Origin of the sequence: Frigoribacterium sp. UYMn621, assembly GCF_040549525.1 — a bacterium.
Taxonomy (GTDB): domain Bacteria; phylum Actinomycetota; class Actinomycetes; order Actinomycetales; family Microbacteriaceae; genus Lacisediminihabitans.
In genome coordinates this window covers 337,780-394,056 of record NZ_JBEPTM010000002.1, presented here as the reverse complement: position 1 = coordinate 394,056, position 56,277 = coordinate 337,780, and the positions used below count along the sequence as shown (strand labels likewise).

Annotated in this window: 51 protein-coding genes and 3 tRNA genes (1 of these 54 only partly in view); 27 read left to right on the top strand and 27 right to left on the bottom strand. The window is 67.4% G+C overall.

Annotation, left to right across the window (positions count from 1 at the left end; genetic code table 11):
- Positions 1-89 precede the first annotated feature (89 nt).
- Positions 90-1,340: a phosphoribosylamine--glycine ligase gene (gene purD / locus ABIB54_RS05955; protein ID WP_354574586.1), complete on the bottom strand. Its 1,251-nt coding sequence runs from the start codon at positions 1,338-1,340 to the stop codon at positions 90-92.
- A gap of 70 nt (positions 1,341-1,410) precedes the next feature.
- On the opposite strand from purD, the gene ABIB54_RS05950 reads away from it, so the two are divergent.
- The 6 genes from ABIB54_RS05950 to ABIB54_RS05925 all read left to right on the top strand — a co-directional run bounded on the left by ABIB54_RS05950 (position 1,411) and on the right by ABIB54_RS05925 (position 5,364).
- Complete coding sequence (locus ABIB54_RS05950; protein ID WP_354574585.1) at positions 1,411-1,803, top strand: DUF3253 domain-containing protein; 393 nt, start codon at positions 1,411-1,413, stop codon at positions 1,801-1,803.
- 33 nt (positions 1,804-1,836) lie between these two features.
- The gene (locus ABIB54_RS05945) at positions 1,837-2,718 is read left to right on the top strand and encodes an EamA family transporter (protein WP_354574584.1); all 882 of its coding nucleotides are present in this window, start codon (positions 1,837-1,839) and stop codon (positions 2,716-2,718) included.
- A gap of 214 nt (positions 2,719-2,932) precedes the next feature.
- A complete protein-coding gene (locus ABIB54_RS05940) occupies positions 2,933-3,331 on the top strand; it encodes a sterol carrier family protein (RefSeq protein ID WP_354574583.1) in 399 nt (132 codons plus the stop codon).
- Positions 3,328-3,759 (top strand): hypothetical protein, encoded by a 432-nt coding sequence (locus ABIB54_RS05935; RefSeq protein WP_354574582.1) that lies wholly within the window; start codon positions 3,328-3,330, stop codon positions 3,757-3,759. The genes ABIB54_RS05940 and ABIB54_RS05935 overlap by 4 nt, the downstream gene beginning before the upstream one ends.
- Positions 3,760-3,788: 29 nt before the next feature.
- The gene (locus tag ABIB54_RS05930; RefSeq protein WP_354574581.1) at positions 3,789-4,397 is read left to right on the top strand and encodes a MerR family transcriptional regulator; all 609 of its coding nucleotides are present in this window, start codon (positions 3,789-3,791) and stop codon (positions 4,395-4,397) included.
- 16 nt (positions 4,398-4,413) lie between these two features.
- Entirely contained in the window at positions 4,414-5,364 is a 951-nt protein-coding gene (locus ABIB54_RS05925; protein ID WP_354574580.1) for a hypothetical protein, read from the top strand.
- Here the strand turns inward: ABIB54_RS05925 and purF are convergent.
- Positions 5,357-6,814, bottom strand: coding sequence for an amidophosphoribosyltransferase (gene purF, locus ABIB54_RS05920; protein WP_354574579.1), 1,458 nt, complete (start codon positions 6,812-6,814; stop codon positions 5,357-5,359). The genes ABIB54_RS05925 and purF overlap by 8 nt on opposite strands.
- Before the next feature lie 74 nt (positions 6,815-6,888).
- Between purF and purM the strand changes: the two genes are divergently transcribed.
- Positions 6,889-7,983, top strand: a complete 1,095-nt coding sequence (gene purM / locus ABIB54_RS05915) for a phosphoribosylformylglycinamidine cyclo-ligase (RefSeq protein WP_354574578.1) — start codon at positions 6,889-6,891, stop codon at positions 7,981-7,983.
- A 405-nt stretch (positions 7,984-8,388) separates the two neighbouring features.
- Here the strand turns inward: purM and ABIB54_RS05910 are convergent, their stop codons facing one another.
- The gene (locus tag ABIB54_RS05910) at positions 8,389-8,634 is read right to left on the bottom strand and encodes a DUF3073 domain-containing protein (protein WP_185201869.1); all 246 of its coding nucleotides are present in this window, start codon (positions 8,632-8,634) and stop codon (positions 8,389-8,391) included.
- Positions 8,635-8,802: 168 nt separating this feature from the next.
- Here ABIB54_RS05910 and ABIB54_RS05905 point away from each other — a divergent pair, with 168 nt between their 5' ends.
- Positions 8,803-9,897 carry an NAD(P)-binding domain-containing protein gene (locus ABIB54_RS05905; RefSeq protein WP_354574577.1) on the top strand — a complete coding sequence of 365 codons (1,095 nt, stop codon included), beginning with the start codon at positions 8,803-8,805 and terminating at the stop codon, positions 9,895-9,897.
- 63 nt (positions 9,898-9,960) lie between these two features.
- Positions 9,961-10,530, top strand: coding sequence for an HdeD family acid-resistance protein (locus ABIB54_RS05900; RefSeq protein ID WP_354574576.1), 570 nt, complete (start codon positions 9,961-9,963; stop codon positions 10,528-10,530).
- A gap of 34 nt (positions 10,531-10,564) precedes the next feature.
- Here the strand turns inward: ABIB54_RS05900 and ABIB54_RS05895 are convergent, their stop codons facing one another.
- The 4 genes from ABIB54_RS05895 to ABIB54_RS05880 form a co-directional block, all read right to left on the bottom strand.
- Entirely contained in the window at positions 10,565-12,607 is a 2,043-nt protein-coding gene (locus ABIB54_RS05895; RefSeq protein WP_354574672.1) for a glycogen debranching N-terminal domain-containing protein, read from the bottom strand.
- Between the two features lie 62 nt (positions 12,608-12,669).
- A complete protein-coding gene (locus tag ABIB54_RS05890; RefSeq protein WP_354574671.1) occupies positions 12,670-13,536 on the bottom strand; it encodes a carbohydrate ABC transporter permease in 867 nt (288 codons plus the stop codon).
- 5 nt (positions 13,537-13,541) lie between these two features.
- On the bottom strand, positions 13,542-14,756 hold the full coding sequence (locus tag ABIB54_RS05885; RefSeq protein WP_354574575.1) for a carbohydrate ABC transporter permease: 1,215 nt from the start codon (positions 14,754-14,756) through the stop codon (positions 13,542-13,544).
- A 5-nt stretch (positions 14,757-14,761) separates the two neighbouring features.
- Positions 14,762-16,015 (bottom strand): sugar ABC transporter substrate-binding protein, encoded by a 1,254-nt coding sequence (locus ABIB54_RS05880; protein ID WP_354574574.1) that lies wholly within the window; start codon positions 16,013-16,015, stop codon positions 14,762-14,764.
- Between the two features lie 382 nt (positions 16,016-16,397).
- On the opposite strand from ABIB54_RS05880, the gene ABIB54_RS05875 reads away from it, so the two are divergent.
- Positions 16,398-17,444 carry a LacI family DNA-binding transcriptional regulator gene (locus tag ABIB54_RS05875; RefSeq protein ID WP_354574573.1) on the top strand — a complete coding sequence of 349 codons (1,047 nt, stop codon included), beginning with the start codon at positions 16,398-16,400 and terminating at the stop codon, positions 17,442-17,444.
- Positions 17,445-17,574: 130 nt separating this feature from the next.
- Here the strand turns inward: ABIB54_RS05875 and ABIB54_RS05870 are convergent, their stop codons facing one another.
- Genes ABIB54_RS05870 through ABIB54_RS05860 form a run of 3 tightly spaced genes read right to left on the bottom strand, consistent with a single transcriptional unit; the run spans position 17,575 to position 20,548 of the window.
- Positions 17,575-17,970, bottom strand: a complete 396-nt coding sequence (locus tag ABIB54_RS05870) for a fluoride efflux transporter FluC (RefSeq protein ID WP_354574572.1) — start codon at positions 17,968-17,970, stop codon at positions 17,575-17,577.
- Positions 17,967-18,383, bottom strand: a complete 417-nt coding sequence (locus ABIB54_RS05865) for a fluoride efflux transporter FluC (protein WP_354574571.1) — start codon at positions 18,381-18,383, stop codon at positions 17,967-17,969. Before ABIB54_RS05865 ends, ABIB54_RS05870 begins: the two co-directional genes overlap by 4 nt.
- Positions 18,384-18,388: 5 nt before the next feature.
- Positions 18,389-20,548 carry an APC family permease gene (locus tag ABIB54_RS05860; protein WP_354574570.1) on the bottom strand — a complete coding sequence of 720 codons (2,160 nt, stop codon included), beginning with the start codon at positions 20,546-20,548 and terminating at the stop codon, positions 18,389-18,391.
- 192 nt (positions 20,549-20,740) lie between these two features.
- On the opposite strand from ABIB54_RS05860, the gene ABIB54_RS05855 reads away from it, so the two are divergent.
- Positions 20,741-21,502, top strand: a complete 762-nt coding sequence (locus ABIB54_RS05855; protein WP_354574569.1) for a MerR family transcriptional regulator — start codon at positions 20,741-20,743, stop codon at positions 21,500-21,502.
- A 133-nt stretch (positions 21,503-21,635) separates the two neighbouring features.
- On the opposite strand, the gene yczE is transcribed toward ABIB54_RS05855, so the two are convergent.
- On the bottom strand, positions 21,636-22,457 hold the full coding sequence (gene yczE, locus ABIB54_RS05850; protein ID WP_354574568.1) for a membrane protein YczE: 822 nt from the start codon (positions 22,455-22,457) through the stop codon (positions 21,636-21,638).
- Between the two features lie 61 nt (positions 22,458-22,518).
- Between yczE and yczR the strand changes: the two genes are divergently transcribed.
- The 3 genes from yczR (at position 22,519) to ABIB54_RS05835 (ending at position 27,629) form a co-directional block, all read left to right on the top strand.
- On the top strand, positions 22,519-23,937 hold the full coding sequence (yczR, locus tag ABIB54_RS05845) for a MocR-like transcription factor YczR (RefSeq protein WP_354574567.1): 1,419 nt from the start codon (positions 22,519-22,521) through the stop codon (positions 23,935-23,937).
- Between the two features lie 116 nt (positions 23,938-24,053).
- Positions 24,054-27,152 (top strand): efflux RND transporter permease subunit, encoded by a 3,099-nt coding sequence (locus ABIB54_RS05840; RefSeq protein WP_354574566.1) that lies wholly within the window; start codon positions 24,054-24,056, stop codon positions 27,150-27,152.
- 9 nt (positions 27,153-27,161) lie between these two features.
- Entirely contained in the window at positions 27,162-27,629 is a 468-nt protein-coding gene (locus ABIB54_RS05835) for an NUDIX hydrolase (RefSeq protein ID WP_354574565.1), read from the top strand.
- 2 nt (positions 27,630-27,631) lie between these two features.
- Here ABIB54_RS05835 and ABIB54_RS05830 read toward each other — a convergent pair whose 3' ends face one another.
- Positions 27,632-28,591: an alpha/beta hydrolase fold domain-containing protein gene (locus ABIB54_RS05830; RefSeq protein ID WP_354574564.1), complete on the bottom strand. Its 960-nt coding sequence runs from the start codon at positions 28,589-28,591 to the stop codon at positions 27,632-27,634.
- Between the two features lie 274 nt (positions 28,592-28,865).
- Here ABIB54_RS05830 and ABIB54_RS05825 point away from each other — a divergent pair, with 274 nt between their 5' ends.
- The 3 genes from ABIB54_RS05825 to ABIB54_RS05815 all read left to right on the top strand — a co-directional run bounded on the left by ABIB54_RS05825 (position 28,866) and on the right by ABIB54_RS05815 (position 33,219).
- Positions 28,866-30,968: a DEAD/DEAH box helicase gene (locus ABIB54_RS05825; protein ID WP_354574563.1), complete on the top strand. Its 2,103-nt coding sequence runs from the start codon at positions 28,866-28,868 to the stop codon at positions 30,966-30,968.
- 152 nt (positions 30,969-31,120) lie between these two features.
- On the top strand, positions 31,121-31,978 hold the full coding sequence (locus ABIB54_RS05820) for a LasA N-terminal domain-containing protein (RefSeq protein ID WP_354574562.1): 858 nt from the start codon (positions 31,121-31,123) through the stop codon (positions 31,976-31,978).
- Between the two features lie 377 nt (positions 31,979-32,355).
- Positions 32,356-33,219, top strand: a complete 864-nt coding sequence (locus ABIB54_RS05815; RefSeq protein ID WP_354574561.1) for a hypothetical protein — start codon at positions 32,356-32,358, stop codon at positions 33,217-33,219.
- A 71-nt stretch (positions 33,220-33,290) separates the two neighbouring features.
- Here ABIB54_RS05815 and ABIB54_RS05810 read toward each other — a convergent pair whose 3' ends face one another.
- Complete coding sequence (locus ABIB54_RS05810) at positions 33,291-34,145, bottom strand: EamA family transporter (RefSeq protein WP_354574560.1); 855 nt, start codon at positions 34,143-34,145, stop codon at positions 33,291-33,293.
- Between the two features lie 9 nt (positions 34,146-34,154).
- A complete protein-coding gene (locus ABIB54_RS05805; protein ID WP_354574559.1) occupies positions 34,155-35,021 on the bottom strand; it encodes an EamA family transporter in 867 nt (288 codons plus the stop codon).
- Positions 35,022-35,192: 171 nt separating this feature from the next.
- Here ABIB54_RS05805 and ABIB54_RS05800 point away from each other — a divergent pair, with 171 nt between their 5' ends.
- Positions 35,193-37,691 (top strand): 5'-nucleotidase C-terminal domain-containing protein, encoded by a 2,499-nt coding sequence (locus tag ABIB54_RS05800; protein ID WP_354574558.1) that lies wholly within the window; start codon positions 35,193-35,195, stop codon positions 37,689-37,691.
- Between the two features lie 19 nt (positions 37,692-37,710).
- Here the strand turns inward: ABIB54_RS05800 and ABIB54_RS05795 are convergent, their stop codons facing one another.
- A complete protein-coding gene (locus ABIB54_RS05795) occupies positions 37,711-37,911 on the bottom strand; it encodes a hypothetical protein (RefSeq protein WP_354574557.1) in 201 nt (66 codons plus the stop codon).
- Between the two features lie 158 nt (positions 37,912-38,069).
- On the opposite strand from ABIB54_RS05795, the gene ABIB54_RS05790 reads away from it, so the two are divergent.
- Positions 38,070-39,038: a CPBP family intramembrane glutamic endopeptidase gene (locus tag ABIB54_RS05790; RefSeq protein WP_354574556.1), complete on the top strand. Its 969-nt coding sequence runs from the start codon at positions 38,070-38,072 to the stop codon at positions 39,036-39,038.
- 43 nt (positions 39,039-39,081) lie between these two features.
- Positions 39,082-41,019 carry a DNA helicase RecQ gene (gene recQ / locus ABIB54_RS05785; protein WP_354574555.1) on the top strand — a complete coding sequence of 646 codons (1,938 nt, stop codon included), beginning with the start codon at positions 39,082-39,084 and terminating at the stop codon, positions 41,017-41,019.
- Positions 41,020-41,539: 520 nt separating this feature from the next.
- Here the strand turns inward: recQ and ABIB54_RS05780 are convergent.
- Entirely contained in the window at positions 41,540-41,887 is a 348-nt protein-coding gene (locus ABIB54_RS05780) for a LysR family transcriptional regulator (RefSeq protein WP_354574554.1), read from the bottom strand.
- Positions 41,888-41,971: 84 nt separating this feature from the next.
- Between ABIB54_RS05780 and pip the strand changes: the two genes are divergently transcribed.
- Positions 41,972-42,943, top strand: a complete 972-nt coding sequence (gene pip, locus ABIB54_RS05775; protein ID WP_354574553.1) for a prolyl aminopeptidase — start codon at positions 41,972-41,974, stop codon at positions 42,941-42,943.
- A gap of 46 nt (positions 42,944-42,989) precedes the next feature.
- Here pip and ABIB54_RS05770 read toward each other — a convergent pair whose 3' ends face one another.
- Positions 42,990-44,612: an MFS transporter gene (locus ABIB54_RS05770; protein WP_354574552.1), complete on the bottom strand. Its 1,623-nt coding sequence runs from the start codon at positions 44,610-44,612 to the stop codon at positions 42,990-42,992.
- Entirely contained in the window at positions 44,609-45,418 is an 810-nt protein-coding gene (locus ABIB54_RS05765) for a TspO/MBR family protein (RefSeq protein WP_354574551.1), read from the bottom strand. The genes ABIB54_RS05770 and ABIB54_RS05765 overlap by 4 nt, the downstream gene beginning before the upstream one ends.
- 74 nt (positions 45,419-45,492) lie before the next feature.
- On the opposite strand from ABIB54_RS05765, the gene ABIB54_RS05760 reads away from it, so the two are divergent.
- Positions 45,493-45,927 carry a MarR family winged helix-turn-helix transcriptional regulator gene (locus tag ABIB54_RS05760; protein WP_354574550.1) on the top strand — a complete coding sequence of 145 codons (435 nt, stop codon included), beginning with the start codon at positions 45,493-45,495 and terminating at the stop codon, positions 45,925-45,927.
- 26 nt (positions 45,928-45,953) lie between these two features.
- Here ABIB54_RS05760 and trxA read toward each other — a convergent pair whose 3' ends face one another.
- Complete coding sequence (trxA, locus tag ABIB54_RS05755; RefSeq protein ID WP_354574549.1) at positions 45,954-46,331, bottom strand: thioredoxin; 378 nt, start codon at positions 46,329-46,331, stop codon at positions 45,954-45,956.
- A gap of 189 nt (positions 46,332-46,520) precedes the next feature.
- On the opposite strand from trxA, the gene ABIB54_RS05750 reads away from it, so the two are divergent.
- Together ABIB54_RS05750 and ypfJ are read left to right on the top strand one after the other, a co-directional pair.
- Positions 46,521-48,593 carry an acyl-CoA dehydrogenase family protein gene (locus tag ABIB54_RS05750; protein WP_354574548.1) on the top strand — a complete coding sequence of 691 codons (2,073 nt, stop codon included), beginning with the start codon at positions 46,521-46,523 and terminating at the stop codon, positions 48,591-48,593.
- A gap of 32 nt (positions 48,594-48,625) precedes the next feature.
- Positions 48,626-49,507 (top strand): KPN_02809 family neutral zinc metallopeptidase, encoded by an 882-nt coding sequence (gene ypfJ, locus ABIB54_RS05745; RefSeq protein WP_354574547.1) that lies wholly within the window; start codon positions 48,626-48,628, stop codon positions 49,505-49,507.
- A 45-nt stretch (positions 49,508-49,552) separates the two neighbouring features.
- On the opposite strand, the gene ABIB54_RS05740 is transcribed toward ypfJ, so the two are convergent.
- Both ABIB54_RS05740 and ABIB54_RS05735 read right to left on the bottom strand, forming a co-directional pair.
- Positions 49,553-50,251, bottom strand: a complete 699-nt coding sequence (locus tag ABIB54_RS05740; RefSeq protein WP_354574546.1) for an SOS response-associated peptidase — start codon at positions 50,249-50,251, stop codon at positions 49,553-49,555.
- A 46-nt stretch (positions 50,252-50,297) separates the two neighbouring features.
- Entirely contained in the window at positions 50,298-50,915 is a 618-nt protein-coding gene (locus tag ABIB54_RS05735) for a LysE/ArgO family amino acid transporter (RefSeq protein WP_354574670.1), read from the bottom strand.
- 86 nt (positions 50,916-51,001) lie between these two features.
- Here ABIB54_RS05735 and ABIB54_RS05730 point away from each other — a divergent pair, with 86 nt between their 5' ends.
- On the top strand, positions 51,002-51,895 hold the full coding sequence (locus tag ABIB54_RS05730; protein ID WP_354574545.1) for a LysR family transcriptional regulator ArgP: 894 nt from the start codon (positions 51,002-51,004) through the stop codon (positions 51,893-51,895).
- Between the two features lie 31 nt (positions 51,896-51,926).
- Here ABIB54_RS05730 and ABIB54_RS05725 read toward each other — a convergent pair whose 3' ends face one another.
- The 3 genes from ABIB54_RS05725 to ABIB54_RS05715 all read right to left on the bottom strand — a co-directional run bounded on the left by ABIB54_RS05725 (position 51,927) and on the right by ABIB54_RS05715 (position 53,375).
- Positions 51,927-52,076, bottom strand: a complete 150-nt coding sequence (locus tag ABIB54_RS05725) for a hypothetical protein (RefSeq protein ID WP_354574544.1) — start codon at positions 52,074-52,076, stop codon at positions 51,927-51,929.
- Positions 52,077-52,094: 18 nt separating this feature from the next.
- Complete coding sequence (locus ABIB54_RS05720) at positions 52,095-52,280, bottom strand: class I SAM-dependent methyltransferase (RefSeq protein ID WP_354574543.1); 186 nt, start codon at positions 52,278-52,280, stop codon at positions 52,095-52,097.
- Between the two features lie 114 nt (positions 52,281-52,394).
- On the bottom strand, positions 52,395-53,375 hold the full coding sequence (locus ABIB54_RS05715) for a diacylglycerol/lipid kinase family protein (protein ID WP_354574542.1): 981 nt from the start codon (positions 53,373-53,375) through the stop codon (positions 52,395-52,397).
- 432 nt (positions 53,376-53,807) lie between these two features.
- Between ABIB54_RS05715 and ppk2 the strand changes: the two genes are divergently transcribed.
- Positions 53,808-54,629 (top strand): polyphosphate kinase 2, encoded by an 822-nt coding sequence (gene ppk2 / locus ABIB54_RS05710; RefSeq protein ID WP_354574541.1) that lies wholly within the window; start codon positions 53,808-53,810, stop codon positions 54,627-54,629.
- A 93-nt stretch (positions 54,630-54,722) separates the two neighbouring features.
- On the opposite strand, the gene ABIB54_RS05705 is transcribed toward ppk2, so the two are convergent.
- From ABIB54_RS05705 to ABIB54_RS05695, 3 genes are all read right to left on the bottom strand, one after another.
- Positions 54,723-54,795, bottom strand: a tRNA-Phe gene (locus ABIB54_RS05705).
- 61 nt (positions 54,796-54,856) lie between these two features.
- Positions 54,857-54,930 (bottom strand) — tRNA-Asp (locus ABIB54_RS05700).
- Between the two features lie 32 nt (positions 54,931-54,962).
- Positions 54,963-55,035: transfer RNA gene (locus ABIB54_RS05695), tRNA-Glu, on the bottom strand.
- 203 nt (positions 55,036-55,238) lie between these two features.
- Here ABIB54_RS05695 and ABIB54_RS05690 point away from each other — a divergent pair.
- Positions 55,239-56,277, top strand: the 5' portion of a protein-coding gene (locus ABIB54_RS05690) for a M23 family metallopeptidase (protein WP_354574540.1). It continues 209 nt past the right edge of the window; only the first 1,039 of its 1,248 coding nucleotides appear in the window; its start codon is at positions 55,239-55,241; its stop codon lies beyond the right edge, outside the window.

Genomic DNA, 56,277 nt, shown 5'->3' with positions numbered 1-56,277 from the left:
CTCCAGCACCAGACCTTCCTGAATGATGAAAGGCGACAAGGGGCAGGGGGCAAGGGCACAGGGGGCACCGGGGGCCGGGGCGGGGCGGGCTATTCCGCGACGCGCTGCGCGATGTCGGTGCGGTACTGGCCGCCCTCGAGGTCGATCGCCTCGAGCGCGAGATAGGCGCGGGATCGGGCCTCCCCGAAGTCGCTGCCGGTCGCGACGACGCTGAGCACCCTCCCGCCGGTCGCGACAAGGTCGCCGCCGGAGAGGGCAGTCGCGGCATGTGCCACCGTCACTCCGTGGATCGCCAGTGCGGTGTCGATGCCCGTGATGATGCGGCCGGTGAGCGGGGTCTCGGGGTAGCCCTCGCTCGCGAGCACGACAGTCACGGCGACGTCATCGGAGAACTGCGGGCGCGGCATCCCCCCGAGTTCTCCGCTCGCCGCGGCGAACAGGAGGCCGCTGAGCGGAGTGATGAGGCGCGGGAGCACGACCTGGGTCTCCGGGTCGCCAAAGCGCGCGTTGAACTCGATGACGCGGGTTCCGGCCTCGGTGAGGATGAGTCCGCAGTAGAGCAGTCCGATGAATGGCGTCTGCTCCGCAGCGAGGGTGCGCACCGTCGGGAGCGCGATGGTGTCGATGACCTCATCGACGAATCCGGCGGGCAGCCAGGGCAGCGGGGAGTATGCACCCATGCCGCCGGTGTTGGGGCCCTCGTCGTTATCGGAGAGCCGCTTGTAGTCCTGTGCCGGCTCGAGCGGAAGCACGTTGTGGCCGTCGCTGAGGAGGAAGAGCGAGACCTCCTGGCCATCGAGGAACTCCTCGACGAGCACGCTGCCCTGCCCGATCCAGTACCCCGCGTGGGCGACCGCGGCATCCCTGTCGGTCGTGACCAGCACGCCCTTGCCCGCCGCGAGGCCGTCCGCTTTCACCACATAGGGAGATCCGAACGAGTCGATGGCGGCGATGGCCTCGTCGAGGGTGCCCGCCCGGGTCGCGCGGCCGGTCGGCACTCCCGCGACATCCATGATCCGTTTCGCGAAGGTCTTGCTTCCCTCGAGCTGGGCCGCGGCCCTGCTCGGCCCGAACACCGCGATACCGCGCTCGCGCAGTCGATCCGCGACACCGGCGACCAGGGGCGCCTCCGGCCCGATGACCACGAGCTCGATGTCGTTCTCGAGGGCGAACTCGGTGACGACGGCAGGATTCGCGGGGTCGAGCGCGATCACGTGCACGTCCGCCGCGATACCGGCATTGCCGGGCGCCGCGATGATCTCATGGTCGACGTCCTCACGAAGAAGGGCGGTGATGATGGCATGCTCGCGAGCACCGGAACCGAGGACGAGGATTCTCACTGGGCAAGCGTACCCACCCGGCACCGTGTCCACTGATCCCGCTCGGAGCATCGCCCGGCAGACTGGGTCGATGGCCCACCGTCAGAGACCCGTAGAGGCCGTGCCGGCAGACAAGACCTGTGCGGCCTGCGGCCGCCGCATCCAGTGGCGCGCCAAGTGGGCCCGTGACTGGGAAGCGGTGAAGTACTGTTCCGATGCCTGCCGACGCCGCGGGGTGACAGGGGGCGACCGGATGCTCGAGGCCGCGATCCTCGCACTGCTGGCCGAGCGCCCGACCGGCGCCACCATCCTCGACTCCGACGCCGCCCGCGCGGTAGGCGGGGAGGGCTGGCAGCAGCTCGCGGAGCCGGCCCGCCGGGCGGCGCGACGGCTGGGTGCGGCGGGGGAGATCGACATCCTGCAGTCCGGATCGGTGGTCGACGCATCGACGGCGAAGGGACCGCTGCAGCTTCGGCGCCGGTGAAGGGAGGTCCTCCGTTGCTGCCAAGCTGGTCGGATGACTCCCCGCCACACTCTCCTCGCACTGCTGGTCGTGGTGATCTGGGGGGTCAACTTCGTCGCGATCGACCTCGGCCTCACCGATGTGCCCCCGCTGCTCTTCCTGGCGATGCGGTTCGTGCTCGTGGCGATCCCGGCCGTCTTCTTCATCCGGCCGCCGGCGATCGGATGGCGCAACATCCTGTTGATCGGCGCGTTCCTGAGCCTCGGCCAGTTCACCCTCCTCTACCTCGCCCTCTCGCTCGGGATGCCACCGGGCCTCGCCTCCCTGCTGTTGCAGACGCAGATCGTGTTCTCGGTGGTCGTCTCCTCCCTGCTGCTGCGGGAGCATCCCACCCGACGCCAGCTCGTCGGCATCCTGATCGGCATGGTGGGTCTCGCTGTCGTGGTCATCGGCCATACCTATGCGGCACCCTGGCTGCCGCTCGTCATCACCCTGCTCGCGGCGCTCTCCTGGGCCATCGGCAATGTGCTGTCCCGGCGGGCGCGGGCGTCATCAGGCCTCTCGCTGGTGGTGTGGTCCGGTCTGGTGGTGCCGATCCCCTCCCTCGCGCTCTCCCTGCTGGTCGACGGCCCGCACGCTGTCGGATTCGCGCTCACCCACCTCTCACCGATGGCCATCCTCAGCACCCTGTACACCGCGGTGGCCGCGTCACTTGTGGCCTACACGATCTGGAACTCCTTGCTCGCGCGCTATCCGACCAGTGCCGTTGTGCCGTTCACGCTGCTGGTGCCGGTGATCGGCATCCTCGCCGCCTGGGCGGTCTTCGGTGAGAGGCCGGCCGGCACAGAGCTCATCGGCGGGGCGATCATGCTCGGCGGACTCGCGGCCGCGGTGCTCACCTGGCGCCCGCGAGTGCCCGCTTTCCCGGTGGACTGAGATGGCGCCGCATTCGGCAGACGGATGCTTCGCCGACCGAGCTCGACCACCTAACTCGCGCGGTGCCGGCTCGTGTCGTGCAGCTCGCTCACGATGCCCGGGCCCGCGGCGCCGGCTCCATCGAGGTGCTGGGTCCGGTGGCAGCGAGGGTTGCGTCGAGGTGCAGGACGGCTTGTGGGCCCGACCGACCACACGTCGCCACTACCGTAGAACCATGGCGAAAGCACGCATTACCGATGACGCCGGCCGCGAGGCCGTGGAGCGCGCGCTCGCGACGGTAGCCGACCGGGAGACCGAGGCCACCGCCGTGCGTTACCTTCTACAGGTGCTGGCCGATGGAGCTCCGGGCAACTCGGTGGAGGTGCGGGTTCCGCCCTTCGGCGCGGTGCAGTGCATCGAGGGTCCGGGCCACACCCGGGGCACCCCGCCGAACGTGGTCGAGACCGACGCGCTGACCTGGCTCGCCATCGCGACCGGCGGAACCGCGTGGAATCACGCCCTCGAACACGGACGCATCGCCGCCTCCGGTTCCCGTGCGGACCTCTCCGCCTACCTGCCACTCCTCTGGCATGGGGCGGATACCCCGGAAGCGTCAGGGACAATAGAGACATGACCCCCTCCGAGCCGCAGCCAGAGCCGGATGCAGTGCCGCGAGCCGCCGAGCCCTCGCAGTCCACCGAGCCCTCGCAGTCGACCGAGGAGACCGAGGTCACGGTGCGCCGGATTCCGCGATACTCGCGGTTCCTCATCATCGGAGCGGGGCTCGGGGCGGTCACCACGTTCATTCTGACGGCGTCCTTCCCCTCGGATCCGCAGGTCGGTTTCGGCGCTCTCTTCGGCTATTTCCTGCTGTTCGGGGTGCCCATCGGGGTCGTGCTCGGGGCTGTGGTCGCGATCCTGCTCGATGTCGGGCTCACCCGTCGTGCCCGCACCGTGCTGGCCGAGCGCACGATGGTCGACCCGCGGCCCTACGACGAGGAGCCGGTGAGTGCAGAGGTGCCGGAAGCCCCACCCGCACCAGAGGAAACTGCTACTAGATAGTTTCACTATCGGATAGTTACACTATCCGTATGCGAATGGCCGAACTCAGCACCACCAGCGGCATCCCGGTGGCGACGATCAAGTACTACCTGCGCGAGAAGCTGCTTCCGGCGGGTGAGAGCGAGACGGCCAACCAGGCTCGCTACGGAGATGTCCACCTGGATCGGCTTCGCCTGATCCGAGCCCTCATCGAGGTCGGGGGGCTCAGCGTGGCATCCGCCCGCAGCGTGCTCGACGCCATCGACTCGGAGGCTTCGCTCCCCGAGGTCTTCGAGGTGGCGCAGTGCACCGTCTCGGCGGCCGTCGCACCGGACGACGTCGACCCGGCGTCACTCGCCGATATCGATGAGCTGCTCACCGGCTGGCACGTGTCTGCCGCCAACCCCGGGCGCCTCTCCGCTGCGCGAGTGCTCTCCGTCTTCCGCGGGCTCGGGCAGACGGATGACCGGGGCTGGTTCGCCCGCTACGCCGAGGCCGCCCTGCTCATCGCCGCCGCAGACCTCGACGAGATCGAGTCGCGCGAGGGCCGCGCCGCCAAGGCAGAAACCGTCGTCGTCGGCACCGTGCTCGGCGACGCCCTGATCTCCGGACTGCGTCGTGCAGCTCAGGAGCACGTGACATCCGAGCGCTATTCCTGAAGGAGAACCGACCACCATGACCCGCACGATCGATGCACCCCCCGCCTCCGTCATCGCCCGCTTCGGCTCGCACCGTCCACTGCTGTGGCTCTCCGTCGGCATGATCGCGCTCGCCGCGGTCGCCCTCGTCGGGTTGGTCGTCGACCAGCGCTCGATCACCGGGATGCCCCTGTGGGCCAAGCCGCTGAAGTTCTCGCTCTCCGTGCTCATCTACAGCGTCACGCTCTCCTGGCTGCTCGGCCAGCTGCCCCGCGCCCGCCGCATCACCTGGTGGTCGGGCACCATCGCCGCGGTCTTCCTCGCCGTGGAGATGATCGTGATCTACGGGGCGGCCTTCGCCGACACGACAAGTCACTTCAACGTCTCGACCCCGTTCTCGACCGCCCTTTGGGGCACGATGGCGGTGTCGATCGTGATCGTCTGGTCCGCCACCATCCTCGTGGCCGTGCTGCTGTTCCGCGCCGATCTCGGCGACCCCGCGCGCAGCTTCGCCATCCGTTCCGGTCTCATTATCGCGGTGATCGGCATGGGCCTCGCCTTCCTGATGACGAGCCCGACCGCCGCACAGCTGTCCAGCTTCCAGGGGATCGCCGGAGCCCACACCGTTGGGCTCGCCGATGGGGGACCCGGCCTCCCGCTTCTCGGTTGGAGCACGGTCGCCGGCGACCTGCGCATCCCGCACTTCGTGGGGATGCACGCGATGCAGGTGCTGCCCATCCTTGCGCTGCTGCTCGAACTGGGCTCTCGCCGCCTGACTGCCTTGGGCGACTCGCGCACCCGGCTCGGCATCCTCGTCGTGACCGCCGCCCTCTACCTCGGCGTGATCGCGGTGCTCACCGCGCAGGCGCTCTCGGGCCGGTCGATCGTGAGTCCGGATGCCGCGATCGGCACGGTCTCGACGGCGCTGTTCGCCGCGGCCGCGGTCGCCATCGGGGCGATAGTGGTGCGGGGCAGGCGCCTCAGCTGAGCTGCGTGCGCTCCACCCAGGCGAGGTATTCGGGAGTGACGGTGCCGGTGACGTAGTCGCCAGTGAAACAGCTCATCTCGAGGGCGGTCACGTTCGAACCCTCGAGAATCGCCGACTGCATGTCTGCGACCTCCTGATAGATGAGGTAGTCGCTCCCCATCTCCCTGTTGATGTCCGGGATCTTGCGATCGTGGGCGATCAGCTCCTGGCGGCTTGGCATGTTGATGCCGTAGACGTGGGGAAAGCGCACGGGAGGTGCCGCCGAGGTGAAGGTGACCTTGTTCGCGCCGGCTTCGCGGGCCATCTGCACGATCTCCTTCGAGGTGGTGCCGCGCACGATCGAGTCGTCGACGATCAGGATGTTCTTGCCGCGGAACTCGGATCCCATCGCATTGAGCTTCTGCCTCACCGACTTCTTGCGCTCGGCCTGGCCGGGCATGATGAAGGTGCGGCCGACGTAACGGTTCTTGTAGAAACCCTCGCGGTACTCGATCCCGAGCTTCTGGGCCACCTGCATGGCGGCCGGTCGCGAGGAGTCGGGAATCGGCATGACCACATCGATGTCGCCGCGCGGCGTGTACTGAGCGATCGTGTCCGCGAGCCGGTTGCCGAGGCGCAGGCGCGCGTCGTAGACGGAGATGCCGTTCATGATGGAGTCGGGCCTGGCGAGGTAGACATACTCGAACGAGCACGGCACGAGCGAGGGGTTCTTCGCGCACTGGCGTGAGGTCATCTCGCCGTCGAGGGCGATGAACACGGCCTCGCCGGGCGCGACGTCTCGCACGATCTCGTAGCCACCGCTCTCGAGCACGAGGGACTCGGATGCCACGATCCAGTCGTCCCCGACGAATCCGCGTGCCCGCTTTCCGAGCACGAGCGGACGGATGCCGAAGGGATCTCGGAACGCGAGCAGGCCGTATCCGGGGATCATCGCGATCGTCGCGTAGGAGCCTTCGACGCGCTCGTGCACGCGTTCGACGGCGGCGAAGATCTGGTCGGGATCGAGGTCGAGCCCGGTGACCTGCTCCTGCAGTTCGTGGGCGAGCACGTTCACCAGCAGCTCGGTGTCGGAGCTGGTGTTGAGGTGCCGCCGGTCGATGTGGAAGAGCTCGTCGGTGAGCTCCCTGGTGTTGGTGAGGTTGCCGTTGTGCACGAGCACGATGCCGTAGGGGGCGTTCACATAGAAGGGCTGCGCCTCCTGCTCGTTTCCGGCATTGCCCTTGGTGGCGTAGCGCACGTGACCGAGCCCCATGTTGCCGGGGAGGGCGCGCATGTCACGGGTGCGGAAGGCCTCTCGAACCTGGCCCCGCGCCTTCACCATGTGGAAGGTGCGGCCTTCGGCGGTGGCGATGCCGGTGGAGTCCTGGCCTCGGTGCTGCAGAAGAAGGAGGCTGTCGTAGACCTGTTGGTTGGCGGGTTCCGAAGAAACGATGCCGACAATGCCGCACATTCGCGGTGAGTCTCCAGACCGTAGAGTTGGGGGTGATTTACTCCAGTCTTTCACGCTTTGAGAACGGAAAACGAATGGCCGACAAGTACGCCGAGGCGGGCGTCGATACGGCGGCCGGAGACCTCGCTGTCGAACTCATGAAGTCGGCGGTTTCCGCCACCCACGGGCCACGCGTCGTCGGCGGTGTCGGGGGCTTCGCCGGACTCTTCGACGTGTCGTTCCTCACCTCCTTCGAGCGGCCGCTTCTCGCGACATCCACCGACGGGGTCGGCACGAAGGTCGCGATCGCCCAGGCCATCGACAAGCACGACACGATCGGCATCGACCTGGTCGGAATGGTCGTCGACGACATCGTGGTCGTCGGAGCTACTCCGCTCTTCATGACCGACTACATCGCCTGCGGCAAGGTCGTGCCCAGCCGCATCGCCGACATCGTCGCGGGCATCGCACGGGGCTGCAGCGAGACCGGCACCGCCCTCGTGGGGGGCGAGACCGCCGAGCATCCCGGGCTGCTCGCACCGGATGACTACGACGTCGCCGGTGCTGCGACGGGCGCGGTCGAGGCGGATGCCCAGCTCGGTGCCCATCTGGTGGCGGATGGCGACGTGGTCATCGCGCTCGAATCATCCGGCCTGCACTCCAACGGCTACTCGCTCGTGCGCAGCATCATCCGCCAGAGGGACATCTCGTTCCTCGATCGCTCCGATGAGCTCGGCGGTCTGGTCGGCGAGGTGCTGCTCGAGCCCACCAGGCTCTACACCTCTCCCCTGCTGAGCCTGCTGGCGGACGCCCCTGGCGCAGTTCACGCACTCAGCCACGTGACCGGCGGCGGTATCGCGGCCAATCTCGCCCGGGTGCTGCCCGTCGGCAGCTGGGTGGAGCTGGAACGCAGCACCTGGTCGCCGGCCCCGGTCTTCCGCGTGCTCGCCGAATGGGGATCGATGAACCTCGAAGAGGCCGAGGGCACCTGGAATCTCGGCATCGGCATGATCGCCGTGGTGGAGGCGTCCCGGGTCGACGCGGTCATCGCGCACCTCGCCGCCGATGGCATCCCGGCCTGGACCCTCGGCGCGGTCTCGACAGTGCCGCGCGACATCACCGGCTTCGACCAGGGCGTCAAGGGCGTCGACGGCGGTGCCGTGCGCCTGGTCGGTCGCTACCGCGACTAGCCCGTCCGTCGCCGCGGTTCGAGCCTGCCGCTGGTCGAGCCTGCCGCAGGTCGAGCCTGCCGATTCTGATTCCATCATTCAGGAAGGTCTGGGGCGCAAGTGGACGAAGTGACGGATGAGGTCCCGCAGGCGCTCGTCTGCCGCATCCGCCCCACAGGTTCCTGAATGATGAAGAGGGCGAGCGCGCCGCATCCGCCCCACAGGTTCCTGAATGATGAAGAGGGCGAGCGCGCCGGATTCGCCGGATTCGGCGGTCTCGACCGAAGGCGGTCGAGACGCGGATCGCCGGACCGTGCCGACATCCGGTCCGAGCGTGGCGGAGGGCTTACCCGCCCGCTCCTCGGAAGGGGGCAGATGACTCGCGCCGACTCAGCGCAGCCGAGCGGATGCGCGCTGCAGAACTGCCTAGGCCGTCTTGTTCTGGTCGGACTCGTACTCGTCTTCCGAGAATCCGGAGACATCCGGCGAGTAGGCCGTTGCGCTGAATTCCGGCCACTTCTCGAGATCTTCTTCGAGCTTGGGATCGATCGGGGCACCGGTGACGGGATGCGTGAGTTCGCGTTCGAGCGCGTTGTAGTTGGTGTCCGGGCTGAAGTACTTCAGCTCACGAGCCACCTTGGTGTGCTTTGCTTTTTGACGGCCGCGCCCCATGGCTTGACCCCCTCACGATTCCTGCCCGGACGAACGGAGCCTCGACTGGCGAACAGCTGCCCGGGATTGACCAAATAGGGAACTAAAAACTAAAGGCCAACTTTAGCATGCACGCGCACCCCGGCCGCGTCCGCCATCCGCCCTCCCGGTGGCGGCTAACGTAGACGCGTGACGTCCTCGCCTGGCTCCCCCTCTGTCGTGGTGATCGGCGCGGGACAAGCCGGATTGTCCGTCTCCTTCTACCTGAGACGACTCGGCCTCGAGCCGGGTTCCGACTTCGTCGTCCTCGACCGCGGCCCGGGCACCGGTGGCGCCTGGCAGCACCGCTGGGAGGCTCTGCGCATCGGCTCGGCCCACCACATCAATGACCTGCCGGGCATGGATGAACTCGGCATAAGTTTCGACACCGCCGACCGCACCCAGCCGGCGAAGGATGTCGTGGCCGACTACTACGCGCGCTACGAAGAGCACTACGAGCTCCGCGTGCGGCGCCCGGTCGATGTGAAGCGCGTCTTCAACCGCGGCACCGAACTGGTTGTCGGTTTCGAGGCGGGTGGCGGCATCGGCGCGTTGGAGACGGATGTCGTCGTCAACGCCACGGGCACGTGGGGGTCGCCATTCATCCCCTGGTACCCGGGATTCAACGACTTCGCCGGACGACATGTCCACACCACGAATTACGAGTCGGCGGCCGCCTTCGCGGGCCAGAACGTGGTCGTGGTGGGCGGAGGAACCTCGGCGATCGGCTTCCTCCTCGAACTCGAGGGCAGTGCGGAGAGCCTCACGTGGGTATCCCGGCGACCCATCGAATTCCTCGACGAGGGCGAACTCAACATGGAGGCGGGGGCCGCGGCGGTCGCAGCCCAAGACGAGGCCGCGCGCAGCGGCCGCGCCCTGCCGAGCATCGTCAGCGGCACGGGAGTGCCCCGGACCCGCCGCATCCAGGCCGGGATCGAGCGGGGAACCCTCGTCGCCAAGCCGATGTTCACCTCGATCGAACCGCGGGGCGTGCGCTGGTCCGATGGCACATTCCAGCCGGCGGATGCGATCGTCTGGTCGACCGGTTTCCGGCCGGAACTCCGCCATCTCGCCCCCCTCAAGCTGCGGGAGAAAGAGGGCGGTATCAGTGTCGGCGGGGGATCGTCCTGGAAGGACGGGCGTATATTCTTCGCCGGGTATGGACCGCAGGCCAGCACGATCGGGGCGAATCGCGCCGGACGGGCGATCGCCCGCCAGGTGGTCGCCCTGCTCTCCAACCTGTAGCGGAGCGCTCACAGCGGGAGTGGATGCTCGACAACCTCGCCACCATCCGCGAAGATCGAGACCATGACCCGCCACGACGCGCTTGAGAGCCAGATCCGGTCTGTCTTCCGCCGGGGGGCATGGATTGCCGCGATCAGCGCACTCCTGGTCGGAGCCTTCGGCCTGATCTTCCCCCAGGCCGCGCTGCGCTCGGTCGCGCTGCTCTTCGGCGTCTATCTCATCGTCGCCGGCACCAGCAGGGTCTTCACCGCGGTCTCCGGCACGGATATGCAGGCCGGCTGGCGCTGGTTCGTCGGGCTGATGGGTCTCGTGGTGATCGCCGCCGGCGTGCTCTGCCTCAATAATCCATTCGGCACCCTCATCGCCATCGGGCTGTTCATCGGAATCGGCTGGCAGATCGATGGCCTCCTCTGCATCATCACCGCGTTTGCCCTGTTCCGCCGCGGCACGCGGGCGAGCCTCGTGCTCACGGGGCTCGCGTCGTTCGTGTTCGGCATCGTGGTGATCCTGCTGCCGGGGGCGGCGATCCTCGGCTTCCTGTTCGTGACGGCGATCTTCCTCGCCGTCATCGGTGCGGTCGGCATCGTGAGCCTGGCGATCAGCGGATCGCGGCGCCGGGCCGAAATCGCATAGTCCGGCACACGCAACCGGGTCGAGGCGGCAGCGCCTATTCCACCTGCACTGACGCGCCGGAGGACGCGGTGACCTCGCCGTCGGCATTCACCGTGATCGAGACATCCTCCCCGCCGAATCTCAGACCGTTCACCGTGAGCGCACCGACCATCGTCATCGGGGAGACTCCGAGGGTCGCGGATGGCGCGTCGGGACGCAGTCCGAGCGTCGAGGCCAGCACCGAGACCGAGGCGGCCGCCGACCAGGCCTGCGGTCGACACGCGGCAGGGTAGGGAACAGGGGCGGCGAACTCGCTCGCGGCATCGCCGGAGTGCAGCTCGGGCATCCGATAGTCGAAACCCGATGCCGCGGCCAGGAGCCCGGCCGCGAGGGACGAGGCCTCCGCGGTGAAGCCGTCGCGGGCGAGTCCGGCGATCGCGATGGCAGTGTCATGGGTCCAGACGCTGCCGCCGTGGTAGCTGAGCGGCCAGTAGCCCTCCGAATCGGTGGACATGGTGCGAAGGCCGTACCCAGAATTCAGGTGCGGGGAGACCAGCCGGCGGGCGACGAGGGCGGCCTGGTGCGAGTCGAGCAGGCCGGTGCCGAGCAGGTGGCCGATGTTGCTGGTGACGGTATCGACCGGTCGCTTGGACGAGTCCAGTGCGATCGCCGGATAGGCGCCGGCCGGGTCTTCGATCCAGAACGACTCGTGGAATCGGGTGCGCAGTCGGGCCGCCCACTCTCGCCATTCCGCGGCACCGGAGACACCGAAGTGGTCGAGCAGCTCCGCTCCATGCATCGCCGCCTCGTAGGCGTAGGCCTGCACCTCGCAGAGCGCGATCGGGCCCTCGGCGAGGCTTCCGTCGCGCCACTGCACCGAATCGCCGGAATCCTTCCAGCCCTGGTTCGCGAGTCCCGTCCCGGTGGCGTCGACGTATTCGAGCAGGCCGTCGCCGTCGGCATCCCCGTAGTCCCGCATCCATTCGAGAGCGGCGACGAGGTGTGGGAGGAGCACCACTACTTCTGGCTCGGGCAGTCCCCACTTCCAGGCGTCGTGCAGAAGGCACACCCAGAGCGGAGTGGCGTCGACGGTGCCGAAATAGAGAGGGGGAAGCACGACCGCCTCACCGGGGATCGACAGCGTCGCCCGGCGCAGCTCGTGCATGATCTTGCCGGGCTGCTCTGCGCTTCCGGCGACGGACTCGGTGCCCTGCAGCGACGCGAGCACCCGCAGGGTGTCGGCGGCGAGGGTCGTGCCGAGCGGCAGCATGAAGCGGGCCGCCCAGAGCGAGTCCCGGCCGAACAGGGTGAAGAACCAGGGCGCGCCGGCGGCGAGGAATTCGGATGCCGGATCCGATACCGTCGTGAGCCTCAGGGCATCGAGGTCGGAGAGCGCTTGGGCCACCCAGCGCTCGAGGCGATCGTCGCCGGCGCTCACCATCGGAACGGACCAGCGCGCGGCATCGGTGGTGCCGCGCACGACCGCATCGGCATCCTCCGCATCGATCGTCCAGCTCACCGTCACCGACCCGTTCGCGGGGATGTCGAGAGCCCAGGCCAGCCGGATGCCGCCGTCCGGGTGGTCGGTGACCTCCGCATCAGGGGCGTTCAGCGTCGCCCGCACGGCGCCGCGGCCCCAGGTCGCCGTGTGGGGGGACACGTCGAAGGGCACACCGGCGCCCCCGATGCCCGCCTTCACGGACTCCATCTCGGCGAGGTCGCTGTCGATCTGCACCGTCGCCGTCGTTGAGACGCGCGTGTCGAGCGCCGACTGGATGGTGATCGACTCGGCCACCCCGGTGGTCGAGACCGTGCGGCGGTGCAGCAGTCGCACCCGCGGGTCGGCGGTGCGATCGTCGAGGCCGCGTAGCAGTCCGACGAACACAGTGCTCGCCGCACCAGAGGGAACCGTCGCGATCGGTTCGGCCGACTGCCCGCCCACCGTCACCACACTGCGGGACACGACCCGGATGTCCGAGTGATAGATGCCCGTGATGCCGTGCCCGTCGATCGTCCCGTCACCGGCCGACCAGGCCTGCGACGGCGCTCGGAGCAGGACGGTCGTGTCGTGGAGCAGCGGTTGCAGCGTGGGGAGCATGAGATTCAAGAACTTTCAGTGGTGGTGCGGAAGGCGTGAAGGGATGTGCCGGCTCGACTCGTCTACTCCTTCACCGCCCCATCACTCGCGTTCATGATCTGCCTCTGGAAGATGAAGAACATGACCGCCACCGGAACCGTCATGATGGCTGCGGCGGCCAGCTTGATCGGATACTGCGTGCCCTGACTGAGCTGTCCGGAGGCGAGGGAGGCGACTCCCTTGGTGAGGGTCACGAGATCGGGGGACTGGGTCGACACGATGAAGTGACTCAGCTCGTTCCACGATCCCTGGAAGGAGAGGATGACGATCGTGATGAGCGCGGGGCGTGCCATCGGCAGCACCACGGACCAGAACACCCGGAAGGTGCCGGCGCCGTCTATGCGGGCCTGCTCCTCGACACTCGCCGGGATGGACTCGAAGAAGTTCTTCATGATGAAGATGCCCGCGGCATCGGTGAGCAGCGGGATGATCATGCCCGCATAGGTGTCGTAGATGCCGATCTGATTGATCACGAGGAACTTCGGGATCAGCAGCACCACTCCGGGCACGGACATCACCGCGATCAGGCCGGCGAACATCACGTTGCGCCCCCGGAAGTTCAGCCGCGCGAGCGCGTAGCCGGCGAGCGAGTTGAAGAACACCCGTCCTGCGGTGACGAAGACCGTGACGATCGCCGAGTTCTTGAACCAGATCGGAAAGTCCGAGTGCAGGAACAGCCGCTCGTAGGCCGCCGTCGAGAAGGTCGCGGGGATCAGCGAGAGCGGATCGCTCGCGGCATCCGCCTCGGTCTTGAACGAGGTCGCCACCTGGATGAGGAACGGGAAGATGTAGACGATCGCGAGCACGACGAGCAGCGCGTAGAGGATCGACCGGCCGGCGAGCAGTCCGCCGCTCGGGCGGGACTTGCGTCCGACTAGGCGGGGGGTCATGGCGCTCATAGCGAGCCTCCCTGGTTCTTCGTGACGATCTGGCTCGCCGCGATGCCGGTCGCGACATTCAGAGGTCCGTTACCGTCGTTCCAATCGTTCGGACCATCGGGACCGTCGTCTTTCGGGCCCCCGGGATTGCCGTCCTTCGGCGGAATCTCGTACCCGCGCATCCGTCGCTTGGACACCCTGCGCTCGGCGAGGATCCAGCGCTGGAGGAGCGTGAACAGCACGATGATGACGAAGAGCAGGAACGCAATCGCCGCGCCCTGGCCCCACTGCTGATTGTTGAACGCCGACTGGTAGGAGAGGAACGCCGGGGTGAGCGTCGTCTTGCCCGGAGCGCCCTTCGTGCCCGTGTAGATCTGGTCGAAGACCTGCCAGCAGCCGATCAGCCCGAGCGTGAGCACGGTGAAGAGGGTGGGGCGGAGCTGCGGAAGAGTGACCCGCCAGAAGCGCTGCCAGCCGTTCGCACCATCCATCATCGCGGCTTCGGTCACGTCACCGCCGAGGTTCTGCAGCCCGGCGATGAAGAGGAGCATGAAGGTGCCGCTGGTCGTGAAGACAGCGAGCAGCACGAAGGCGAACATGGCGACGGATGGCCCGCCGAGCCAGTCCCACCACGAGACGCCCAGCGCCGTGGAGTTCGTGAGCGCGCTCGGCCCCGCCGTCACGCCGAACAGCTTCAGAAAATTGTGGATGATTCCGTCGGGATCGTTGAACCAGTTGGGTCCCTTCACCCCGAGGTACGACAGGAGCTTGTTGACCGCGCCGGTGGAGTTGAAGAGGAACAGCCAGAGCACGGTGATGGCAACCGAACTCGTGACGGAGGGGAAGTAGAAGGCGGTGCGGAAGAAGCCGCGCCCCTTGAGGATCTGCCGGTTGACCAGCACCGCAAGGAAAAGGGCGAGCGCGGTCTGCAGGGGAACGACGAGCACGACGTACCAGGCGTTGTTCTTGAGCGCGGTGCCGAAGTCCTGCTCGGCGAGGCCGCCACCGCCGAGGAGCGCTGAGTAGTTCTCCAAGCCCACGAAGTGCACGTTGCCCGAGAGCGGGCTCCCGCGGCCGGTCCAGTCGCTGAAGCTCACCCAGAGCGCCATGAGCACCGGCACGACCAGGAACAGCCCGAGCAGGATGACCATCGGCGCCGTGAAGAGGTAGCCCGAGAGGGCCTCCCCGCCCCGGAGTCCGGAGCGGGGAGACCGTCTCGTGGTAGTCGCCATGGTGACTACTTGACCAGTGCTTCGAGGTTCTTCTGGGTGGCGTCGAGGATCGTCTTGGGGTCTCCCGTTGCGAGGCTCTCGAGCTTGGAGTTCAGGTCGGTCACGACATCCGCCGCGCCCTTCGCTGTAGGAACGCCCTTCGCGTAAGCGGCCGCGTCGAGGAACGGCACCAGCTTGGGGTTGTCCTTCTTCCAGGTGCCGGCTGCCGACTTGATCGAGGGCATCGGACCGAACGCGGTCGAGAACGCGAGCTGGTCGCTCGAACTGGTCAGCTTCTCGACCAGCTTGACGGCCGCGGCCTGGTTGGGGCTGTCGGCGGCGATTCCCCAGCAGTTGGTGAACTGCAGCGTTCCCTTACCGGCCGGGCCTGCGGGCAGCGGCGCGATCGTGTAGTTCACGGTCGGGTAGTCGCTCGTCATCGCACCGGTGATCCAGTTGCCCTCGATGGTCATCGCCGCGAGGCCCTTACCGAAGGCCTCACCGCCCCATCCGGCTCCGAGGTCCTTGGCGTACTTGAGGCTGCCGTCGGCCATGAGCTTCTTGGCGTAGTCGAGCCCCGCGATGTTCTCGGCGCTGTTCGCGGTCGCCTTGGTGCTGTCCGCGTTCATGAGGTTGCCGCCGGCCTGCGTCATGAAGGCGCCGAGGCGGGCGTATTCGCCACCGATTCCCAGGCCGACGTGGCCGTCCGTCGTGAGCTTCTTCGCCACGGTCTCGAGCTGGTCCCAGGTGGTCGGGATGTCCGCATCGGTGAGTCCGGCGGCCTTCCACATGTCGGTGTTGATCTCGAGCGCCAGGGTCGAGAAGTCTTTCGGAGCGCAGTAGAACTTGTTGTCGTAGGTGAACGACTTGACCAGGCTCGGGTAGAAGTCGCCCTTGTTCTTCAGGCTGTCGCCGTAGGCGAGCAGCGAGCCGTTCGAGGCGTAGCCGGCGAGAGCGTCGGTGCTGAGGTAGAAGACGTCAGCGGGCTTTCCGGCGGAGAATCCCTGGGCGAGCTGCTGGTTGAGGTCGCTGGCCACCGAGACCTTTGCGTCGGTTCCGGATGACTTGGACCAGTCCGCGACGGCACTGTTGACTGCCTTCGTCTCCGCGTCTCCGCTCGAGCCGATCAGCACGGTGAGCGCCTTCTTCGACGAGGTGAGTTTTCCGCCGGAGCTGTCGGAGCTTCCCGCGCCGAAACCGGAGCTGCAGGCGCTGAGCGCGAGGACTCCGACGGTGGCGAGGATGCCGGCAGCCAGCCAGCGGTTGGTGCGTCTTTGCATTGTTTCTCCTTTAATGGGGGTGCCCGGTGATGGGCGCTGTGTTTCGTCAGCGGAGTCGGAGGCATCGCGGGCGAACCGGGGGCGGCGGCCGAGGGAAGTGTGCGCGGACTCGATGTTAGCCACGGTGCCCTCCTTTGGGTCGCAGGTCGGTTCGCTGGTGCGGTGGGGATGTGCCGGCGGTGTGCGGGAATTCGCAGGTCGGCCGGGTGTACTTTTGGATCGTTCAAATTGGACGGGGTGCCGGTCAATTGGATCGATCAAATTGTAGACCGACTGTAACGCCCATCCGGGGGGAGTGTCAACCGTGCATTCGGCATCCACCCTCCCGGGGCTGCGGTAACGTGACGGTACCGCACGAACGGACTGACCCTTGGAGGCCGCGATGTCACAGTTGCCGACCGTGCTCGACGTCGGTCGGGTCGCGGGTGTCTCGCGCCAGACCGTCTCCAATGTGCTCAATTCGCCCCAGATCGTCAAGCCGGAGACGCGAGAGAAGGTCGAGGCGGCGATCGCCCAGCTCGGCTATCGGCCGCACGCCTCGGCTCGGCGGCTGCGCACGCGAAAGAGTTCGACCCTCGGCATCCGCCTCGATCCCATGACCAATGGCATCTCGGGGTCTCTCCTCGACCGATTCCTGCACGCGCTCACCGAGCAGGCTGACCGCCGGGGGCTCCGGGTCATGCTGTTCACCGCGACCGGCCCAGAGGACGAGATCCGCCAGTTCGCCCGGTTGCGCGACGGAGCGGATGTCGACGGTTTCGTGCTCACCGCCACCTTCGTCAACGACCCGCGCACGGAATGGCTGATCGAGAACAACGTGCCGTTCGTCACCTTCGGGCGGCCCTGGGGTATCGACGACATGAACGACCCGCGGCACCTCTGGGTCGATGTCGACGGGCGTAGCGGTGTGCGAGACGCCACCGATCACCTGCTCGACGGAGGTGCATCGCACGTCGCGTTCCTCGGTTGGCCGACGAAGTTCAGCACCGGTGACGATCGTCGTCGGGGCTGGCGGGATGCCATGGAGGCGCGGTCCGGACTGGATCCCACCCAGCTCGACGCGCTCCAGGCGGATTCCGAGGACGACGTCGCCGCCGCGAGCCAGGCCATCCGTGCGCTCATCGACTCGGGAGTGCGGGTGGATGCGGTCGCCTGCGCCAGCGACTCCCTCGCGCTCGGCGCGCTGCTCGTCGTCGGCGCCGAGGTGCCGGTCGTCGGCTATGACAACACGCCTGTCGCGGGCGCCATCGGGCTTTCGAGCGTCGAGCAGCCCCTCGATGAGGTGGCCGTCGGCGCTCTCGACCTGTTGCTCGGAGACGGCTCGCACGGCATCGTCGGCTGGGAGAGCTCATCGCCCGAGCAGCGTCACCGGCTGGTGACCCCGCGCCTCGTGGTGCGCGAACGCTCCCCGATCGGGCGGTTGGCCTGAGCTCCGAGGCGCGTGTTGCGACGACGGTTCCCTGCGGTGCCGATTACGCCGAGCGGGCCTTCGCGGACATCCCGGGCCAGCGTGCCGACCCGGTGGGGCCGCACACGCCCGTTCTGCGCGAGGCGGGCGCCTAGGGCCGGTATTGGTGCAGAAGGAAGAACCAGTACGCGACGAAGTACGCCGCCGTCGCGGCACCGAGGCCGAGCACGAGGTTGAGGAGCACATTCGCGATCGCGGTGCGCCAGCGCCCAGAGAGCGCGAACTGCAGTGTCTCGACCGACCAGGTGCTGAAGGTCGTGAGACCGCCGGCGATCCCGGTGACCAGGATGAGGTGGAGGCCGCTGTCGAGGATGCCCCAGTCCGCGAGGGCGAGCACCCCGCCGCCGAGCAGGGATCCGGTCACGTTCACGACCAGCACCGCCCGGGGAAAGCGGGTGGCGCGGATGAACGCCAGCGAGATCGCGTACCGGGCGAGCGCGCCGATGGCTCCAGCCCCGAGCACCGCCGCGACGACGACCGGGCTCATTCGTCCACCATGTCGATCTCCAGCGGACTCGGCCTCGGGCGACGCCCCACGCTCAGCCCGAGCAGCGCGGCACCGAATCCGAGCAGCAGGGAGAGCACGAGGTACAGCACCGCGAGCATCCACAGGCCGTGGTGAGCTTCGGCGACGAGCGAGACGATGAGCGCGGAGAACGTGGTGAACGACCCGACCGTGCCTGTGCCGAGCCCCATCTTGAGCCAGTTGGGAGTGCCCGCGCGCCTCCACAGGGTGGCGACGAGGGCACCGAGCACGAAGGACCCCACGATGTTGACGATCAGGGTGCTGAGCGGAAACTCGGTGTCGGTGTGCGGGATCACCGTGTCGAGGGTGAATCTCAGTCCCGTGCCGATCACGCCACCGGCGGCGACGGCCACCACTTCACGCCAGCCCGCCACGAACCCTACTTCTGGCCCGGGGGGTTTCTGGCGGCGGACTTCTTGGCGGCCGACTCGCGGGCGAGACGCGCGGCGCGGTCGACCTGACTCTCGGCGCGACCATCGCCGGCGAGCACGCTGGACTTGCGCGCCGCGGGTGCGGCCGGGGGGAGCGGCTTGCGCATGATCGGGCGGCGGGGCTCCCCGCGGCGGGACTCGCCGGGAAGGGGACGGTACGACCGGCTGTAGAGGTTACGCGTGGAATCGAGCAGCCACGGCACCAGCGCGATCGTCACACCGTGCACGAGCATCAGCTTCTGGCGGATGCGTCGGGCCTTGTGGTTGTGCAGCAGGTTCTCCCACCAGTGGCCCACGATGTACTGCGGGGTGTAGACCGTGACGACCTCGGAGCCGAACTCGGCTCGACGCGCCTTGATGTACTTGATGAGCGGCATGCTGATGTCACGGTACGGCGAGGGCACGATGCGCAGCGGCACCTGGATGTTCATCTCGTCCCACTGCTTCGAGAGCAGCTCCGAGGCGTTGTCGTCGATGTTGATGTGCACGGCTTCGATGCTCTCGTGGCGAGCCGCGATCGCGTAGTCGAGCGCCTTCAAGGTCGGCTTCTGCATCTTGCCGACGAGCACGACGGCGTGGTCGCCGGTGGCACCGAAGGTGGTGGTGGGGTCGACCTCGATGTCCTTGGCCACCTGCCCGTAGTAGCGGTTGATGCGCAGCATCAGGTAGAAGAGCACGGGCATGATCGCGAAGACCAGCCAGGCACCGTGGGTGAACTTGGTGATTGTCACCACGATGAGCACGATGCCGGTGAACGTCGCTCCGGTGGCGTTGATCGCCCGGCTGCGCCAGACCTGGCCGCGCTGGGCTTTGCTGAGGGTCTCGCGGCCGTCGCGCAGCATCCGGGTCCAGTGCACCACCATGCCGGTCTGGCCGAGGGTGAAGGAGACGAACACACCGATGATGTAGAGCTGGATGAGCTGGGTGAGATTGGCGCGGTAGATCACCAGGAGCAGGATGGCCGCGCCGCTCAGCACGAGCACGCCGTTCGAGTAGACCAGGCGGTCGCCGCGGGTCTGGAGCGACTTGGGCGCGTAGGTGTCGCGGGCGAGCACGGAGCCCAGCAGCGGGAAGCCATTGAATGCGGTGTTCGCAGCAAGCAGCAGTACGAGTGCGGTGGCGCCCTGGATCACGTAGAACATGAAATAGCCGGCACCCGGGAAGGTGGCCGCCGCGATCTGCGAGATGACGCTGGTCTGCGGAGCCGTGGTGCAGTCCTTGAAGCCCTGGAGGTCACACGCTGACTCCGCGTAGTGCACCTTGCTGATCAGCGCGAGGGCCATGATGCCGACGAAGAGCACGATGGCGATGGATCCCATGAGCACGAGAGTGCGCTGCGCGTTCTTGATCTTCGGACGGCGGAACGCCTGCACGCCGTTCGCCACCGCTTCGACACCGGTGAGGGCGGAACATCCGCTCGCGAAGGCGCGAAGCAGCAGCAGGATGAACGCGATCTGCGTGAGGCTGGCCGGATCTTTGACCGTGTAGGCCGAGGACGCCGCGATCGGCGTGTCACCCAGCGCGGCGCGAACAAGCCCGGTGACGATCATGATGCCGGTGGAGGCGATGAAGAGGTAGGTGGGAAGGGCGAAGGCCTTGCTCGACTCCGCGACACCTCGCAGGTTGATGGCGGCGAGCACGATCACGAAGCCGACCGCGATCTCGACCCGGTACGTGTTGAGCATCGGGAACGCGGAGATGATGTTGTCCACCCCGGAGGCCACCGACACGGTGACGGTGAGGATGTAGTCGACGAGCAGCGCAGAGGCGACGACGAGGCCGGCCTTTTCGCCGAGGTTCTTGTGGGCGACCTCATAGTCGCCGCCGCCGGAGGGGTAGGCCTTGATGAGTTGGCGATAGGAGGTGACCACCACGATGAGCAGCAGCACGACGGCCGCGGCCACCCAGGGGGCGAAGCTCAGGAACGCCAGTCCACCGAGGGTGAGGATGAGGAGCAGTTCCTGGGGCGCATAGGCCACGGAAGACAACGCGTCGCTGGCGAAAATGGGCAGCGCGAGGTGCTTCGGGAGGAGCTGGCCCTCCAGTTTCTCGGAGGCCAGCGGTTCGCCGATCAGCCAACGCTTCGGCGAACGAACTTCGCTAGTCACGAGGTGCGACACTACACCTGAACTCTGGTCTGTTTGAAATCAGCCGCCGATCGGGGGAATACTCCCGGCATTCCCTCGCTTAACCCGCGGTCCGCGGCTGGCCTCCCCGGCGGATCGGGCGCTGGTGGCTCGAGCTCCGGAGAGACGATGGCGCTTGACCTTGACGCTGCGTCAACCTCTAGCGTGAGGTTCATGACGAACACAGCCAAGGACTGGTCCATCCAGGAGATCGCCCGTCTCTCGGGCACGACCTCCCGCACCCTGCGCCACTACGACGAGATCGGGCTCCTCGCGCCCACCCGCCTCGGCGCCAATGGCTACCGCCATTACGACGCGGTCGCCCTCACGCGGCTCCAGCGCATCCTGATGCTGCGCGAGCTCGGACTCGGGTTGCCGGCGATCGCGGACGTGCTCGCCGGTGCGACAGACGATGCGGATGCGCTGGCGGCGCACCTGCGCTGGTTGCGCCAGGAGAAGAACCGTCTCGACCGGCAGATCCGCTCGGTGGAGATCACCATCATCAACCAGAAGGAAGGAACAGCGCTCATGGCCGACGAGATGTTCGACGGATTCGACCACACCGTCTACCGGGAAGAGGTGGAGGAACGGTGGGGCATTCGGTCCTACGCCGGAGGTGACCGGTGGTGGAGATCCCTCTCCGCAGAGGACAAAGGAAGGTTCCGGTCCGAACAGAAGACGGTGGAGGCGGACTATGCATCGGCCATCGCGGCGGGCGCGGATGTCGACGGCGACGCGGTGCAGGCGATCACCCGGCGCCACTACGTGTGGATCACGGCCTCCTGGCAGGGAACGGCCCCGACTTCCGAACAGTTCACGGGGCTGGGTGAGATGTACGTTGCCGACGACCGCTTCGCCGCGAACTATGGCGGCCCGGGGGGTGCCGCCTTCGTGCGCGACGCGATGGCCGCATACGCCTCCCGCCACCTCGGCTAGTGCGTTCCGTGAGCCGGCGCGTTCCGTGAGCCGGCTGGTTCGGTGAGCCGGCGCGTTCCATGAGCCGGCGAGTTCCGTGAGCCGGCTGGTTCGGTCAGTCGGTTCGGTCCGTGAGTTCAGTCGGCGCGTTCCATCATTCAGGAAGGTGTGAGACGGGAGGTGCCGGAGTGGCGGATGGGGTGAACATCCGTCCCTCTGGCCTCTCTGACCCCGTATCTTCCTGAATGATGGAGGCCCGAATGGCGGCCGCCCGAGTGACGGCCGCCGGAGTAACGGACGCCTGAGGGACGGCCGCCGGAAGGACGGCCGCCCGGGGGACCGCCGCCGGAGGGGCGGCCGCCTGAGTAACCGAGGCCTGAGGGACGGCGGGGCGGATGCTCGCTGGCACGGTCAGCAGCGGAATCGTCACGTTGACCATCGGCCCGATCAGCACCGCGAACAGCACGGTGCCGACACCCACGTTGCCGCCGAGCAGCCATCCGATGGCCAGCACCGTCACCTCGATCGAGGTGCGCACGATCCAGAGTCGCCAGCCCCAGCGGCGATGGATGCCCGTCATGAGGCCGTCACGCGGCCCGGGCCCGAAACGCGCGCCGATATAGAGGCCGGTGGCCAGGGCGAGCAGTGCGAGCCCGCCGGCGAACAGGAGCACCTGTTCCCAAGGCTCTCGAATGACCGGCAGCAGCCACAGGCCGAACTGGGCGCTCGGCCCGATCAGCAGCACGTTGAGCAGCGTTCCGAGGCCCGGCCTCTGGCGGATGGGTATCCACAACAGCAGCACCAGCAGCCCGACGACATTCGTGATGAGGCCGAACGCGAGACCGGTCTGCCTCGCTATGCCCTGCGTGAGCACATCCCAGGGCGAGACGCCGATGCCCGCCTGCACCATCATCGCGATCGCGAACCCGTAGAGGATCAGGCCGACGAGCAGCTGGGCCAGGCGTCGAAACATCATTTAGCTATCCAATTGGCAGATTGGCCTTCTGGCAAGATGCCAATCCTCCTAGAGTGGCTCCATGAACTCCCTGTCGGCCCGATCATTGGCCTCACTCCTGCGGGGGTGGCGCGAGGCCACCGCCGCTCCGGCGTACGCGGCACTGGCCGATCGCATCCGCCTGCTCATCCTCGACGGCCGCATCCCCCTCGGCACCCGGGTGCCCGCGGAACGTGACCTGGCGGCGCAGCTCGGGGTCAGTCGCACCACGGTGACGGCGAGCTATGGCGAGCTGAGGGAAGGGGGATACCTCGACAGCCTCCGCGGATCGGGCAGCGTCGCGCGGCTGCCCTCACGCTCACCGATCATCGTCGACAACCATCAGGCCGGCTATCTCGACTTCAGCAAGGCTGCGCTGCCCGCAATCCCGGCGCTCGCTGCGGCGGCGCTCCAGGCGGCCGCCGAGCTCCCCGCCTATCTCGGCGACTCGGGCTTCGACCCGATCGGACTCCCGGTGCTGCGCGCCGCCGTCGCCGACCGGTACAGCGCGAGGGGGCTGCCGACTGAACCGGAACAGATCATGATCACCCTCGGTGCCCAGCACGCGATCGCCCTTCTCGCGCGCACGATTCTCGGTCGCGGCGACAGCGCCCTCGTCGAATCACCGAGCTATCCGCATGCCTATGAAGCCCTCCGGCTCACCGGTGCGCGGCTCGTTCCCGTGAGCGTGACGAGCGATGACGGCTGGGATGAAGCGGCGCTCGAGCAGGCCATCCAACGCTCCAGCCCGGCGATGGGGTACCTCATGCCCGACTTCCACAATCCCACCGGACAGACCATGCCGGCCGCACTGCGGGAGCGGATGCTGGCGCTCGCCGAACGGCAGGGCACGGTGATCGTCGCGGACGAGACCATGGCCGAGCTCGCCATCGACCGGCCGGATACCCCGCTGCCGCTGGCGGCCTACGGTGCCGCCGTCACCATCGGATCGGTCGGGAAGACGGTGTGGGGCGGGGTGCGGATCGGGTGGATCCGGGCCGAGCGGCAGCTCATCCAGAAGCTCACGCGAGCGCGGAGCGCGGGCGACCTCGGCACTCCGGCCCTCGAACAGCTCGTGGTGACGAACCTCCTCCATCAGTACGACGCCATTCTCGATATTCGCCAGGCGCAGTTGCGGGCGGGCCGGGACCACCTCGCCGGGGCGCTTGCGGCTGCCTTCCCGGAGTGGCGGGTGCCTACCCCGAATGGTGGCCTCACCACCTGGGTCAACCTTGGAGCGCCGGTGAGCTCGCAACTGACGCTCGCCGCACGCGCGGAAGGACTGTTGCTGGCGGCGGGCCCCCGCTTCGGAATCGATGGTGCCTTCGAGCGTTTCCTGCGCATCCCCTTCGGCCATTCGACTGATGAGACCGATCGTGCCATCGAGGCGCTCGGCCGGGCCTGGACCTCACTCGCGCGCGGTCCACTGCTCGACCAGTCCTTCCTGGCAGAAGTGGTCTAGCGCCCGCGGATCGGTTACTCCCACGAGAGTATGCAGACCTCCAGCAAGCACTGAGATACTTTCCACGAGCACAAGGTCGTGCGTATCGCCCTGCCACAGCCCCAGGAGACTTCCCCGTGCACTTGTTTTCAGTTTTCAGCCTGCGCAATCGCGCTCTCATCGCGCTGATCACTATCGTCATCGGAATCTTCGGCGGCATCGCCCTCACCTCCTTCAAGCAGGAGTTGATCCCGTCCCTCTCGCTCCCCTCGGTCTTCATCGTCTCGTCGTACCCCGGTGCGTCGCCGGATGTCGTGAACACCGATGTCAGCACTCCGATCGAGAGCGGGCTCCAGGGCATCGAGAATCTCGACTCCACCACCGCGACATCCAACACCTCGGCGTCGACGGTCACGGCCTCATTCGCCTATGGCACCGACATCGCCACCTCCGAGCAGAAGGTGCAGCTGGCCCTCGACCGCATCAAGACGCGCCTGCCGTCCAGTGTCACGCCGCAGGTGATCACCTTCAGCCTGAGCGACTTCCCGGTGATCCAACTCGCCGTGACCAGCGACATGGACGCCAACACCCTCGCCGCGAAACTCTCCGCTCTCACGGTCACGAACCTGAAGCAACTCGAGGGCGTCAGCGATGTGAGCCTGCTCGGCGCCGCGTCCCAGCGGGTCACCATCACCCCGGATGTGGACAAACTCGCCGCAGACGGTCTGACCATCCAGTCGATCAAGTCCGCCCTCGCGGCCAATGGCACGCTGCTGGCGAGCGGATCGATCACCGAGGACGGCAAGACCCTCACCGTGCAGTCCGGGTCGCGCATCACCAGCACAGCAGAGATCGCCGCCCTTCCGCTGCTCGGCACCCGGACGGCGACGCCACCCACCATCGCGGATGTCGCCACCGTCGCTGTCGTCAACGACCCGACGAGCGGCTACTCCAGTGTCAACGGCAAGCCTGCCGTGACCCTCAACATCACCAAGTCGGCCGCAGGCAACACGGTGTCGGTGTCCCACACCGTGCGGGACGACATCCCCGCTCTCGAGAAGCAGCTGGGCTCGAACACCAGATTCACCGTCGTCTCCGACCAGGCGCCGTCGATCACCCAGTCGATCGACAGCCTCGCCCAAGAGGGCCTGCTCGGCCTCGGCTTCGCCGTGATCATCATCCTCGTCTTCCTGTTCTCGGTGCGCTCGACCCTGGTGACGGCGATCTCGATACCGGTCTCGGTGCTCATCACCTTCATCGGCATGCAGGCCTCGGGGTACACGCTCAACGTGATCACCCTCGCCGCGCTCACGATCGCGATCGGTCGCGTCGTCGATGACTCGATCGTCGTGATCGAGAACATCAAGCGGCACCTCGGGCTCGGTGAGGAGAAGCTGCCCGCCATCCTCTCCGCCGTTCGCGAGGTCGCAACGGCGGTCACCGCCTCGACGGTGACGACGGTTGCCGTGTTCCTTCCCATCGCCCTCGTCGGTGGGCTCACCGGGGAGCTGTTCCGGCCCTTCGCGCTCACCGTGACCATGGCCTTGCTCGCGTCACTGTTCGTCTCCCTCACGATCGTCCCGGTGCTTGCCTACTGGTTCCTCGGCAGCAAGAAGGCGGTGCACAAGCACGCCGGCACCGAGGCGGTCGAGAAGGTCACTCGCCTCCAGAAGATCTACCTTCCGGTGATCCGCTGGACTCTCAAGTTCCCCGCGATCGTGCTGGTGGCCGCGCTGCTGCTCCTTGCCGGCAGCGGTCTGCTCGCCACGAGCCTCAAGACCAACTTCATCGGCAACAGCGGGCAGAACACGCTCACCGTGACCCAGAAGCTTCCCCTCGGCACCAGCCTCGAGGCCCAGGATGCCGCGTCGAAGGAGGTGGAGACCACGCTCCGCGAGGTGAAGGGCGTCGATACCGTGCTTCTCACCATCGGGTCCGGTGGCAGTTCGCTGCGCGCGGCGTTCTCGGGTGGGGGATCGAGCACCTACTCGCTCACGACCGACCCGAACGCCGACCAGGCCAAGCTCCAGGCGAAGGTCACCTCGGAATTGAAGAAGATCACCGGCAAGGGAGAGCTCGCCGTCGCGGCGGCCCAGGGCGGTTTCGCGTCGTCGGACATCGAGGTGAACGTCACCGCCGGCAGTGACGCGGACCTGCGCGAGGCATCCGACACCATTCTCGCCAAGGTGAAGGACCTCTCCGTCGTCTCGCGGGCATCGAGCAACCTCTCCGCGTCCCTGCCCTACATCGCGGTGCAGATCGACCGCGCGAAGGCGGCCGCCGCCGGACTGACCGAGGTGCAGGTCGGCGGCATCGTCACGCAGGCGATGAACCCGAGCGCCACCGGGAGCGTGGTCATCGACGGCAAGACCCTCTCGATCTATGTGAATAATTCCAGTGCGCCGACCACAACGGATGCCCTGAAGGCCTTCTCTATTCCGACCGCGACCGGCGTCGTGCCGCTCTCCGACCTCGCCACCGTCTCCACGGTCAACGGGCCGTCGAGCATCACCACGATCAAGGGCCTGCGCAGCGCCACTCTCTCGGTGACGCCGAGCACGGACAACACGGGGAGCGCCTCGACGATCGTGTCGGCCGCTGTCGCGAAGGCGAAGCTGCCGGCCAGCGCCACCGCGACTCTCGGCGGGGTCACCACCCAGCAGGGCGACTCGTTCAGCCAGCTCGGACTCGCACTGCTCGCTGCCATCCTCATCGTCTACGTCGTGATGGTGGCCACCTTCAAGAGCCTGCGGCAGCCCTTGCTGCTGCTCGTGTCGATCCCCTTCGCCGCGACCGGCGCGATCGTGCTTCAGGTGATCTCCGGGGTTCCCCTCGGAGTCGCCTCGCTGATCGGGGTGCTGATGCTCATCGGAATCGTGGTGACGAACGCGATCGTGCTCGTCGACCTGATCAACCAGTACCGCACCCGGGGGATGAAGGTCGCCGACGCGATCGTCAACGGCGCCTCGCGTCGTCTGCGGCCGATCCTCATGACCGCTCTCGCGACGATCTTCGCGCTTGTGCCGCTGGGAATCGGCCTCACCGGTCACGGTGGCTTCATCTCTCAGCCGCTCGCGATCGTGGTGATCGGCGGACTCGTGTCATCCACCCTGCTCACGCTCATCGTGTTGCCGGTGCTCTACTACCTGGTGGAGGGTGCGAAGGAACGTCGCAGCGATCGTCGCGCGGCCAGGGAGGCGGCGGACACGGCGCCAGTGTCCGAGGCGCAAAGCTAGGCTCGACTGATGGCCACCCCCGACTTCGTTCTCGCCCTCAGGGAAAAGATCGGGCACGACGAGCTGTGGTTGCCCGGGGTGACGGCGGTGGTGCTGCGGGGACCCGAGTTGTTGCTCGTGCGGCGTGCGGACAGCGGCGCGTGGACTCCCGTCACCGGCATCGTCGACCCGGGGGAGGAACCCGCCGTCGCGGCCGAGCGAGAGGTACTCGAGGAAGCGGATGTCGTCGCGCACGTCGAATCGCTGGCCTGGGTCAAGGTGATCGACACCGTCACCTACGCGAACGGCGACCGGTCGAGGTATCTCGACCTCGTGTTCCGCTGCAGCTGGGTCTCGGGCGATCCGTTCCCCGCCGACGGCGAGAACACCGAGGCGGCGTGGTTTCGGTTGGATGCCCTGCCACGGCTGTCCGAGGACATGAGCTCCCGCATCCGCGTCGCGGTCGAGTGTGCAGAGGCGGCGCGCTTCGAGCGCTGAGCTCAGCCGGCGGGCCGATCGAGCGCGCTGTGGAAGAAGCTCGAGATGCGCGAGCGCATGTCGTCGCTGAGCATCGCAATCGAATGGAGGTGCCCCTTCACGGTCACGAAAGTCGTGTCGATGTCGTGCTCCCGCAGCGCTCGCACGAACTCGCTCGACTGCTCGAGGGGGATCCGTTCGTTCAGGGAGTGCCCGATGAAGAACGGGGGATCCGAATCGTCGACCTGGAACAGGGGCGAGGCGCGCGCCGCCTGCGGGCAGTCCTCGAAGCTCGCGCACGCGAGGTAGGAGAGTTCGAGCGGGCGGAAGTCCGCGAGCTCGATGCCATCGCCGGTGAGGTTGGTCGGGCCGCTGAGCTCGGCCACCGCCGCGACCCGGGAGGCAGAGGTGAGGCTGCCGGTGCCCTCGACACCGAGCAGCGCCGCGAGGTTGCCACCGGCCGACCCGCCGAACGCCCCGATGCGCTTCGGGTCGATGTCGTATTTCTGCACGACCGCACTCGAGCGCATGTACCGCACGGCGGCCCGCACATCGTCGATTCCGGCAGGGAACGGATGCTGCGGGGCCAGCGCGTAACCCACAGAGAAGGTGACGAAACCCTCTGACGCGAGCCACTGGCAGACGCTGCGCCAGTTGATGTTGGCCTTGTCGCCCGCCCGCCAGCTGCCGCCGTGGATGGAAATGACTGCGGCGCGGGGGGTCGATGAGCCCGTCGAATCGGGCGGGAGGCAGACATCCACTCGCCCACCCGTCGCGCTGCCGTAGTCGAGGTTCTCGGCCACGACGATGCGGGGGTAGGTCTTCACCTGCGGATAGACGGGCTGCGCTGTGGGGGTGACTCGCTCCGACTGAGAGCCGGTCGGCGTGCACGCGACGAGCGACAGCAGAACGGCGGCGGACGCGAGCGCAGATATCGCCCACGCCGCCCTCTGCCGTGTGGCCGTCGCTCCCAGAACACGCATTCGTGTCAATCTAATGCGCTTTCGGCGGGTGTCCTGTAATGTAGTCGAGTCGGCTCTAGACATCGCGGCGTAAACGCGAATGGGTTTGTAAGTCTTTCGGGCCGGTTTCCCTCAGTTCTCACCTTAAGAGAACACCTCCAGCTACTCCCTGGAATACGTGGGAACAATCACGTATGTGAAACGGTCCTGGCCAAAGACTGCCCGGGTTCCAGCAGAAACACTGCTTGTTGGCAGTGTGCTGCCATGCACTTAAACACAACCCGGAAATACGACTATGCCCTTCGATAAAAAAGCGGCCACAGGCCGACCTGTCAAGAAGTACAACTCCGCTGGACCCGCCAAGAATGGCAGCCGCAGCGAGGGTCACCGCGGCTTCCACAACGACGCCCCGGTGAAGAAGCGCTGGAACGCGGATGAGCGTGCCGCGCGCACCGGGGACCGCCCCGCAGGCACCGAGCGCCCCGCATCCACGGATCGCCGTCCCAACTGGACCCCGACCAATGAGCGTCCGGCTCGCCCCTCCTACGGCGACCGCCCCCAGCGCACCGAGCGTCCCTCCTATGGCGAGCGCACCGAGCGTCCCTCCTACAACGACCGGCCCGCGCGTCCGTCGTACGGCGACCGTCCGGCTCGCCCGTCCTACAACAACACCGACCGCCCCGCGCGCCCGGCCTACGGCGATCGTCCGGCTCGCACCGAGCGTCCCTCGTACGGCGACCGCCCGGCGACCAACGACCGCGCACCGCGCACCGATCGTCCCGCATACAACGACCGTCCCGCTCGCACCGAGCGCCCGTCGTACAACGCTCGTCCGGCTCGCACGGAGCGCCCCGCGTACAACGACCGCGCACCGCGCACGGATCGTCCCGCGTACAACGATCGTCCGGCTCGCACGGAGCGCCCCGCGTACAACGACCGCGCACCGCGCACGGATCGTCCCGCGTACAACGATCGTCCGGCTCGCACGGAGCGCCCCGCGTACAACGACCGGCCGGCTCGCACCGAGCGCCCGTCTTACAACGATCGTCCCGCTCGCACGGAGCGCCCGTCGTACAACGACCGTCCGGCTCGCTCCTTCGAGGATCGTGCTCCCCGCCGCGACAGCGACTACTACCCGGCCAAGAACGACGCCAAGTCGACGGCTTTCGCCGCCCACGAAGACGTCGTGCTGGAGCGACTCGAGGCCAAGGTCATCACCGCGGGTGACGCGGCGGGCGTCAGCTGGAAAGACCTCGGCATCGGCGACAACATGACCCGTCAGCTCATCGTGATGGGTGCAGAGACGCCGTTCCCGATCCAGGCCGCCACCATCCCGGATGTGCTCGCCGGCAAGGACGTGCTCGGTCGCGGAAAGACCGGATCCGGCAAGACCATCGCCTTCGGGGCCCCGCTCGTGGAGCGCCTCATGGAGAACATGGGTGGCGCCGGACGCAAGCCCGGCCGCAAGCCCCGCGCGCTGATCCTCGCGCCCACCCGTGAGCTCGCCATGCAGATCGACCGCACGGTGCAGCCCATCGCCCGCAGCGTCGGCCTGTTCACCACGACGATCGTCGGTGGCGTGCCGCAGTACAAGCAGGTCTCGACCCTCCAGCGTGGTGTCGATATCGTCATCGCGACTCCCGGTCGCGTCGAAGACCTCATCGAGCAGGGCCGACTCGATCTGAGCGAGGTCTTCGTGACCGTGCTCGACGAGGCCGACCACATGTGCGACCTGGGCTTCCTCGAGCCGGTGCAGCGCATCCTCGAGTCCACCAAGGCCGGCGGCCAGAAGCTGCTGTTCTCGGCCACTCTCGACAAGGGTGTCGCCACCCTGGTCAAGCAGTTCCTCAAGGACCCCGCAGTGCACGAGGTCGCGGGCGAAGACCAGGCGTCTTCCACGATCGACCACCGTGTGCTGCTCATCGAGCAGCGGGACAAGACCCGCATCATCGAGGAGCTCGCCGGTGGCGAGGGCAAGACGCTCATCTTCGCCCGCACCCGCGCGTTCGCCGAGCAGTTGGCCGACCAGCTCGAGGATGCCGGCATCCCGGCCACCTCGCTGCACGGAGACCTCAACCAGTCGCGACGCACGCGCAACCTCCAGCTGCTCACCAGCGGCCGGGTCAACGTGCTCGTGGCGACGGATGTCGCGGCCCGCGGCATCCACGTGGATGACATCAGCCTCGTGATCCAGGCCGACGCCCCCGACGAGTACAAGACCTACCTGCACCGCTCAGGCCGCACCGGCCGCGCGGGCAAGGTCGGTACCGTCGTGACGCTCATCTCGAAGGCGCGTCGCCGCCGCATGGACGAACTCCTCGGCCGCGCCGAGATCACCGCGTCCATGGTCAACGCCGCTCCCGGCGACCGAGTGATCGAAGAACTCGCGGCGCTGTAGCAACCCCGTGTGCCGAAGGGCGTCCATCCGATCGGATGGGCGCCCTTCGTCGCACCGCGGGGGCGAAAAGAGGGGGCGTTACCCGGAGCCCATTCCGCCGGAACCGACGGGGAAGTCTAGGCGGCGCGGCGCGGGGCGACGAAGATGGGGGGATGCCGTCCCGTCGTGCGCCAGACCCGCGATCCGTCGTCGTGCTCCGTGCCGTCGCGGTCGCCTCGATTCTCGCGGTGATCCTCGGTGGGCTCGCGGCCGGCCGTGGGCCCGCCGACGCCGCATCACCGCCGCATCACGATGGTGCCGTCGCCGGCATCGCGGACTTCGACCCCGGATACATCCTGTCCGACCGGGTGCTGTCCGACTCGCGATCGCTGACCGAGGCAGAGGTGCAGTCGTTCATCGCCCAACAGGCACCCGGATGCGCCTTCACCAGTGAGACCACCTGCCTGCGCGCCTACCGGTCCGAACTCCCGGCCCGTGCGGCCTCGGCCAGCGGGCAGTGCACCGCTCTCCAGGGGGAGTCGGGCGTTCTCGCCAGCCGAATCGTGGTGCAGGTGGCGCACGCCTGCCGCATCAACCCGCAGGTGCTGCTCGTGATGCTGCAGAAGGAACAGGGACTCATCACGGCGGTGTCCCCGACGGACCGCGCCTACCGGGTGGCCATGGGATACGGATGCCCCGACTCCGCTGCCTGCGAGACCGAGTTCTACGGATTCGCCTCCCAGGTGTACCAGGCCGCGAAGCAACTGCGCAGCTACCTGCTGGATCCCGCGCACTGGCGCTATCGGGTGGGGCAGGTGGCGGTGAAGTTCAGCCCGGATGCGACGTGCGGGTCGGCCGTGGTGGAGATCCGCAACCCGGCGACGGCCGCGCTGTACAACTACACGCCGTATCAGCCGAACGCCGCAGCCCTGGCCAATCCGCGGGGTCAGGGTGACGCGTGCTCGTCCTACGGCAACCGCAACTTCTGGGTCGCCTTCACCGACTGGTTCGGATCACCCACCGAACGCTGAGTTTGCGAAAGTCACCAGCCCCCCAAAACGGGGGAGAGGCGATGTCCGTGGTGAGGGGCGCGGGAGCGCCAAAGGGGTACACCGCGGACGTTGTACCCCAATTCTTCGAAGGTGAGCTTCACCGGGCATTTCCCGGAATGAGATCGATATCACTATGGTCTGCGGGCATTAGCTAGACCGTGGTGTAGTTCAGCAGCTGTATGAAAACGCATCTGCTTCGAGCCTCCGGCGACGAATCGGGGTACAACGGCACATTGACGCGGAGCGGGATTCTGTTAGCGTTTCAGGTGTGAGACGCTCCCTAGGCAACTCACGAAACAGCTGCGACTAACCACCCGACACAGCACATGTACATCTGTGACTGAATCGGGGATTCCATGTCTGTGAGCGGCTTCGCACCATCTGCGACGGCATTACGCCAGGTGCTGACGACCCTCGTCGTCGGCGTCACCGCTGCCAGTGTCGCCATCCTCGTTCCCCTCTCGCCGGCGGATCGAGCGGCTGCCCACATCGCACAGCCCGCCCGCAGCGAGATCGTCACCATCGGCACCGAGACGGGCACGCCGAACAGCGTGCGTGCGGCATCGCTGTGGACCGATCGTCCGTCCATCCTCGTCGTGCCGGCCGGGCGCGCAACCGTGACGCAGGCTCCTCAGCCCGCAGCGGTCGCCCCGGCGGCACCCACCGTCGCGCACCTCGTGCGCACCGTCGTGCTCGGCGACTTCCTCTCCCAGCGGGATGTTCGCATCGAGGCGATCGCCCGCGCGGCGGCACAGCTGAAAGCCGAGCACGAAGCTGCTGTTGCTGCCGCCGCCGCTGCTGCGGCAGCACAGGCCGCCGCGGCCGCAGCGGCCCAGGCGGCCGCGCAAGCCGCGGCACAGGCTGCGGCCGAGGCTGCCGCCCGCGCCGCCCAGGGCTTCGTGCAGCGCGTGTGGACCAGCGGCTTCCAGAACGAGATCAACCAATGCCGCGGCGCCGTGGACGTCACCGCGGTCTACCGGGTGCGGGTCATCGCAGAACACAGCAACTGTGGCGGCAGCCGATTCCCCACCGCTGCCGGTGCGATCGTCACGATCACGGGCCTGGATGCCGGCCGCTACCGCGTGATCGGTGTGGTCGCCCACCTCAACGGTGAGGTCAACCACGCCGAGGACATCCCCCGCGGCTACGATCTGCTCTTCCAGACCTGCGCGTCCGGCTTCACCGACATGCGCTTCACCGCACTCCAGCGCATCGGCTAGTCGCTCCGGCCGCTACCCGGGTCTCCGCATCCGGGTGCCGGGTTGCGGAGCACGGCAGAGCCACCGACCGGTCAGGCCAGCGCGAGAAGCGCGGCAGCCACGAGGGCGACCGCCAGACCCACCCACTGCACCGGCGCGATCCGCTCCCGCAGCACGAGGGCGGCGAGCACGATGGTGCCGGCCGGGGCGAGCGCATTCAGCACTGAGACGATCGAGAGCTCTCCCGCGCGCAGTGCGAGCAGAAAAAGGAACGCTGCCGCGGCATCCGTCAGCCCACAGAGCACCGAGAAGATCACGGTCGCCCGGGTGATCGGCGGGCGTGGCGCACCGCCCCGGGCCAGCCGCTGGCCCAGCAGGATCACAGACATGACGACGCCGGTGACGACGAAGGTGACGAGGAGCGGCGCCGGCCCGCTGTCGGGCGGCGTCAGGTCGATGAAGACGAGGTACCCTCCGATCGCGACTCCGGCCCCCACCGCCATGACGATCCCGCGTGGGCTCGGGCGAACGGCGCGTTCGCCCGGAACGAGGCAGATCAGGATGATCGCGACCAGCCCGACGACGAGGCCGAGGTAACCCAGCCCACTCAACCGCTCGCCGCGCGCGAAACCCACAGCGATCGGGATCACCGCGGCCACCAGGGCCAGAATCGGGGAGAGGATGCTCATCGGTCCGATGGCGAGACAGGCATAGAGCAGCACGAGCGCGACCGCCCCGCAGGCGCCGGCGAGCCCGCCCCACAGCAACACGGAGCTGCCCCACCGGCTGGGGAGCACCAGGGCGGCGACCATCACTATCGCCAGGCCGGAGATCGAGTTGATCAGCGTCACCCTCACGGCGCTCGTGCCGCGGGCGGCGATGCCTCCGAAGAAGTCACTCGCCCCGTAGATGATGGAGCCCGCGAGGGCGAGAACGACGCTCAGCACCGCACGCTCCTAGGCCACCGCGAGCAGGGCAGCGGCCGTGAGTGCCAGAACGAGACCCACTACCTGCACCGGGGCGATCCGTTCGCGCAACACGATGGCGGCGAGAATGATCGTGCCCGCGGGATAGAGCGCGGTGAGCACGGACTGGATGGTGAGTTCGCCGAGCCGAAGTCCCACGAGCAGTAGGGCGTTCGCGGTGGCATCGATCACCCCGGCAATGATGGCCAGCGGCAGGCCGGGCCTCCACCGGGCGGCACCGGCAGGCGCCGTTCCTCGGCGGCGCGCCCACAGTGCGCCGAGCGCGATGGCGCTGAACATCACGGTGGCATTGACGGCCCGGCTCACCACGAGGGGCACGAGCCCCGAATCATCCGGGGTCTGGTCGATCAGGATCAGGAAGACGCCGATCAGCGCGCCGGATCCGACCGCCATCGCGAGCGCCTTCAGCGACGGGCGTACCGCGCCGCGCTCGGGCACGAAACCCACGAGCACGACGGCGACCAGCGCGACGGGGATGGCGATGTAACCGAGGGTGGTCAGCCGCTCGCCCCGAATGACCCCTGCCAGCACCGGCACCACCGCCGAGATCACGGCGGTGAGTGGCGAGAGGATGCTCATGGGTCCGATCGCGAGGCAGGCATAGAGCAGCACGACGGCAAGGGCGCCCGTGATGCCGGTGATGCCACCGAGCAGCACCGCCTTCGTCGACCACACGCTCGGGAACAGCGGAAGCGCGAGCAGCAGAAGCACGAGTCCCGAAAGTCCGCCGATCGCGGTCACGCGCACCGCGCTGATGCGCTTCGCTGCCATGCCCCCGGCGAAGTCCGCGGATCCGAAAATGAGCGCTGCCGTGACGCCGACGAACACAGCGAGCACGGGAGACCTTTTCTGGAGGGAGAACTCAACGGTAGTGCTAACCACCGATGACCATTCGGTAAAGGTCCTTCCATCGACGGCGTTCGAACGGATAGGGTGCACATCACCCCCCGATCGGGGGTGGACCTCATCGTCTGCACGCGCCGTGCATCCAAGGAGACACACGAAGCCATGGCACCCTTCCGTTCCCGCCGATTCACCATCCCGGCTATCGCGCTCGCTGTCGCGCTCGGTATCCCGACGCTCGCGGCATCCGCTGCCACCGCTGCGGATGCACCGGTCGCCATCGACATCCTCAGCTTCAACGACTTCCACGGCCGTCTCGAAGCGTCGTCCCCGTCGGCGGGCGCTGCGGTGCTTGGTGGCCTGGTGAAGTCGTTCCGTGCGGCCAATCCCAACACGCTCGTCGTCTCCGGCGGTGACTCCATCGGGGCCTCCACCTTCACCAGCTTCATCCAGAAAGACCAACCGACCATCGACGCGCTGAACGCGGTCGGCGTCGACGCGAGCGCGATCGGCAACCACGAACTCGACCAGGGGCAGGCAGACCTCGAGGGCCGGGTGATCCCGGCCACGAACTATCCGCTGCTCAGCGCGAACATCTACAACCGCAGCACCGGCCAGCCGGAGTTCGCCCAGTACGCCCTCAAGCAGGTGGGCGGTGTCACGGTCGGCTTCATCGGAGCGACGACGGATGAGACGCCGTCGCTGGTGAGTCCGGCCGGGGTCGCGAACCTCGAGTTCCGGGACATCCCGACCGAGGTCAACCGTGTCGCCGACCAGCTGAGCGACGGCAATCCCGCCAACGGTGAGGCGGATGTCATCGTATTGACAGTCCACGAGGGGGCGGCGGATGCCACGCTCGCGACTGCCACCGGTGACTCCGCCTTCGGCAAGATCGTGAGCACGGTGGACGCGAACGTCGACGCCATCGTCTCAGGCCACACCCACCAGGCCTACAACTGGCAGCTGCCGGTGCCGGGCACCGACCGCACCCGTCCGGTGCTTCAGGCAGGCAAATACGGCGAAAACTACGGCCACCTTTCTCTCTCTGTGGACCCCACAACGAAAGCCCTGCTCAGCATCACCTCCGAGGTGAAGCCGCTGTTCGGAGCCTTCGCTCCCGACCCTACCGTCGCCGGCATCGTCGCCGCCGCGGTTGCCGCGGCGAAGGACAAGGGCTCGGTGCCCGTCGGCGCGATCACCGCCGACTTCAAGCGGGCGAGCCAGAAGGACGGTGTCACCGAGAACCGCGGTGGCGAGTCCCCGCTCGGCAACTTCGTGGCCGATGTGCAGCTCTGGGCGACGAACGGCAAGGCGCAGGTCGCGCTGATGAATCCGGGCGGTCTCCGCACCGATCTCACCTACAAGGCCAGTGCCAACACTCCGAACGATGTCGACGGTCGCGTCACCTATCAGGAGGCCGCGAGCGTGCAGCCCTTCGCCAACACGCTCGTGACCGAGACGCTCACGGGAGCGCAGCTCAAGCAGGTGCTCGAGGAGCAGTGGCAGCCGGCGACGTCGACCCGTCCGTTCCTCAAGCTCGGCGTATCGAAGTCCCTGGAGTATCGCTATGACCCGACGGCGGCTGCCGGAAGCCACATCACGGGGATCACGGTGAATGGCGTGCCGCTGGCCGCGACCGATTCGATCACCGTGGTCGTGAACTCCTTCCTCGCCTCCGGTGGTGACAACTTCGCGACGCTCGCCAAGGGCACGAACGCCGGCGACACGGGAAAGATCGACCTGCAGAGCATGGTCGACTACTTCGTGGCGAACCCGGTGGCTTCCCCCGACTACGCGCAGCGGGCTGTGGGTGTGACCCTCTCCTCGGCCATCGCACAGCCCGGGGACGTCGTGACCCTCGGTCTCTCGTCGCTGTTGTTCTCCAACGGAGAGCCCAACTCCGGCACCGCCACGGTCAGTGCTGGCGGAGTGGTGCTCGGGCAGTCCGCCATCGACCCCACCGTCGTCGACCTCACTGATGAGGTCGGCCGGGCGTCCGTCGCGGTCACCGTTCCCACGGCCACGCCTGCCGGCACCCTGGTGCTCACGGTCGCGGTGCCGCAGACCGGCACGTCGATCGAGGTTCCGCTCACGATCACGGTGCCGGCCATCACCTCGGTGACACCGCCGAGCATCAGCGGCACCGCGAAGGTGGGGCGCACCCTCACGGCGACCCCCGGCAGTTGGAGCGTGGCATCCCCCACCCTCGCCTTCCAGTGGAATCGGGAGGGAGCGCCCATCGGCGGAGCGACAGCCGCGGCCTACACACTGGTGCCCGCGGATGCCGGCGCAGCGATCACCGTGACGGTCACGGCGAGCGCACCCGGCACGACCCCGGGGGCGGCGACCTCGGCGGCGGCGACGGTCGATCGCCTCGCCTCCACCACGCGGGGGACCGTTGACCGGGTGTTCGTTCGCCACGACTTGCCGGTCGTCTACCGGGTGGCGGTGTCCGGCCGCGGCCTCATGCCGACCGGAGACGTCGTGGTGCGGGACGGTCGCACGGTCATCGCCACCGCAACGCTGACGGCTGCGGACAACGGTCGGGCGACCGTGACGCTGCCGAAGCTCGGCCGCGGCATCCATCTGCTCTCCGCCACCTACGGCGGAGACGCGCAACTGGAGGATTCCGCGTCCTGGCCGTCGCTGGTGTTCGTGTTCTGACGAGGGGAGTCGCCCTCGGTCAGGCGCCGAGGCCCTTCAGCACGTGGAATATGACGTACGCGGGCCAGACGATGGCCTTCAGGAGCCCGAGGATCACCTGGACGAAGGATCCGTCCGATGTGGAAATGAAGTACACAGCGGCGCCGATGTAGGCCAGCAAAAATACGAATCCCCACGGCCCATCGCGCACGATTCCGCGACCTCGACTGTTTGTCGCCATCTGACTCTCCCGACCTCGAATCCACACTCCCAAGACTTCAGGCCATCAACACTAGCCAGACCGTCGGCGTCGCGGGAGAGGACTTAGGGCCCGATGTCCCGCGAAAGGGGGAGTCCGGCTCTGGCCGGACTCCCCGTTTCAGTCGTTAGGCTCGCCGCGTGGAATTCGCCTATCACCGCCTCGCCAGAACTGTCCCCGGCTATCGCTGGTGGAAGCCGCTCGTCACGGGACTGATCGCCCTCGCCATCTTCATCGGCTTCACCATCGTGCTTGTCGTCCTGCTGCTCGCATCGACGCTGGTCTTCCCCGAGGTGCGACCGGTGATCACGAAGCTCATCACCACGGGCGAGATCGACAACAGCCTCCCGGTAGTGCTCGCGTTCTCACTGTCTTCCATCGCGGTGATCCTTCCGTCCGTCTGGCTCGCTCGACTCGTCATGGGGCCGCGCCCGGTCGGCCTGCTGTGGTCGATCGCCGGGCGGCTGCGCTGGCGATGGATGGCACGGCTCATCCTCCCGGTCGTCATCGCCTACGGCGTCTCGACCCTGTTCTCGGTGGTTCTGCTTCCCCTTGTGACCGGTGAGGGCATCCCGCCCGCCGCCGTATCCTCGAGCACCTGGGTCGTGGTGCTCGTCGCGGTGGTGCTGGTGCCGCTGCAGGCCACCGCGGAAGAGGTCTTCTTTCGCGGCTACCTCGCGCAGACGATCGGCGGATGGCTGAAGCATCCGCTGTTCGCGATCCTGCTGCCCGTGCCGCTGTTCACCATCGGCCACCAGTACGACGTGTGGGGGCTGATCGACGTCTCGGTGTTCGCTGTCGTGGCCGGATGGCTGGTGTGGAGAACCGGGGGGCTCGAGGCATCCATCGTGGCCCATGTCGTCAACAACACGGTGATCTTCGTGATCGGGGCCTTCGGCCTCGTCGACGTGAACTCCAAGACCCGCAGCGGCCTCGAGGTCGTGATCTCGGCGCTCACCCTCGCCCTCTACGCGTGGCTCGTGCTGCGCGCGGCCAAGCGGTTCGGGCTCGCCCGAGTGCGCTCCGTCACTCTCCCTCCACCGCCCGACCCTGCGACCCTCGTGCACAGCGACGGTGACCCGACGGGCGCTGTCACCCCCCGCGGCTAGACTCGCCCGGTGGGCCGGAGAGCCCCGGGATGAGGGCTGTGCGGTGAGCTGGAGTGCGGACGTCCCGTGGGATCCCGACGACCTCGAGCCGCCCGACGAGTTCGACTACGAGCCCCCATCGGTCGAAGATCGCGAGCGTGAATTCATCGCCCGCGAGCCGGCCCGACCATCGTCCTCCAAGTACTCCAGCGCGAGCGACGCGCTGCACACGGTGTTCGGTTACGACAGCTTCCGCGGCGACCAGGCCGAGATCATCCAGCAGGTTGTGGATGGCGGAGACGCCCTGGTGCTCATGCCCACCGGCGGGGGCAAGTCGCTCTGCTACCAGATCCCCGCCCTCGTGCGGGAGGGCACCGGCGTGGTCATCTCTCCGCTCATCGCCCTCATGCAGGACCAGGTGGATGCCCTGTCCGCGGTCGGCGTGCGCGCAGCGTTCCTCAACTCGACCCAGGACCAGGCTCAACGGATGGGAGTGGAGCACGCGCTGCTCAACGGCGAGCTCGACCTGCTCTACCTCGCGCCGGAGCGCCTGCGCGTATCGGCGACTGCCGATCTGCTCGACCGGGCATCCATCTCCCTCTTCGCCATCGACGAGGCGCACTGTGTCTCGCAGTGGGGCCACGACTTCCGCCCCGACTACCTTCAGCTCTCGATGCTGCACGAGCGATGGCCGAGTGTGCCGCGCATCGCGCTCACCGCGACCGCGACCGAGCAGACCCACCTCGAGATCCAGAAGCGGCTGCAACTGAGCGATGCGCGCCACTTCGTCGCGAGCTTCGACCGTCCGAATATCCAGTATCGTATCGCAGCGAAGAATGCCCCGCAGCAGCAGTTGCTCGAACTGCTGCGCAGCGAACACCCCGGCGATGCCGGCATCGTCTATTGCCTCTCCCGCGCCTCCGTGGAGAAGACCGCGGACTTCCTGGTGCAGAACGGCATCGCGGCCCTGCCGTACCACGCGGGTCTTGATTCTCGGCTGAGGGCCGCCAACCAGTCCCGGTTCCTGCGTGAAGACGGCATCGTCATGGTCGCCACCATCGCTTTCGGCATGGGCATCGACAAGCCCGATGTGCGTTTCGTCGCCCACCTCGACCTGCCGAAGTCGGTCGAGGGCTACTACCAGGAGACCGGTCGCGCCGGTCGCGATGGACTTCCCTCCACCGCCTGGCTCGCGTACGGACTGCAGGATGTGATGCAGCAGCGCCGCATGATCGACGGCTCAGAGGGCGACGCCGAGCACCGCCGCCGCCTCGGTCTGCACCTCGATGCGATGCTCGCGCTGTGCGAGACCGTGCAGTGTCGGCGCGTGCAGTTGCTCGGGTACTTCGGCGAGACCTCCACCGCCTGCGGCAACTGCGATACCTGCCTTTCTCCCCCCGAGTCGTGGGATGGCACCGTGCCGGCGCAGAAGTTGCTCTCCACGATCGTGAGACTGCAGCGGGAGCGCAACCAGAAGTTCGGTGCGGGGCAGATCGTCGACATCCTTCTCGGCCGCAGCACTGCTCGCATCACCCAGAACGATCACGCCTCGTTGTCGACCTTCGGAATCGGCACAGAGCTCTCGGACCAGGAGTGGAGGGGCGTCGTGCGCCAGTTGCTCGCCCAGGGCCTCCTCGCCGTGCAGGGGGAGTACGGCACCCTCGTCGTGACGGAAGCCAGTGCGTCGGTGCTCGGTGGTGCACGTCCGGTGATGCTGCGCCGGGAACCGGAGCGTGCGGCTCGTCCGGCCAAATCCCGTCGCGGCCCGGTTGTCGAGCTGCCGGCCGAAGCCGCCCCGCTGTTCGAGCGCCTCCGAGCATGGAGGGCCGCCGAGTCGAAGGAGCAGGGGGTTCCGGCCTACGTCATCTTCCACGATGCGACTCTGCGCGAGATCGCCACGGGCACCCCGACCACCCTCGCCGAGCTCGGCACGATGAGTGGGGTCGGAGAGAACAAACTCGCGAAGTACGGCGAGGCGATCCTCGAGGTGCTCGCGGACTGAGCGATGTGCCCGGCATCACAGCCGGGCCACATCGTCCGCCGGGCTGAGCAGTCCCCAGGGCGAGCTCCCGCGGGGCCGATTCTGCTGGGGTGCTGCACCGGCCGCGGGCCGCCCCGCCCCAGGCCGAGCAGTGCGAGCCCGGATGACGCGCGGCCGAACGCGAACGCCCGGTTTCCCCGTCTCCCGCCGCCTGCTCGTCCGGTCGCCTTCTCGCCTGCTCGTCCGCTCGCCCGGACGTCCGGTTTCTCGCTCGGCCGGACGCCCGCTCGATCGCTCGCCCGCTCGCGCTGTAGCGGGTTCTCCTGTTCTCCCGGTCGCCTGCTTTCCCGCTGTCTCTGTCGGCCGCCCAGGGCCGACAGCCACGAGTTGCACCCTTTTGCGGCTTCCCGAACGCTGCATCCCGCAAATTGATGTAACTCGCGGGTTACGGAGCTCGCGGGTTACGGAGCTCGCGGTTGGCCGCGAGCCCAGCCCGCCGGGTCGCGGACTCCGCCGAGCCGCATGCGGAGCCCCGGCGTCGCTACCGCGACTGCCGGTTCTTATAGGGTCGGGGTTCGCCCTTCACGATGGGCGCGCGGCCGGTGCCCTTCGAGGCCTTCGCCTTGCCTCCGGGCGGGGCCGGGGGAGCGGGCGGGCGTTCGTCGAATTCCGCGAGTTCGATCCGGGCATGGTCGAGCAATGCCACGCCGGCGCCCGTGAGGGTCGTTGACTCCTGGCGACGATCGAAGAGGTCGGAACCCACCTGGGCCTCGAGGGCACGGATCGACGAGTCGAGTTTCGCCCGGGAGATGCCCAGCGAATCGGCGGCGCGCACAAAGTGCAACTCCTCGGCGACGGCGACGAAATGCCTCAGGTGGGTGATCTTCACGCAATGCTCCTCGGTTTCCGCCCAGCATGACGGATGCCTTCAGGGTACGCGGCCCGGTCACCCGCCGCCCCGTAGGCTCGAACCATGCGCAGCTTCTACCCCGAGATCGAACCGTACGAATCCGGGTTGCTGGATGTGGGAGACGGCCAGAGCATCTACTGGGAGACCTCGGGAAACCCCGACGGCAAGCCCGCGGTCTTCCTGCACGGGGGTCCGGGCGGCGAGACGCAGCCCCATCACCGTCGGCTGTTCGATCCGAACAAATACCGAATCGTGCTGCTCGACCAACGCGGCTCCGGGCGCAGCCTTCCGCACGCCAGCGACGCCGGAGCCGACCTCAGCACTAACACGACCTGGCACCTCGTCGACGACCTCGAACTGCTGCGCCAGTACCTCCGCATCGATCGCTGGCTGGTGTTCGGTGGATCCTGGGGCAGCACGCTCGCTCTCGCCTATTCCCAGACGCATCCCGGCCGAGTGTCGGAGCTGGTGTTGAGAGGCATCTTCACCCTCCGCAAGTCGGAGCTCGACTGGTTCTACGAGGGTGGAGCCGAGGCCGTGTTCCCGGATGCCTGGGAGGGATTCCTCGCGCCCGTGCCGCTCGATGAGCGCGACAACCTGATCCGCTCCTATCACCGGCTCCTCGCCGATCCCGACCCCGCCATCCACGGTCCCGCCGCGGTCGCCTGGTCAGTCTGGGAAGCCTCCACCATCACCCTGCTGCCCCGACCCGACATCGTCTCGACCTTCGCGGACCCGCGCTACGCGCTCGCTTTCGCGCGAATCGAGAACCACTACTTCATCAACCGCGGGTTCTTCGACGATGGTCAGCTCATCCAAGATGCCGGTGTGCTCGCCGACATCCCCGGAGTGATCATCCAGGGCCGCTACGACATCTGCACTCCCGCCGTGACTGCGTGGGACCTGCACCGCGCGTGGCCGGAGGCGGAGTTCGTGATGGTCCCGGATGCCGGCCACGCCTTCGACGAACCCGGCATCCTCTCGGCGCTCATCGAGGCCACCGACCGCTTCGCGGAGGGCTGGCCCGACGCCTGACCACAGCCCGGCACGGCTGCAGTTTCGTCGGCAACACCACCGCGGGCTAGGCCGTCGACTGGGGCGAGGTGCTCCTCGCAGCCTCGAGTTCCTCTTCGCGATTGCGGGAGACCCCGCTGAGCCGCAAGGTCGCGAGGAACCCGAGCACCAGGAATCCGGCGGCCGAGAAGGCGGAGAACCGGGTGGCGTCGCTGAAGGCGACGCGGGCGTCTTCTGCGATCGAAGCGCTCTGCTTCTCGAGGCCGGGGATCGCGGCCCCGGCGCTGTCGACCACGGCGTTGACGATCTGCGTGCGCTGGGCATCCGGCAGCTCTGACAGCCGCGAGTCGAGGGCGGTTCCCGCCGAGGTGAAGAGGATCGTGCCGAGGATGGCGATTCCGAGGGCTGATCCGATCTGGCGTGCTGTGCTCGAGGTGCCGGATCCCTGCCCGCTCGCTTCGATCGGCACATCTTTGAGCACGACGCCGGTCAGCTGCGCGGTGGCGAGACCGACTCCGAAGCCGTAGACGAAGAGGAACGGCACGATCACGAGCCAGGTCGCATTCGCCGAGATCACGAATCCGAGGCCGGTGACGCCGATGATCTCGGCGAGCAGGCCCACACGCACGATGGTGACCGGGGAGACCCGATTGCCGAAGGCGCCCGCGAAGCCGCTCGCGACGAAGGAGCCGATGGCGAGGGCGAGCAACACGAAGCCGGTCTGGAGGGCGTCATAGCCCAACACGTTCTGGAGCCACAGGGGCAGCGACAGGATGATGCCGAACTCGCCGAGGGACACGATGAGTGCGGCGATGTTGCCGTTGCGGAAGGAGGGAATGGAGAAGAGGCTGAAGGCGAGCAGCGTCGTCTTGCCCACCCGCTGGCGATGGAGGCCCCAAAGCACGAAGGCGGCGCCGGCGAGGATCGTCACGGCGAAGGTGAGCGGGATGATCGAGAGATCGAAGGGCCAGGTCCAGTTGCCGATGGTGAGCGGCTTGTTCACCAGCCACCAGCCGTAGGTGCGGCCCTCGATCAGCCCGAAGACCAGCGTCGCGCTGGTCACGATGGAGAGGATCGCGCCGACGACGTCGATGCGTCGAACGTCGGTGGCCTTCGACTCGATCACGAAGAGCAGCGTTCCCACGATGATCAGGATGCCGAACGGGATGTTGATGCCGAACGCCCAGCGCCAGGAGAAGTAGGTGGTGAGCCAGCCGCCGAGCAGCGGGCCGACGGCGACCATTCCTCCGATCGTCGAGCCCCAGACGGCGAAGGCGATCCCGCGCTCTCGGCCACGGAAGGTGGCATTGATGATCGAGAGGGTGGTCGGAAGCACCATCGCCCCGCCGATGCCCTGGATCACCCGTGAGCCGATGAGCAGGTCACCGGTCTGCGAGAATGCCGCGAGGATCGAGGCGAGCGCGAAGATCGTCACACCGATGATGAGCATCTTGCGTCGGCCGTAGCGGTCGGCAAGCGTTCCGAACACGAGCAACAGGGCGGCGAACACGAGCGTGTAGCTCTCCTGCACCCACTGCACCTGTGTCGAGGTGATGCCGAGATCCTTGATGATCGACGGGATCGCCACGTTCACGATCGTGGAGTCGACGATGATCAGTGCGACGGCGATGCTGATGAAGACGAGCCCGACCCACCGGCGGCGGGACGAGCCCTGCGCGACCTCGCTCATGCGGACACCACCGTCGGGATCCCGGCACTTCGGGAGTTCCGGATGCGCAGGGCCACTGTGACGAGCACGACGACGACCACGGCGACGATGGCGGCGATGCCTGCCGGAGCGGAGAGCAGGTCTCCGGTAAGCCGGGCGACCGCCACCCAGGCGAGCCCCCACGACAGCGAGACGGCCGGCGCGAGCCGTCCCTTTCCGCGGATGGCGACGAGCACCCCGACGAGACCGGCGACCGCCACGATCACCACGGCCCAGGCATCCGCACCCACTCCGAAGCCGCGGAATCCGGAGGCGACGAGGAGAGCCGTGATGTTGGCGGCCGTCGCGACGCACACCCAGCCCAGATAGAGACCGACCGTGCCGTCGGCGACGATCGTCTCGACCAGGTTCTTCGGCCGTGAGGCGAGCGTGATGCGAAAGGCCCAGACCAGCACCACGAGCAGCCCGGCGATGATCGGCACGCTCGCGGCGAGGAATCCGAACTGGATGCTGAGGATCCAGGCCGCATTGAGGATCAGGGATATCGCGATCGGGTAGCCCAGGCGGCGTTGCCGCTGGTCCGCGCGCTGGTGCGGCAGCGACTGCCAGACCGCGTAGGCGAGGAGCCCCGCATAGATCGGGGTCCAGATGGCGAATGCCGGGCCCCCGGGGGCGATGGGGGTGGCATCCGCGGCAAGAGCGCCGCCCGCGGCATCCTGGATCGGAGTGCCGCCCGCCGCCCCCGATCCGATGAAGGCGCCGACCACGGCGACTATGGCACTGACCAGTACGACCGCCTGTCGCACGGTGTCTCGCGTCTCGTTCACGGTGTCTCCCGAATCATCAGCTAGCTTAGTAATTCACGATAGCGTTAAATGATGGCGAAGGAAGTGGCGACGCGATGACCGATCCGGTCGGAATGCAGGGCTGGCCGACCGGCCGACTGCTGTCGACGGCGGCGCGGCTCGTCGAGCACGCCTGGGTCGTGGCACTCGAACAGCTCGGACTCACCCACGCCGGACTCATCGTGCTGCATGTCCTCGGCTCCGGTCCACGCAGTCAGACCGAGCTGGCCAAATCGGCCCGGGTCGAGGTGCAGACGATGTCCCGCACCCTCGAACGGCTCGAGCGGGAGGGCTACATCGCGCGCGAGAAGCATCCGGATGATGGGCGACGCCATGTCGTCACGCGCACCCCGGCGGGTGAGGCAGCCTGGGGGTCGGCGAGGACCCTCGAGGCCGACCTGTTCCCGAGCATCGCGGACAACGCCGGCATGCGCGCGGCGCTGCTGGAGATCATCCAGGCGACAGCGGCGGACCGCTGGGACGTCGAGTAGCTCTCCTCACCACGGGGCGGAACGGATCAGGCTCCGGGCTGGGCGGCTTCCTGCTCCGCGATCTTGCGGTGCACCTCGTCCATGTCGAGGCCCTTCACGGCTTCGATGACCTGGTCGAGGGCGGGTGCGGGCAGTGCTCCGGGCTGCGAGAACACGAGGATCCCGTCACGGAACGCCATCAGGGTGGGGATCGAGGTGATTCCGGCGGCGCTGGCCAGGGCCTGCTCGGCCTCGGTGTCCACCTTTCCGAAGGTGATGTCGGGATTTTTTTCGCTCGCGGCCTCGTAGATCGGCCCGAACATCTTGCAGGGGCCGCACCAGTCGGCCCAGAAGTCCACGAGAGTGATTCCGGAGGAGGACACCGTTTCTTCGAAGGCATCCGTGGTCAAAGTGAGTGTAGGCATGTGAGGGGTAACCACCTAGTAGGTCTTCGCATTCCCGCACCGCTTCCGACTGTGGATTTCTACAACGGATGCCGCGCAGCCGTCGTGCGATTCGTGCGGGCCGCACCACCCCTTTGGCAGTCGACCGCGAGGCTCGTACCGTCGATGCAGGCCGTCGAAGGCCGCCATTCCTGACGAAAAGACGATCCCATGACGAACCTCGCTGACCGCATCACCGCAGAGTCCCGGCCGACCGCCGCTTCCGCAGCCCCGAAGGGCGCCATCGACACCGCCTGGCTCGGCGAGTACCTGCTCGGCACCTGGGCCACTGCTCGCCGCGAGTCCCGCGAGCTGATGAAGGACAGTGCGTTCCATCGCGACGACAGCCTCGCACTCGATGCCCAGCGCACCCGCGTGCTCGGCCAGCTCAAGCTGCTCGTCGACTCCGGATCCGTGCTCAAGGCGTTCCCATCCGGTCTCGGCGGCAACGACGACCACGGCGGCAACATCGCCTCCTTCGAAGAACTCGTCACCGCAGATCCCTCGCTCCAGATCAAGTCCGGCGTGCAGTGGGGCCTCTTCGGGGCGGCGGTCCTCCACCTCGGCACCCAGCGCCACCACGAGAAGTTCCTGCCCGGAATCATGAGCCTCGAGGTGCCCGGTGCCTTCGCCATGACCGAGACCGGCCACGGATCGGATGTCGCCGCCATCGGTACGACGGCCACCTACGACGAGGCCACCCAGGAGTTCGTGCTCGACACTCCGTTCCGCGCAGCCTGGAAGGACTACCTCGGCAATGCCGCCCTGCACGGCATCGCCGCCGTCGTCTTCGCTCAGCTCGTGACCAGGGGCGTCAACCACGGGGTGCACGCCTTCTATGTGCCGATCCGCGACGAGAACGGATTCCTCGACGGCATCGGCGGTGAGGACGACGGGCTGAAGGGCGGACTCAACGGCATCGACAATGGTCGCCTGCACTTCCACGGCGTACGCGTGCCGCGCGAGAACCTGCTCAACCGCTACGGCGACGTCGCCGTAGACGGCAGCTACAGCTCGGACATCCAGAGCCCGGGCCGGCGTTTCTTCACCATGATCGGCACCCTGGTGCAGGGCCGCGTCTCGCTCGACGGGGCTTCCGTCGTCGCCTCGAAGCTCGCCCTCTTCATCGCCATCACCTACGGATCGCAGCGCCGCCAGTTCACCGCGGCCGACCCAACGAAGGAAGAGGTGATCCTCGACTACCAGCGTCACCAGCGACGCCTGCTGCCGAAGCTCGCCACGACCTACGCCATGTCCTTCGCGCACGAGAAGCTGCTCACCGCGTTCGACGGCGTCTTCTCCGGAGCGCGGGCGTCGGATGCCGACCGCGAAGATCTCGAGACCCTCGCCGCCGCGCTCAAGCCGCTCAGCACGTGGAGCGCGCTGGAGATCCTGCAGGAGGCTCGTGAAGCGTGTGGCGGCGCCGGATTCCTCGCCGAGAACCGTCTCACCCAGTTGCGGGCCGACCTCGACATCTACGTGACCTTCGAGGGCGACAACAATGTGCTGCTCCAGCTCGTGGCCAAGCGGCTGCTCACCGACTACTCGCGCAAGTTCAAGAATGCGGATGCGGGGGCGATGGCGGGTTACGTCGCCGGCCAGGTGGGCGCCGTCGCCGTGAATCGCTCCGGCCTGCGCAAGCTGGCGCAGAACGTAGCCGACTTCGGCTCGACGGCCCGCTCGGTGGGGTTCGTGCGCGACGCCGCATCCCAACGCCAGTTGCTCACCGACCGGGTGGAGACGATGGTCGCTGCGCTCGCCGGACGCCTGCGGGCCGCTCGGAAGGCATCGCCGGTCGAGGCCGCAGCGCTCTTCAACGCCAACCAGAACGAACTCATCGAAGCGGCGGCCGCCCACGCCGAACTGCTGCAATGGGAGGCCTTCACCGAGGCTCTCGACGGAATCACCGACGGGAAGACCGCAGAGGTGCTCACCTGGCTCCGCGATCTCTTCGGTTTCGGTCTGATCGAGAAGAACCTCGCCTGGTACCTCATCAACGGCCGACTCTCCGCCCAGCGTGCGGCGGCCATCACCGACTACATCGATGACCGCCTGCTTCCACGGCTGCGCCCGCATGCGCTCGACCTCGTGAATGCTTTCGGGTTCGAACCAGAGCACGTGCGCTCGGCGATCGCCTCCGGAGCCGAGCGAGACCGGCAGGACGAGGCCGCGGAGTATTTCCGCGCTCGCCGTGATGCGGGCCTCGAGCCGATCGCGGAGAAGTCGCTGAAAAACAAGCGGTAGTCCGGCGGGGGAGTCACCGATAGCGTGCAAGCATGACGTTCAACGACAACGCCGACATCTCCTCCGGCAAGGCGAGCAGACGCGGTCGCACCGGCATGATCGCTGGCGGTGGTGGAGGCGTCGCCCTGATTGTGGTGCTGTACATCGTGTCGCAACTCACCGGGTTCGACGTCAGCGGGCTGGCCGGCGGGGGTGGCGCGCCATCCGGCGGATCGAGCGCCGACAGTCTCGACCAGTGCACGACGGGCGCCCAGGCGAACTCCGACATCGACTGCCGCATGAAGGCTGCCGCGGCGTCGCTCGAGGCGTACTGGTCCGAGGAGTACCCGGCACTCGGCGGCACCTATGCCGCACCCCAACCGATCGCCCTGTTCAGCGGGTCCACGAACACGGGATGCGGCGGTGCGTCAAGCGCGACCGGCCCGTTCTACTGTCCGGCAGACGAGACCCTCTACATCGACACGGCGTTCTTCGCCGAGCTCCGTGACCGATTCGGATCGAGCGGTGGGCCGCTCGCCCAGCTCTACGTCGTCGCGCACGAGTGGGGCCATCACATCCAGAAGCTCGACGGGGTGCTCGACAGGCCGCACAGCGACACGGGGCCGGGATCCACGAGCATCCGCACCGAGTTGCAAGCGGACTGCTTCGCGGGCGCGTGGGTGGGAGCCGCCTCGACGACACCGGATGCGAACGGCGTGCCATTTCTGAAAACGACGACGACGGCCGAGATAGCGGATGCCCTGAGCGCGGCGTCCGCGGTGGGGGACGACCGCATCCAGGCGGCCTCCGGCCAGGTGAACCCGGAATCGTGGACGCACGGGTCGAGCGAGCAGCGCCAGCGCTGGTTCACCACCGGGCGTACCTCCGGCGCCCAGTCCTGCGACACTTTCGCGCCGAGCACCGCTCGGCTGTAGCCGCCACCTGTCAGCCGTCAGCCGCCCACTGTCAGCCGCCACCCGTCAGCCGAGTGCGACCGGCTCCTCGTCGGTCACGGCGGCGAGCTCCATGATCTCCAGCGACTCCGCGACCGGAATGGCGGCGGCGACCGCGGCATCCACAAAATCCTGCGTGCCCTCGATGCGTGGATCGAGCCAGTCGTCCCAGAGCTCCCGGGGAAGCGGCACGGGATTTCGGTCGTGGATGTGGTCGAGGGTGCGCACCGAGTCCGCGGTGAGGATGGTGGTGGTGAGCGTCCAGAGTGCCGGGTCATCATCGGCCAGCGCGCGGTCCTTCCACCAGGAGTAGATGCCGGCAAAGGCCATCGACTGGCCATCCGGTGCCCTCAGGTAGAACGGGGTCTTCTTCTTCGTGACCGGATCGGTCTGCCACTCGTAGTACCCCGCAGCCGGGATGAGGGCGCGTTTCGACCGGATCGACGCCGTGAACGAGGCCTTCTCGGTGATGCCCTCGCTGCGGGCGTTGAAGGTGGGCACCTTCATCTTGAGGGTCTTCGACCAGCCGGGCGTGAGCGACCAGCGGGCCACCTCGAGACGGCGAGTGGGCTCCGGGCCGTCTTTCATCGATTCCAGCACCACGGCCACCGGGTCGGTGGGGCGGATGTTCCAGCCCGGTCGCCAGTCGCGGAAGTCGCCGCCGACGGCCACGAACTCCTCGATCAGGTCGTCGGTGCTCTTGTCCATCGCGAAGCGTCCGCACATGCGCTCATTGTGGCGCGCACCGCAGACAATCGCCAGCCGCTCGCGGTCACAGGCCGAGCGCGAGACGGATGCCGAGGGCGACCATCACGACGGCGATGCTCGCGTCGAGCACGCGCCAGGCCGAGGGCCGGGCGAAGACCGGGCGAAGCAGGCGTGCCCCGAAGCCGAGGGCCGAGAACCAGAGCACACTGGCGGCCATCGCGCCCCCGACCCACCACCAGCGTTCGGCCGGCCCCTGCTGCGATGCCACTGAACCGAGGAACAGCACGGTATCCAGGTAGACGTGGGGGTTGAGCCAGGTGAGGGCGAGCACCGTGGCCACCGCGACCCCCAGGCCCGTCTTCGCTGACGCGGAGACCGGCTCCGCAGCGAGGGACTGGGGCCGGATGGCCCGGCGCGCGGCGAGAAGGCCGTAGACGATGAGGAAGCCGGCCCCGAGCACCCGGATGATCACCAGCGTGATCGGCGCCGCCCGGATCAGCGCCCCGAGCCCGAGCACCCCGGCCAGAATCAGCACCGCGTCCGACAGCGCGCAGATGGCGACCACCGGGAGGATGACACGGTTGCGGCCCTCGATGCCCAGCCGGAGCACGAACGCGTTCTGCGCTCCGATCGCGATGATCAGCGAGAGACCGGTGGCCAGTCCGAGGAGGGCGGGAATCATCGTCGTCGACAGGGTCACGCTCTCACGGTAGGGCGCGGGCCCAATGTAATCCAACTACTCTTTCTTCACCTGCATAAGCTGGGCTAATGCACCGCTTCTCGCTGGAACAGCTCGACACCCTGTTGGCGCTCGTCGACGCGGGCTCGTTCGAGGAGGCGGCATCGAGGCTGCACGTTACCCCCTCGGCGGTATCTCAACGGGTGAAGGCGATGGAGCAGGCATCCGGTCGGGTGGTCGTGCGGCGCACCTCGCCCGTCACGCTGACCGAGGCTGGGGATGTGCTTCTCCGCTATGCGCGACAGGTCGACCTCCTCGAAGCCGACACTCTTCGAACCCTCCGGGTGGACTCCGAGCCCGGACGGCCATTCCAGGTCTCCCTCGCGGTGAACGCCGATAGCCTCGCCACCTGGTTCCTTGATGCACTCGCCGGGCTTGGTGAATCGCTCGGCGTCGTGTTCGATCTCCACCGCGAAGACCAGGAACGCACGACGGCGCTGCTGCGAGCCGGAACAGTGATCGCGGCCGTGACATCCACCAGGGACTCCGTCCAGGGTTGCGTGACCGAGCCGCTCGGCGTCATGCGGTACCGGGCGGTCGCGACCCCGGGATTCCGTGACCGCTGGATGCCTCGCGGGTCCGCTCCTCTGGTGCTCGCTGATGCACCGGTCGTCACCTTCGATCGCAACGACGACCTGCAGGCGGCATTCCTGCAGGAGCACTGCGGGGGTTCCGCGACGGCCTCTCACTATGTGCCGACCTCCGCTGACTTCGCCCGGGCGATCACGCTCGGCTTCGGCTGGGGACTGCTGCCAGAGCAGCAATGCCTCGAGCCGCTCAGCGAGGCTGTGCTCGTGGAGCTGGCTCCCGGGCATCCGGTGGATGTTCCCCTGTACTGGCAGCGGTGGAACCTGGCTTCGCCCCTGCTCGATGCCGTGTCGGCGGCGGTGCGTGACCGGGCGGCGATCGAACTGCGCCAGTAGGTCATCTCGCACGCAGTCGACCCCTACTCGACTACGTGTTCCGCCTCAGGGTGAGCACGCTGTCGACGGTCGTGCGCGCCGTGCCATCCGGGGCCGCGCCGATCCGTTTGACGAGGGCGCTCGTCAGCACCGACCAGCCCTGTGGGTCGAGCGCTGAGTCGGTGAACAGGGTGGCGTACACATCGTCGGGCGTCGGGAGTTAGAGCTGTGGATGTGTGTGGCCGCCGTCGTCCGGACGCGACCAATGCGGCGCACCGGAGTGGCCGACGATGAGCAGCGTTCCGCCGGGTGCGACCGCTGTGGCCGCGCGACGCAGGATCGACCCCCGCGGGATCTCGACCTCCGCGTGCAAGAAGCAGGAGGTGACGAGGTCGAAGGTCGTCAACGGTTGCCACTCGGCGAGGTCAGCAGGGGCAGGTGGGGAAATCGCGGTGCCGGATCGGCAAGTACGAGACTATCGAGGAAGGCGAAGACTGCGACTCTTCAGCTCCGGGTGCGTTCAGGCCTGTGCGCCCTGCGGCACGCGCACGAGAAGGGCACCGGCCTCGATCCGGGCGGTAAAGCCTGTCGCCTCACCGTAGCCGTCTCCGTCGAGTTCGATTTCCTCTGGGCGGTTGAGGTGCGCCTCCACCGATTTCACCGTCTCGTAGTGGAGGTCCCTCGTGTTGTGGTGCTCACCGGCAACCGCCCGCCCGGCCGCTGTGCGACGGACCACGCCATTGGTCCACGCGATGGCGAACCACACCTTGACCCACCCCCACAGCCCACCCGGTCGTGTCATCAACAGGTCGAAGAGGCCGTCATCGATCACCGCTTCCGGCATGAGCAGGATGTTGGCGGGCAGCGAGCCGCAATTGCCGAGGATCAGGGTATGGACCGTGCGCCGCAGCACCGGGCCGCCGTCGAGACGCAACCGGAAATGCAGCTCTTCGGGATCGCGGAGGGACTTGGCGATCGCACTCACGTAGGCGGCCCAGCCTGCCTTCTTCTTGAGGTCTTCGTCGGTGTTCTTGATCATCTTCGCGTCGATACCCAACCCCGCCATGACGACGAAGGCGTGCTCGTCGTGGGACCCATCGGCGCGCTCGATGTCGATGACGCCGATGTCGATGGGCCGATCCACCCCGGTGAAGGCGGACAGGGCTGATCCGGGCATGTCGTCGAGGGTGAGGTGGAGATTGCGGGCCAGCAGGTTGCCCGTGCCTGCGGGGAGAAGCGCAAGCGGTATGCCACTGTGTCGAACCGCTTCCGCAACCGCGCGCACTGTGCCGTCTCCGCCGGCCGCGAAGACGAGGTCGGCACCGGCTTTCAGAGCCTCGGCCGCAACTCCCTGGCCGATGTCGTCCTCAGAAGTCTCATAGAACGCAGTGCTCCACCCGGCCTGCGCCGCCGCCTCCGCCATGGTTGATCGAAAGGCGTCTGGATCCACTTTCGTCGGGTTGTAGATCACTGCGGCGATTCGTCGGGTCGTATCGATCATCGCGCAATCCTAGGGGCGGGCAGGGGCTTCCCGGGCGCTTTTCCTCACGACTCCACACATAAGAGTTTTCTCATCTGACCAGCCTTTACGAGCAGACGAACGCGGCCTACCGTGTCGCGTACGCCTGCCCGGACGGCGTGCGAAGAAGGGTCGACCCGATGGCCGATATTGCCGATCGTGGTGCTCGAAAAGTGAAGTCCAGCGCCCCGCTCAGGACCGCGGCCCCGACCGGAACGGGAGCGGGGCCCAGCGGATCGGCGACCTCGCGCCTGCGGTCGTCTCCGTCGTCGTTGGTGTGACCGCCCTGATGTTCGCATGCGGGTCCTCCGGCAGCACAGTTCGTGTTCGGGGAGACGCGATCCATGGCGCGCGCTCATAATTACACCAGGACCGCACCTGACCAGCCCCACCCCACCTCTATTCAGGAGAACAATGTCCCCGAAGAAGACTGACAGCGACCGACGCAAGCTTTCCAAGCGGGCCTATGAAGCGGAACTCGAGCGACTGCAGGTCGAGCTGGTGCAGATGCAACAGTGGGTGGTTCAGTCCGGCGCGCGTCTATTGGTGATCTTCGAAGGTCGCGATGCTGCAGGCAAGGGCGGTTCGATCAAACGCGTGATCCAATATCTGAACCCTCGATCGGCGCGAGTCGCGGCACTTCCGGCCCCGAGCGAGCGAGAGCGGGGCCAGTGGTATTTCCAGCGGTACATCGAGCGCTTGCCGGCAGCCGGAGAGATAGTGCTGATGGACCGGTCCTGGTACAACCGCGCAGGGGTCGAGCGCGTGCTCGGGTACTGCACCGATGAGGAATACGAGCGCTTCCTGAAGCAGGTGCCCGTTCTCGAACGCCTGCTCGTCGAAGACGGCATCATCCTGGTCAAATACTGGTTCTCCGTCTCTGACGAGGAGCAGCAGAAGCGATTCAAGTCGCGACTGAACGACCCGATGCGGCGGTGGAAGCTTTCGGAGACCGACCTCAAGTCCATCGTCGAGTGGGAATCCTATTCGCGAGCAAAGGACGCGATGTTCAAGGTGACCGACATTCCGGAGGCGCCCTGGTGGACGATCGAGAGCGACGATAAGAAGTCCGCACGGCTCAACGCGATAAGTCATCTCCTGACTCAGATTCCCTGGGATGCGATCGAACCGGAGTCGATCGAACTCCCGGACCGGCCGACAGCCGACGGCTATGAGCGACCCGCGCGCGAGCTCTACAAGTATGTGCCGAACCATGCGGCAAGACTCAGCTCATAGCCTTCGGGGATCCCGGCTGAGTCGCCGCGGGCGGCAGTCGGAGAAAGGGCACAAAAAAGTCCCACTCCCGGTAGAAGCCCGGAAATGGGACAGTGGCTCCGACGGGCGTCGATCCCGTGACCTCTCGATTTTCAGTCGAACGCTCTACCAACTGAGCTACAGAGCCTTAGCGTCTAACGATAGACGTAATAAGGCACGGCCGTCTGGCGAGAGATGACCGTGCCTTGCGACCCTGACCGGACTTGAACCGGCGACCTCCGCCGTGACAGGGCGGCGCGCTAACCAACTGCGCTACAGGGCCTAGCTATTCGCTGTATGTGAGGTGGTGCTATGTGACCCCAACGGGATTCGAACCCGTGTTAACGCCGTGAAAGGGCGCCGTCCTAGGCCACTAAACGATGGGGCCGTGAAGAAAAATCCTCCATAGCTGCCGAGGGACAAGCATAGGGGAGCCCGGCCCCTTTTCCAAACCACGCCCCGAACCGGATGGCGAGGGTCGAAGCATCCGATCGCCACCGGGCCGCAACTACGCCGCCACTCCGCAGTGATTGCGTGCATTCGTCGCCCCTCGGCGGTACGTTCAACGTGCAGTCGAGACTTCGGGGAAACATGGCACACACCAGCGGGCACAAACGCACGATCTTCTCCGGCCGCGGGCTGCGCGCGACCCGGTTGGTCGCGACTGTCGCCATGCTCGCGGTGCTGACCACCGGATCGATCCTCGGACAGGCTGGAGCTCCCGCATTCGCCGCGGACTATCCCAGCTGGGATGACGTGCAGGCGGCCCGCCAGAGCCAGTCCGCGACAGCGGCCGAGGTCACTAGGGTGCAGGGACTGCTCGCCGGATTGCAAGCAGCGGCGGATTCGACGCAGGCCGTCGCCGTGCAGAAGGGCGATGAATACCAGGCCGCCCAGCAGAAATACGATGAGGCTGCATTCAAGGCCGCGGCGCTGCAGAAACAGGCGGATGCCGCCCAGGCGAAAGCCGCGAAGTCTAAGCAACAGGCCGGCCAGCTCGCCGCGCGGCTCTCCCGTTCTGCCGCCAACGACCTCTCCACGCGGTTGTTCTTCAGCGGCGGGGATTCGAAGGCATACCTGGCCCAACTCGGCCTGGAGAGCATGGTGAAGGACCAGTCCGCCGGCATCTACGAAAAGGCCGTGCAGGACCAGAACACCGCACAGTCGCTGACCGACCAGGCTGATGTCGCCAAGGCCGCCCTCAAGATCCTCGCCGATGCCGCCCAGAAGGCCCTCGCCGAGGCGACGACTGCTGCGGAGGCGGCTGCAGCCGCCTACACGGAGCAGAGCGACAACTCGGCTCGGCTGCAGGCGCAGCTCGCCACCCTCACGACGAACGTCGATCACCTCGAGTCCGAGTATGTGGACGGCATCAAGGCACTCTGGGGTGAGCTCGCCGGGCTCGGCGCAGGCAAGATCTCGACCACGGGCTGGGTGCGTCCGGCGGGTGGTCACATCTCGAGTCCCTTCGGATTCCGCATCAACCCCTTCACCCACTCCTATGCATTCCACGCGGGCACCGACCTCGGCGCGAGCTGCAACTCGCCAATCTTCGCCGCCCACGGAGGCACCGTCATCTACGCCGGTCCGAACGGGGGTTACGGCAACTTCGTGCTGATCGACAACGGCA

What these genes read in the sequence shown, in the direction of transcription:
- ABIB54_RS05750 (WP_354574548.1), top strand. Translation starts at nt 46,521, where the DNA reads ATGACGAACCTCGCTGACCGCATCACCGCAGAGTCCCGGCCGACCGCC.
- ABIB54_RS05795 (WP_354574557.1), bottom strand. Translation starts at nt 37,911, where the DNA reads ATGGCGACAAACAGTCGAGGTCGCGGAATCGTGCGCGATGGGCCGTGG.
- ABIB54_RS05870 (WP_354574572.1), bottom strand. Translation starts at nt 17,970, where the DNA reads ATGAGCCCGGTCGTCGTCGCGGCGGTGCTCGGGGCTGGAGCCATCGGC.
- ABIB54_RS05885 (WP_354574575.1), bottom strand. Translation starts at nt 14,756, where the DNA reads ATGGCGACTACCACGAGACGGTCTCCCCGCTCCGGACTCCGGGGCGGG.
- ppk2 (WP_354574541.1), top strand. Translation starts at nt 53,808, where the DNA reads ATGTCCCCGAAGAAGACTGACAGCGACCGACGCAAGCTTTCCAAGCGG.
- ABIB54_RS05830 (WP_354574564.1), bottom strand. Translation starts at nt 28,591, where the DNA reads ATGCGTGTTCTGGGAGCGACGGCCACACGGCAGAGGGCGGCGTGGGCG.
- trxA (WP_354574549.1), bottom strand. Translation starts at nt 46,331, where the DNA reads ATGCCTACACTCACTTTGACCACGGATGCCTTCGAAGAAACGGTGTCC.
- ABIB54_RS05820 (WP_354574562.1), top strand. Translation starts at nt 31,121, where the DNA reads ATGCCGTCCCGTCGTGCGCCAGACCCGCGATCCGTCGTCGTGCTCCGT.
- ABIB54_RS05890 (WP_354574671.1), bottom strand. Translation starts at nt 13,536, where the DNA reads ATGACCCCCCGCCTAGTCGGACGCAAGTCCCGCCCGAGCGGCGGACTG.
- ABIB54_RS05900 (WP_354574576.1), top strand. Translation starts at nt 9,961, where the DNA reads ATGACCCGCCACGACGCGCTTGAGAGCCAGATCCGGTCTGTCTTCCGC.
- ABIB54_RS05945 (WP_354574584.1), top strand. Translation starts at nt 1,837, where the DNA reads ATGACTCCCCGCCACACTCTCCTCGCACTGCTGGTCGTGGTGATCTGG.
- ABIB54_RS05715 (WP_354574542.1), bottom strand. Translation starts at nt 53,375, where the DNA reads ATGATCGATACGACCCGACGAATCGCCGCAGTGATCTACAACCCGACG.
- ABIB54_RS05855 (WP_354574569.1), top strand. Translation starts at nt 20,741, where the DNA reads ATGACGAACACAGCCAAGGACTGGTCCATCCAGGAGATCGCCCGTCTC.
- ABIB54_RS05930 (WP_354574581.1), top strand. Translation starts at nt 3,789, where the DNA reads ATGCGAATGGCCGAACTCAGCACCACCAGCGGCATCCCGGTGGCGACG.
- ABIB54_RS05875 (WP_354574573.1), top strand. Translation starts at nt 16,398, where the DNA reads ATGTCACAGTTGCCGACCGTGCTCGACGTCGGTCGGGTCGCGGGTGTC.
- ABIB54_RS05800 (WP_354574558.1), top strand. Translation starts at nt 35,193, where the DNA reads ATGGCACCCTTCCGTTCCCGCCGATTCACCATCCCGGCTATCGCGCTC.
- pip (WP_354574553.1), top strand. Translation starts at nt 41,972, where the DNA reads ATGCGCAGCTTCTACCCCGAGATCGAACCGTACGAATCCGGGTTGCTG.
- purM (WP_354574578.1), top strand. Translation starts at nt 6,889, where the DNA reads ATGGCCGACAAGTACGCCGAGGCGGGCGTCGATACGGCGGCCGGAGAC.
- ABIB54_RS05760 (WP_354574550.1), top strand. Translation starts at nt 45,493, where the DNA reads ATGACCGATCCGGTCGGAATGCAGGGCTGGCCGACCGGCCGACTGCTG.
- ABIB54_RS05770 (WP_354574552.1), bottom strand. Translation starts at nt 44,612, where the DNA reads ATGAGCGAGGTCGCGCAGGGCTCGTCCCGCCGCCGGTGGGTCGGGCTC.
- ABIB54_RS05935 (WP_354574582.1), top strand. Translation starts at nt 3,328, where the DNA reads ATGACCCCCTCCGAGCCGCAGCCAGAGCCGGATGCAGTGCCGCGAGCC.
- yczR (WP_354574567.1), top strand. Translation starts at nt 22,519, where the DNA reads ATGAACTCCCTGTCGGCCCGATCATTGGCCTCACTCCTGCGGGGGTGG.
- ABIB54_RS05895 (WP_354574672.1), bottom strand. Translation starts at nt 12,607, where the DNA reads ATGCTCCCCACGCTGCAACCGCTGCTCCACGACACGACCGTCCTGCTC.
- ABIB54_RS05835 (WP_354574565.1), top strand. Translation starts at nt 27,162, where the DNA reads ATGGCCACCCCCGACTTCGTTCTCGCCCTCAGGGAAAAGATCGGGCAC.
- ypfJ (WP_354574547.1), top strand. Translation starts at nt 48,626, where the DNA reads ATGACGTTCAACGACAACGCCGACATCTCCTCCGGCAAGGCGAGCAGA.
- ABIB54_RS05735 (WP_354574670.1), bottom strand. Translation starts at nt 50,915, where the DNA reads ATGATTCCCGCCCTCCTCGGACTGGCCACCGGTCTCTCGCTGATCATC.
- yczE (WP_354574568.1), bottom strand. Translation starts at nt 22,457, where the DNA reads ATGATGTTTCGACGCCTGGCCCAGCTGCTCGTCGGCCTGATCCTCTAC.
- ABIB54_RS05825 (WP_354574563.1), top strand. Translation starts at nt 28,866, where the DNA reads ATGCCCTTCGATAAAAAAGCGGCCACAGGCCGACCTGTCAAGAAGTAC.
- purF (WP_354574579.1), bottom strand. Translation starts at nt 6,814, where the DNA reads ATGTGCGGCATTGTCGGCATCGTTTCTTCGGAACCCGCCAACCAACAG.
- ABIB54_RS05940 (WP_354574583.1), top strand. Translation starts at nt 2,933, where the DNA reads ATGGCGAAAGCACGCATTACCGATGACGCCGGCCGCGAGGCCGTGGAG.
- ABIB54_RS05880 (WP_354574574.1), bottom strand. Translation starts at nt 16,015, where the DNA reads ATGCAAAGACGCACCAACCGCTGGCTGGCTGCCGGCATCCTCGCCACC.
- ABIB54_RS05740 (WP_354574546.1), bottom strand. Translation starts at nt 50,251, where the DNA reads ATGTGCGGACGCTTCGCGATGGACAAGAGCACCGACGACCTGATCGAG.
- ABIB54_RS05950 (WP_354574585.1), top strand. Translation starts at nt 1,411, where the DNA reads ATGGCCCACCGTCAGAGACCCGTAGAGGCCGTGCCGGCAGACAAGACC.
- ABIB54_RS05730 (WP_354574545.1), top strand. Translation starts at nt 51,002, where the DNA reads ATGCACCGCTTCTCGCTGGAACAGCTCGACACCCTGTTGGCGCTCGTC.
- ABIB54_RS05925 (WP_354574580.1), top strand. Translation starts at nt 4,414, where the DNA reads ATGACCCGCACGATCGATGCACCCCCCGCCTCCGTCATCGCCCGCTTC.
- ABIB54_RS05815 (WP_354574561.1), top strand. Translation starts at nt 32,356, where the DNA reads ATGTCTGTGAGCGGCTTCGCACCATCTGCGACGGCATTACGCCAGGTG.
- ABIB54_RS05910 (WP_185201869.1), bottom strand. Translation starts at nt 8,634, where the DNA reads ATGGGGCGCGGCCGTCAAAAAGCAAAGCACACCAAGGTGGCTCGTGAG.